Source organism: Labedella populi (assembly GCF_004078655.1).
Lineage (GTDB): Bacteria > Actinomycetota > Actinomycetes > Actinomycetales > Microbacteriaceae > Labedella > Labedella populi.
This window is the reverse complement of record NZ_RZNC01000007.1, coordinates 1-56,038: the sequence shown is the minus strand read 5'-3', so window position 1 is coordinate 56,038 and position 56,038 is coordinate 1. Positions and strand designations below refer to the sequence as shown.

General features: G+C 70.4%; 52 protein-coding genes and 1 pseudogene (1 of these 53 cut by a window edge). 28 read left to right on the top strand and 25 right to left on the bottom strand.

The annotated features are described in order from the left end of the window. Positions 1-1,817 carry the 3' portion of a vWA domain-containing protein gene (locus tag ELQ92_RS14845; RefSeq protein ID WP_128500116.1) on the top strand. Its footprint begins 196 nt before the window's first position, so the window shows 1,817 of its 2,013 coding nt (coding positions 197-2,013); its start codon lies off the left edge, out of view; its stop codon occupies positions 1,815-1,817. Positions 1,818-1,836: 19 nt separating this feature from the next. Here ELQ92_RS14845 and ELQ92_RS14840 read toward each other — a convergent pair whose 3' ends face one another. From ELQ92_RS14840 to ELQ92_RS14830, 3 genes are read right to left on the bottom strand one after another with little or no spacing between them, the layout of a single operon-like run. Continuing rightward, a complete protein-coding gene (locus ELQ92_RS14840) occupies positions 1,837-2,643 on the bottom strand; it encodes an SCO1664 family protein (protein WP_128500115.1) in 807 nt (268 codons plus the stop codon). Continuing rightward, positions 2,643-3,191 carry a DUF3090 domain-containing protein gene (locus ELQ92_RS14835; RefSeq protein WP_128500114.1) on the bottom strand — a complete coding sequence of 183 codons (549 nt, stop codon included), beginning with the start codon at positions 3,189-3,191 and terminating at the stop codon, positions 2,643-2,645. Before ELQ92_RS14835 ends, ELQ92_RS14840 begins: the two co-directional genes overlap by 1 nt. A 9-nt stretch (positions 3,192-3,200) precedes the next feature. Next, positions 3,201-3,902 (bottom strand): histidine phosphatase family protein, encoded by a 702-nt coding sequence (locus ELQ92_RS14830; RefSeq protein ID WP_128500113.1) that lies wholly within the window; start codon positions 3,900-3,902, stop codon positions 3,201-3,203. Between the two features lie 133 nt (positions 3,903-4,035). Here ELQ92_RS14830 and ELQ92_RS14825 point away from each other — a divergent pair, with 133 nt between their 5' ends. The 3 genes from ELQ92_RS14825 (at position 4,036) to ELQ92_RS14815 (ending at position 6,307) form a co-directional block, all read left to right on the top strand. Next, positions 4,036-4,314 carry a universal stress protein gene (locus ELQ92_RS14825; RefSeq protein WP_243695066.1) on the top strand — a complete coding sequence of 93 codons (279 nt, stop codon included), beginning with the start codon at positions 4,036-4,038 and terminating at the stop codon, positions 4,312-4,314. 119 nt (positions 4,315-4,433) lie between these two features. Beyond that, positions 4,434-5,372, top strand: a complete 939-nt coding sequence (locus ELQ92_RS14820; RefSeq protein WP_208004412.1) for a 5'-3' exonuclease — start codon at positions 4,434-4,436, stop codon at positions 5,370-5,372. 74 nt (positions 5,373-5,446) lie between these two features. Next, complete coding sequence (locus tag ELQ92_RS14815; RefSeq protein WP_128500110.1) at positions 5,447-6,307, top strand: siderophore-interacting protein; 861 nt, start codon at positions 5,447-5,449, stop codon at positions 6,305-6,307. A 114-nt stretch (positions 6,308-6,421) separates the two neighbouring features. On the opposite strand, the gene ELQ92_RS14810 is transcribed toward ELQ92_RS14815, so the two are convergent. Continuing rightward, positions 6,422-7,093 (bottom strand): class I SAM-dependent methyltransferase, encoded by a 672-nt coding sequence (locus ELQ92_RS14810; protein ID WP_128500109.1) that lies wholly within the window; start codon positions 7,091-7,093, stop codon positions 6,422-6,424. Between the two features lie 102 nt (positions 7,094-7,195). Continuing rightward, positions 7,196-8,695 (bottom strand): PucR family transcriptional regulator, encoded by a 1,500-nt coding sequence (locus ELQ92_RS14805; protein ID WP_128500108.1) that lies wholly within the window; start codon positions 8,693-8,695, stop codon positions 7,196-7,198. Positions 8,696-8,768: 73 nt separating this feature from the next. Between ELQ92_RS14805 and ELQ92_RS14800 the strand changes: the two genes are divergently transcribed. Genes ELQ92_RS14800 through ELQ92_RS14755 form a run of 10 tightly spaced genes read left to right on the top strand, consistent with a single transcriptional unit; the run spans position 8,769 to position 20,872 of the window. Further along, positions 8,769-9,866 carry a DUF917 domain-containing protein gene (locus ELQ92_RS14800; RefSeq protein ID WP_128500107.1) on the top strand — a complete coding sequence of 366 codons (1,098 nt, stop codon included), beginning with the start codon at positions 8,769-8,771 and terminating at the stop codon, positions 9,864-9,866. After that, positions 9,863-11,476: a hydantoinase/oxoprolinase N-terminal domain-containing protein gene (locus ELQ92_RS14795; RefSeq protein WP_128500106.1), complete on the top strand. Its 1,614-nt coding sequence runs from the start codon at positions 9,863-9,865 to the stop codon at positions 11,474-11,476. Before ELQ92_RS14800 ends, ELQ92_RS14795 begins: the two co-directional genes overlap by 4 nt. Further along, entirely contained in the window at positions 11,473-13,056 is a 1,584-nt protein-coding gene (locus ELQ92_RS14790) for an ABC transporter substrate-binding protein (protein ID WP_208004411.1), read from the top strand. Before ELQ92_RS14795 ends, ELQ92_RS14790 begins: the two co-directional genes overlap by 4 nt. A 4-nt stretch (positions 13,057-13,060) precedes the next feature. Further along, entirely contained in the window at positions 13,061-14,110 is a 1,050-nt protein-coding gene (locus tag ELQ92_RS14785; protein WP_128500105.1) for an ABC transporter permease, read from the top strand. Between the two features lie 3 nt (positions 14,111-14,113). Continuing rightward, the gene (locus ELQ92_RS14780) at positions 14,114-15,895 is read left to right on the top strand and encodes a dipeptide/oligopeptide/nickel ABC transporter permease/ATP-binding protein (RefSeq protein ID WP_128500104.1); all 1,782 of its coding nucleotides are present in this window, start codon (positions 14,114-14,116) and stop codon (positions 15,893-15,895) included. Further along, on the top strand, positions 15,892-16,680 hold the full coding sequence (locus tag ELQ92_RS14775) for an ABC transporter ATP-binding protein (protein WP_128500103.1): 789 nt from the start codon (positions 15,892-15,894) through the stop codon (positions 16,678-16,680). Before ELQ92_RS14780 ends, ELQ92_RS14775 begins: the two co-directional genes overlap by 4 nt. After that, positions 16,677-18,167, top strand: a complete 1,491-nt coding sequence (locus ELQ92_RS14770) for an amidohydrolase (protein ID WP_128500102.1) — start codon at positions 16,677-16,679, stop codon at positions 18,165-18,167. The genes ELQ92_RS14775 and ELQ92_RS14770 overlap by 4 nt, the downstream gene beginning before the upstream one ends. Next, positions 18,167-19,030 (top strand): alpha/beta fold hydrolase, encoded by an 864-nt coding sequence (locus tag ELQ92_RS14765; protein WP_166426811.1) that lies wholly within the window; start codon positions 18,167-18,169, stop codon positions 19,028-19,030. The genes ELQ92_RS14770 and ELQ92_RS14765 overlap by 1 nt, the downstream gene beginning before the upstream one ends. Further along, positions 19,023-19,664, top strand: coding sequence for an FMN-binding negative transcriptional regulator (locus tag ELQ92_RS14760; RefSeq protein WP_128500100.1), 642 nt, complete (start codon positions 19,023-19,025; stop codon positions 19,662-19,664). Before ELQ92_RS14765 ends, ELQ92_RS14760 begins: the two co-directional genes overlap by 8 nt. Continuing rightward, a complete protein-coding gene (locus ELQ92_RS14755) occupies positions 19,661-20,872 on the top strand; it encodes a M20 metallopeptidase family protein (RefSeq protein WP_128500099.1) in 1,212 nt (403 codons plus the stop codon). The genes ELQ92_RS14760 and ELQ92_RS14755 overlap by 4 nt, the downstream gene beginning before the upstream one ends. Before the next feature lie 118 nt (positions 20,873-20,990). On the opposite strand, the gene ELQ92_RS16660 is transcribed toward ELQ92_RS14755, so the two are convergent. Beyond that, on the bottom strand, positions 20,991-21,257 hold the full coding sequence (locus ELQ92_RS16660) for a DUF1653 domain-containing protein (protein WP_243695065.1): 267 nt from the start codon (positions 21,255-21,257) through the stop codon (positions 20,991-20,993). 172 nt (positions 21,258-21,429) lie between these two features. On the opposite strand from ELQ92_RS16660, the gene ELQ92_RS14745 reads away from it, so the two are divergent. Next, a complete protein-coding gene (locus tag ELQ92_RS14745; protein ID WP_128500097.1) occupies positions 21,430-22,236 on the top strand; it encodes a sulfite exporter TauE/SafE family protein in 807 nt (268 codons plus the stop codon). A 27-nt stretch (positions 22,237-22,263) separates the two neighbouring features. Here the strand turns inward: ELQ92_RS14745 and ELQ92_RS14740 are convergent, their stop codons facing one another. Continuing rightward, positions 22,264-22,545, bottom strand: coding sequence for a hypothetical protein (locus ELQ92_RS14740; protein WP_128500096.1), 282 nt, complete (start codon positions 22,543-22,545; stop codon positions 22,264-22,266). Between the two features lie 96 nt (positions 22,546-22,641). On the opposite strand from ELQ92_RS14740, the gene ELQ92_RS14735 reads away from it, so the two are divergent. After that, positions 22,642-23,274, top strand: coding sequence for a uracil-DNA glycosylase family protein (locus ELQ92_RS14735; protein ID WP_243695064.1), 633 nt, complete (start codon positions 22,642-22,644; stop codon positions 23,272-23,274). Between the two features lie 4 nt (positions 23,275-23,278). On the opposite strand, the gene ELQ92_RS14730 is transcribed toward ELQ92_RS14735, so the two are convergent. After that, positions 23,279-24,142, bottom strand: coding sequence for an Fpg/Nei family DNA glycosylase (locus tag ELQ92_RS14730; protein ID WP_128500094.1), 864 nt, complete (start codon positions 24,140-24,142; stop codon positions 23,279-23,281). A gap of 60 nt (positions 24,143-24,202) precedes the next feature. Then, complete coding sequence (locus tag ELQ92_RS14725) at positions 24,203-24,532, bottom strand: DUF7882 family protein (protein WP_128500093.1); 330 nt, start codon at positions 24,530-24,532, stop codon at positions 24,203-24,205. Between the two features lie 135 nt (positions 24,533-24,667). On the opposite strand from ELQ92_RS14725, the gene ELQ92_RS14720 reads away from it, so the two are divergent. Further along, a complete protein-coding gene (locus tag ELQ92_RS14720) occupies positions 24,668-25,618 on the top strand; it encodes a helix-turn-helix transcriptional regulator (protein ID WP_128500092.1) in 951 nt (316 codons plus the stop codon). Positions 25,619-25,623: 5 nt separating this feature from the next. Here ELQ92_RS14720 and ELQ92_RS14715 read toward each other — a convergent pair whose 3' ends face one another. Both ELQ92_RS14715 and ELQ92_RS14710 read right to left on the bottom strand, forming a co-directional pair. Further along, positions 25,624-27,828, bottom strand: a complete 2,205-nt coding sequence (locus tag ELQ92_RS14715) for a YhgE/Pip domain-containing protein (protein WP_128500091.1) — start codon at positions 27,826-27,828, stop codon at positions 25,624-25,626. Continuing rightward, positions 27,825-28,460, bottom strand: coding sequence for a TetR/AcrR family transcriptional regulator (locus tag ELQ92_RS14710; protein WP_128500090.1), 636 nt, complete (start codon positions 28,458-28,460; stop codon positions 27,825-27,827). Before ELQ92_RS14710 ends, ELQ92_RS14715 begins: the two co-directional genes overlap by 4 nt. Before the next feature lie 93 nt (positions 28,461-28,553). On the opposite strand from ELQ92_RS14710, the gene ELQ92_RS14705 reads away from it, so the two are divergent. Then, positions 28,554-29,483 carry an aldo/keto reductase gene (locus ELQ92_RS14705; RefSeq protein ID WP_208004410.1) on the top strand — a complete coding sequence of 310 codons (930 nt, stop codon included), beginning with the start codon at positions 28,554-28,556 and terminating at the stop codon, positions 29,481-29,483. A 167-nt stretch (positions 29,484-29,650) separates the two neighbouring features. Here the strand turns inward: ELQ92_RS14705 and ELQ92_RS14700 are convergent, their stop codons facing one another. The 3 genes from ELQ92_RS14700 to ELQ92_RS16360 are packed head-to-tail and all read right to left on the bottom strand — an operon-like array spanning position 29,651 to position 32,554. Beyond that, a complete protein-coding gene (locus tag ELQ92_RS14700) occupies positions 29,651-30,529 on the bottom strand; it encodes an ABC transporter permease (protein WP_128500088.1) in 879 nt (292 codons plus the stop codon). Then, positions 30,516-31,484: an ABC transporter ATP-binding protein gene (locus ELQ92_RS14695; RefSeq protein WP_128500087.1), complete on the bottom strand. Its 969-nt coding sequence runs from the start codon at positions 31,482-31,484 to the stop codon at positions 30,516-30,518. Before ELQ92_RS14695 ends, ELQ92_RS14700 begins: the two co-directional genes overlap by 14 nt. Further along, on the bottom strand, positions 31,481-32,554 hold the full coding sequence (locus tag ELQ92_RS16360) for a LolA family protein (RefSeq protein WP_166426810.1): 1,074 nt from the start codon (positions 32,552-32,554) through the stop codon (positions 31,481-31,483). Before ELQ92_RS16360 ends, ELQ92_RS14695 begins: the two co-directional genes overlap by 4 nt. 146 nt (positions 32,555-32,700) lie before the next feature. On the opposite strand from ELQ92_RS16360, the gene ELQ92_RS14685 reads away from it, so the two are divergent. Next, positions 32,701-33,252 carry an MOSC domain-containing protein gene (locus ELQ92_RS14685; RefSeq protein WP_128500086.1) on the top strand — a complete coding sequence of 184 codons (552 nt, stop codon included), beginning with the start codon at positions 32,701-32,703 and terminating at the stop codon, positions 33,250-33,252. 48 nt (positions 33,253-33,300) lie between these two features. Here the strand turns inward: ELQ92_RS14685 and ELQ92_RS14680 are convergent, their stop codons facing one another. Beyond that, the gene (locus tag ELQ92_RS14680) at positions 33,301-35,199 is read right to left on the bottom strand and encodes a DEAD/DEAH box helicase (RefSeq protein ID WP_128500085.1); all 1,899 of its coding nucleotides are present in this window, start codon (positions 35,197-35,199) and stop codon (positions 33,301-33,303) included. A 111-nt stretch (positions 35,200-35,310) separates the two neighbouring features. On the opposite strand from ELQ92_RS14680, the gene ELQ92_RS14675 reads away from it, so the two are divergent. Then, entirely contained in the window at positions 35,311-37,725 is a 2,415-nt protein-coding gene (locus ELQ92_RS14675; protein ID WP_128500084.1) for an ATP-binding cassette domain-containing protein, read from the top strand. Positions 37,726-37,794: 69 nt separating this feature from the next. Here ELQ92_RS14675 and ELQ92_RS14670 read toward each other — a convergent pair whose 3' ends face one another. The 4 genes from ELQ92_RS14670 to ELQ92_RS14655 form a co-directional block, all read right to left on the bottom strand. Beyond that, a complete protein-coding gene (locus ELQ92_RS14670; protein WP_128500083.1) occupies positions 37,795-38,076 on the bottom strand; it encodes a DUF6510 family protein in 282 nt (93 codons plus the stop codon). Positions 38,077-38,078: 2 nt separating this feature from the next. Next, positions 38,079-38,792 (bottom strand): ferredoxin reductase, encoded by a 714-nt coding sequence (locus ELQ92_RS14665; RefSeq protein WP_128500082.1) that lies wholly within the window; start codon positions 38,790-38,792, stop codon positions 38,079-38,081. Between the two features lie 73 nt (positions 38,793-38,865). Then, positions 38,866-39,459 carry a sulfite oxidase-like oxidoreductase gene (locus ELQ92_RS14660; RefSeq protein WP_128500081.1) on the bottom strand — a complete coding sequence of 198 codons (594 nt, stop codon included), beginning with the start codon at positions 39,457-39,459 and terminating at the stop codon, positions 38,866-38,868. Positions 39,460-39,550: 91 nt separating this feature from the next. Then, positions 39,551-41,182 (bottom strand): molybdopterin-dependent oxidoreductase, encoded by a 1,632-nt coding sequence (locus ELQ92_RS14655; protein WP_128500080.1) that lies wholly within the window; start codon positions 41,180-41,182, stop codon positions 39,551-39,553. A gap of 69 nt (positions 41,183-41,251) precedes the next feature. Here ELQ92_RS14655 and moaA point away from each other — a divergent pair, with 69 nt between their 5' ends. Continuing rightward, positions 41,252-42,319 carry a GTP 3',8-cyclase MoaA gene (gene moaA / locus ELQ92_RS14650; protein WP_128500079.1) on the top strand — a complete coding sequence of 356 codons (1,068 nt, stop codon included), beginning with the start codon at positions 41,252-41,254 and terminating at the stop codon, positions 42,317-42,319. Further along, the gene (locus tag ELQ92_RS14645; protein WP_128500078.1) at positions 42,312-42,560 is read left to right on the top strand and encodes a MoaD/ThiS family protein; all 249 of its coding nucleotides are present in this window, start codon (positions 42,312-42,314) and stop codon (positions 42,558-42,560) included. The genes moaA and ELQ92_RS14645 overlap by 8 nt, the downstream gene beginning before the upstream one ends. A gap of 19 nt (positions 42,561-42,579) precedes the next feature. Here ELQ92_RS14645 and ELQ92_RS14640 read toward each other — a convergent pair whose 3' ends face one another. Genes ELQ92_RS14640 through ELQ92_RS14625 form a run of 4 tightly spaced genes read right to left on the bottom strand, consistent with a single transcriptional unit; the run spans position 42,580 to position 46,306 of the window. Further along, complete coding sequence (locus ELQ92_RS14640) at positions 42,580-43,011, bottom strand: molybdenum cofactor biosynthesis protein MoaE (protein WP_128500077.1); 432 nt, start codon at positions 43,009-43,011, stop codon at positions 42,580-42,582. Further along, positions 43,004-43,969: a bifunctional molybdenum cofactor biosynthesis protein MoaC/MoaB gene (moaCB, locus tag ELQ92_RS14635; RefSeq protein WP_128500076.1), complete on the bottom strand. Its 966-nt coding sequence runs from the start codon at positions 43,967-43,969 to the stop codon at positions 43,004-43,006. The genes ELQ92_RS14640 and moaCB overlap by 8 nt, the downstream gene beginning before the upstream one ends. A 48-nt stretch (positions 43,970-44,017) precedes the next feature. After that, positions 44,018-45,214, bottom strand: a complete 1,197-nt coding sequence (locus ELQ92_RS14630; RefSeq protein ID WP_128500075.1) for a molybdopterin molybdotransferase MoeA — start codon at positions 45,212-45,214, stop codon at positions 44,018-44,020. Between the two features lie 6 nt (positions 45,215-45,220). Further along, the gene (locus tag ELQ92_RS14625; RefSeq protein ID WP_128500074.1) at positions 45,221-46,306 is read right to left on the bottom strand and encodes a ThiF family adenylyltransferase; all 1,086 of its coding nucleotides are present in this window, start codon (positions 46,304-46,306) and stop codon (positions 45,221-45,223) included. A gap of 129 nt (positions 46,307-46,435) precedes the next feature. Between ELQ92_RS14625 and modA the strand changes: the two genes are divergently transcribed. The 6 genes from modA to ELQ92_RS14595 all read left to right on the top strand — a co-directional run bounded on the left by modA (position 46,436) and on the right by ELQ92_RS14595 (position 55,416). Further along, a complete protein-coding gene (gene modA / locus ELQ92_RS14620; RefSeq protein ID WP_128500073.1) occupies positions 46,436-47,245 on the top strand; it encodes a molybdate ABC transporter substrate-binding protein in 810 nt (269 codons plus the stop codon). Beyond that, positions 47,235-48,065, top strand: a complete 831-nt coding sequence (locus ELQ92_RS14615; RefSeq protein WP_243695063.1) for an ABC transporter permease — start codon at positions 47,235-47,237, stop codon at positions 48,063-48,065. The genes modA and ELQ92_RS14615 overlap by 11 nt, the downstream gene beginning before the upstream one ends. Further along, a complete protein-coding gene (locus ELQ92_RS14610; RefSeq protein ID WP_128500071.1) occupies positions 48,062-48,796 on the top strand; it encodes a sulfate/molybdate ABC transporter ATP-binding protein in 735 nt (244 codons plus the stop codon). The genes ELQ92_RS14615 and ELQ92_RS14610 overlap by 4 nt, the downstream gene beginning before the upstream one ends. A gap of 46 nt (positions 48,797-48,842) precedes the next feature. After that, complete coding sequence (locus tag ELQ92_RS14605; RefSeq protein ID WP_128500070.1) at positions 48,843-52,016, top strand: DEAD/DEAH box helicase; 3,174 nt, start codon at positions 48,843-48,845, stop codon at positions 52,014-52,016. A gap of 75 nt (positions 52,017-52,091) precedes the next feature. After that, on the top strand, positions 52,092-53,495 hold the full coding sequence (lpdA, locus tag ELQ92_RS14600) for a dihydrolipoyl dehydrogenase (RefSeq protein ID WP_128500069.1): 1,404 nt from the start codon (positions 52,092-52,094) through the stop codon (positions 53,493-53,495). Between the two features lie 112 nt (positions 53,496-53,607). Beyond that, positions 53,608-55,416 carry a cation:proton antiporter gene (locus tag ELQ92_RS14595; RefSeq protein WP_128500068.1) on the top strand — a complete coding sequence of 603 codons (1,809 nt, stop codon included), beginning with the start codon at positions 53,608-53,610 and terminating at the stop codon, positions 55,414-55,416. A 27-nt stretch (positions 55,417-55,443) separates the two neighbouring features. Here ELQ92_RS14595 and ELQ92_RS14590 read toward each other — a convergent pair whose 3' ends face one another. Next, positions 55,444-55,755 carry a hypothetical protein gene (locus ELQ92_RS14590; protein WP_128500067.1) on the bottom strand — a complete coding sequence of 104 codons (312 nt, stop codon included), beginning with the start codon at positions 55,753-55,755 and terminating at the stop codon, positions 55,444-55,446. 100 nt (positions 55,756-55,855) lie between these two features. Beyond that, positions 55,856-56,038, bottom strand: a pseudogene (locus tag ELQ92_RS16480) (hypothetical protein); the annotation flags it as partial.

Genomic DNA, 56,038 nt, shown 5'->3' with positions numbered 1-56,038 from the left:
ACGACCTCGCGCGACAGGTCGCGGAACGCCGACAGCAGTTGACGCGCGAGCACAACCTCGACGGCACACTTCAGGAGGTGCGTGACCTGCTCGACAAGGCCGTCCTCGCGGAGCGCAAGCAGCTCGCGCGAGATGCGCTCATGGACGAGGGCGAGCGCGCCCTCGCGGAGATGCAGCTCGACAACCTGCCGTCCTCCGCCGCCGCTGCCGTGAGCGAGCTCGGCGACTACACGTGGCACAGCGCCGAGGCCCGTGGGGACTTCGAGAGGATCAAGGACCTCCTCGGGCGGGAGATGCTCGATCAGCGTTTCGCCGGTATGAAGAGCGCCCTCGAGAACGCCACGGACGCCGATCGTGAGGCGATCGCGGAGATGCTCGGGGACCTCAACGACCTGCTCGACGCCCACACGCGGGACGCCGCCGACCAAGCGGACTTCGACGCGTTCATGGAGAAGCACGGCGAGCACTTCCCCGAGAATCCCCAGACGATCGAGGAACTCATCGACGCCCTCGCGGCCCGCTCCGCCGCGGCCCAGCGGATGCGCAACTCGATGACGCAGGAGCAGCGGGACGAACTCGATGCGCTCGCGCAGCAGGCGTTCGGCTCGCCAGACCTCCTCTCGGAACTCGGCCGCCTCGACGACTCGCTGCGCTCCTTGCGGCCCGGCGAGGACTGGAGCGGCGGAGAGCGGATGGAGGGCGAGCAGGGACTCGGACTCGGTGACGGCACCGGCGTCTTCCAGGACATCGCCGACCTCGACGAACTGTGGGACCAGCTGTCACAGTCCTACAACGGGTCGCAGCTCGACGACCTCGATCTCGACAAGCTGTCCCGTCAGCTCGGGCCCGACTCCGTCGTCGACGCGCGCGCACTCCAACAGTTGGAGAAGGCGCTCCAGAATTCCGGCACCGTGAGGCGCGGCTCCGACGGTCACCTGAAGCTCACGCCGAAGGCGATGCGGCATCTCGGGAAGCAGCTCCTCCGTGACATCGCCGACCGGATGTCGGGGCGCCGCGGCGCGCGCGACCTCCGCGGAGCGGGAGCGGCGGGGGAACTCTCCGGAGCGACGCGCGAGTGGGCCTTCGGTGACACCGAGCCGTGGGATGTCACCCGCACGATCACGAACGCCGTCACGCGAACCGCGGGCGACAGCGGATCCACGGCCGGCGGCGTCCGGATCGAGATCGGCGACGTCGAGGTCCAGGAGACCGAGGAGCGCACGCAGGCGTGCGTCGCACTGCTCGTCGACACCTCGTTCTCCATGGCGATGGACGGACGCTGGGTTCCGATGAAGCGGACCGCGCTCGCTCTGCACACGCTCATCTCGAGTCGGTTCCGCGGTGACGAGCTGCAGCTCATCGCATTCAGTCGCGCGGCCGCGGTCATGGACATCGAGACCCTCGTCGGCCTCGACGCCATGTGGGACAAGGGCACGAACCTGCACCACGGGCTCCTGCTCGCGAACCGGCACTTCCGGAAGCACCCCAACGCGCAGCCCGTCCTCCTCATCGTGACGGACGGCGAACCGACCTCGCATCTGGAATCGGACGGTGAGGTGTACTTCAACTACCCGCCGGACCCCGTGACGGTCGCCTACGCCGTGCGGGAGTTGGAGAACTCGCAGCGCTTGGGCGCCCACACGACGTTCTTCCGCCTCGGCGACGACCCGGGGCTCGCGCGTTTCATCGATGCGATGGCTCACCGCGTCGGTGGAAGCGTCGTCGCCCCCGAGGCCGACGACTTGGGTGCCGCCGTGGTCGACTCCTACCTCGGCTCGCGCCGCGGCGACGGCGGTCTCTTCTCCCGCTGGGGCTGAGCGCCGGCGGTCGCCGTGCTCAGAACAGCGGGTACGGGACCGCCGGCATGTGTGCGGAGGGGGAGGGGAACACCGCCCCGGAGCGGAGCCCCTCGAGGCGCGCCGCGAGGGCGTCGGTCTCGGCGATCGTGAGCAGACCGGACAACTCGTCGCCGAGCGTGCCGTAGAGGTCCTCGAGGACGCGGTCGAGCCCGGCGAGCTCCTCGGGGGAGAGAGGCTCCCCGAGCCAGCCCCAGAGCACCGTGCGCAGCTTGTACTCCTCGTGGAAGGTCAGACCGTGATCGACGCCGTGGCGGTGACCGTCGGGCATCGCGAGGATGTGGGCGCCCTTGCGGTCGGCGTTGTTGACGACGATGTCGAAGACGGCCATGCGGCGGAGCGCCGCCGTGTCCTCGTGCACGAGCGCGACGACACGGTCGTCCTCGTCGACCCCGTCGAAGACGAAGCGCCAGCCCTCGTCGGGCACCTCGTCGGCCGGAACCAGATCGACGGCGTCCTGCTCGGGGTCGGCGTCCTTCCACAACTGGACCATGCCCATCCCGAGCGGACCGCCACGAAGCCAGGTGCGGGGGACGACGTTCCACCCGAACGACTCGGAGACGAGGTACGCGGCGACCTCGCGCATCGCGAGCGACTCGTCGGGGAAGTCCCAGAGGGGACGTTCGCCGGCGATGGGCTTGTAGACGACGGAGGTGTCTCCGATCGTGCCGAGGAACGTCGCGTTGGACGCCGTGGTGATACGGCCCGTGAGCTCGAGCCCGCCGTCGAGATCGTGCTCGCGCCCTTCCTCGCGCCCTTCCTCGCGCCCTTCCTCGACGGGAGCCATCAGAGGAGGCCGGGCAGCTCGCAGGTGTGACCCTTCGGGTCCATGGGCTGGGCGCAGAAGGGGCAGATGGGGCGCCCGGAGCCGACGATCTCGCGGGTGCGCTTCGCGAACGCGCGGGCCGTGCCGACGGGCATCTTGAGCAGGAGGACCTCTTCCGGCTCTGACGCGAGGGGGTCGTCCGGGTCCTCGTCCTCGTCGACGAGCGAGTAGGCCTGCAGGGTGATCTGCGACGTCGCGGGGTCCCAGCCGAGGGCCATGGTCCCGGCGCGGAACTGCTCGTCGACGGGCTGCTCGAGGGGCTCGTTGTCGACGAGCTCGACGGGAGTGTCGGCGGGGATGGTGAGGGAGTCACCCTGCGCGGCCATGAGGCTGTCGAGGATCTCGTCGATCTTCTCCGCGAGCACGGCCGACTGCTCCTTCTCGAGAGCGACGCTCACGAGGCGACGACCCGAACGCGCCTGCAAGTAGAACGTGCGCTCGCCGGGGCGGCCGACCGTGCCGACGATGACGCGGTCCGGCCAGTCGTGTTCGTGGACGATCGAAGGCATATCTCTATGTTAGGAGCGCGTGGGACTCTCGGGTCCCGCTCCGCCGCCGATGGGGACATCTCCCGCCTCGGGTTGTGCGCGGAGCCAGGAGAGGTCGCCGGAATCGGTGTTCGTCGCGATCACGTCCGGCCGGTCCGGTCCGTACCGCACGATCGAGACGGACGCCGGGCCGACCGAGATGCGCTGGAAGAGGTCGAGGTGCATGCCGTACGCGTCCGCCAGAACCGACTTGATGATGTCGCCGTGGCTCACCGCGACCCAGACGGCACCCCCTCCGTGTTCGGCCTCGAACTCCGCATCGAGGCGCCGAACCGCGGAGACGGAGCGGGATTGCATCGTGAGCATCGACTCCCCGGCGGGGAACGTCACGGCCGATGGCTGCTTCTGCACCGTCGACCAGAGCGGCTCGCCACCGAGATCTGTGAGGGTCCGGCCCTGCCACTCGCCGTAGTCGCACTCCGTGATGCCCTCCTCGAGCGGTGCCGTGGGAGAGCCCTCCTGCCGGTCGAGGATGAACCCGGCCGTCTGACGGCACCGTTCGAGCGGGCTCGAGACGACGCCGACGAGTGGGACCGCTGCGAGGCGCTCGGCGGTGCGAGCAGCTTGCGCACGACCGACGTCGTCGAGGAGTACGCCGTCCATCCGGCCCGCGAGGACGCCACTCGCGTTCGCCGTCGTTCGGCCGTGCCGGACGAGGATCACTGTGGCCATGCTCCTCAGCCTAAGCGCGCCAACGGGCCTCTCGTCCGGGCGGAGCACGACAACCGCGACCGATCGGGGTGGGGGGATTCGCTCTTCCGTCGCGAACGAGCTGGGTCCGCGCCGGAAGGCGGGTTCCGCCCCCGTGGAGTTGAGCTTCCGCGCCGAGGCGACGGCCGCCCTGGACATCGTGGCCTCCGACTTCGAGGGGTGGGGGCCGAGAATCGTCACGAAGATCCGCAGCGGATCGCCCGCGACGGAGATCGTCCGGGCGGCCGAGAACCTGTCAGCGGATCTCGTGGTCGTGGCGAGCGGTGGGAAGGGACTGAGCGAGACGATCCTCGTCGGCAGCACCGCTCAGCGCATCCAGCACTCCGCCCGGCGTCCCGTTCTCGTGTGCCGCCCGCTCCGGACGCCGCGGTAGCGCCGCGACTCGCGGGAATCGGCCGGACTCCTGTTCCGTCGGCGCCGAGCCTCCCCGCGTCCGCCCCGATCAGGCTCCGGGCGCGCGCGGCCGCGAGGGTCGACGTGTCACGATCGCGTATGACCGATCGCCTGATGCTCCTCGACACCGCGTCGTTGTATTTCCGCGCCTTCCACGGCGTACCCGACTCCATCCGCCGCGCGGACGGCACTCCGGTGAACGCTGTTCGCGGGCTACTCGACATGATCGCTCGACTCACGGCGGAGTTCGGCCCGTCGGACCTCGTGGCCTGCTGGGACGATACCTGGCGTCCGACGTGGCGGGTGGCGCTCGTTCCCAGCTACAAGGCGCAGAGACTGGCGCGCACGACGTCCGACGGGCTCGACGTCGAGACGGTCCCAGAGGGACTGACGGTCCAGATCCGGTTGATCCGGGTGGTGCTGCAGCTCGCGGGGATCGCGGTCGTCGGTGCCCCGGATCACGAGGCCGACGACGTCATCGGGACCTACGCGCGCCATGCGCCCTCGCCCGTCGACGTCGTCACGGGTGATCGCGATCTCTTCCAGGTGATCGACGACGACCGCGACGTCCGCGTCGTGTACACCGCCAAGGGGATGAAGAACCTCGAGGTCCTCACGGCGAAGCAGGTCGTCGAGAAGTACCGCGTGCTGCCCGAGCAGTACGCCGACTATGCGACCCTGCGCGGTGACGCATCCGACGGCCTGCCCGAGGTCGCGGGGATCGGTGAGAAGACGGCGGCGTCGCTGCTCGGCGAGTACGGGACGCTCGACGCGCTCCTCGATGCGGTCGAATCGGACGATGCCGGACTGTCGGCGTCGGTGCGGGCGAAGCTCGAGGCCGCGGCCGACTACCTGGCGGTCGCGCCGGCCGTCGTCCGCGTGGTCCCTGATCTCGACCTGCCGCCGCTCGACGAGGTCGGTGCGACGCTGCGGCCCGTGACCGGGGAGTCGCGCGCCGAGCTCGAGCGGCTGCGCGACGAGTGGAACCTCGGCGGCTCGGTCACGCGGCTCCTCGCTGCCCTCGACACGCACGCCTGACCCCAGGAGGGGGAGGGTGCACCGCGGGACCTCGGACCGTGATGGAATGTAAGGGTCACCTAAGGAGCCCGCCCATGTCCTCCATCGATGCGACGATCCCCGACCATCCCGAGCGTTCCGCCCGACCTCAGCGGCCGGCCCGTCCGCAGATCACCCTCGAGGTCGTGCGTCGCGAGCAGCTGACCCCGCACCTCGTGCGCATCGTCCTCGGTGGCGACCAGTTCGAGGCCTTCGCGCCGAACGACAGCACCGACGCGTACGTGAAGATCTTCTTCGCAAAGCCCGAGCTCGATCTCGAGCCGCCGTACGACGTCGCCGCACTGCGCGAGACCCTCGCCCCGGAGGATCTGCCCGTCACGCGCACGTACACCGTCCGAGCCATCGACACGATCGCCCGCATCCTCACGATCGATTTCGTCGTGCACGGATCGGACGGTCTCGCCGGCCCCTGGGCGGACGGCGCGCGCCCGGGCGACCGTCTCACCTTCGCGGGACCCGGAGGCGGTTATCGGCCGGATCCGGAGTCCGACTGGCACCTCTTCGCCGTCGATCAGTCTGCCCTTCCCGCTGCGGCGGCCGCGCTCGACGAGCTCCCGCGGGAGGCGCGCGGACTCGTGTTCGTGCAGGTGCCGGACGTGTCCGAGGAGATCGAGCTGCCCGCCCCGAGCGGTGTCGTCGTCCGTTGGGTGCACGGGGTCGAGCCGGCGCTCCTCGTCGACGCCGTCACCGCGGTGCCCTGGCTCGACGGGCGGCCGCAGATCTTCGCGCACGGCGAGCGTGAGGCGATGAAGGGCCTCCGGAACCTCTTCCGCGAGCGTGGCGTGCAGCGCTCTGAACTCTCGTTGTCCGGGTACTGGGCGCAGGGCCGAACCGAGGACCGGTTCCAGGCCGAGAAACGCGAACCGATCGGCGTCATCGAGCCCGTCTCCGACTGACGGGGAAGCGTTTCGGTCCCTGAGCTTGTCGACGGGTGGTGACCGTCGTCCGTGTGCACGTGTGGGGCGCTTCGACCAGCTCAGCGACCGTGGGGTCACGGACCGGTACGGGGCTCAGTTCTCCGTCGGTCGCCGTCGGGCGACGAGCGTCGCGTCGTGGACGTCCATCGTGACGCCGTCACGGGTCATGGTACGGGGCCGTTCCTCGGCGGCGATCACCTCGAATCCCGCCGGCAGCGCGGGCAGGAGCTCCTCGGCGTGGAACATCGCGCGTCGGTGGCTCTCCGAGAGCTGCGTGATGACGGCCGACGGCGCATGCCCGACCACGAGGAGGTGGCCGCCGGGCGCGACGGCCGCGGCGAGCCGACGCGTGACATCCACCATTCCACCGTCCGGCGGATGCAGGAAGTGCGTGGTCACGAGGTCGTACTCGCGGCCTCCGGAACCGAAGCTGTGCGCATCGACCTGCCACCAGTCGGTCCGCGCCGCGACGCCGGCGCTCACGGCGTGACGAGCGGCGCGCGCGAGGCCGTTGGCGCTGAAGTCGGCGCCCGTCACAGTCCAGCCCTGCCGCGCGAGCCAGACGACGTCACCGCCCTCACCACACCCGACGTCGAGCGCCGTGCCCGGCGGGAGCCGGGAGGCCTCGGCCACGATTTGAGCGTTCGGGTGCCCGCTCCAGACGCTCTCGTCGCCGGAGTACCGGTCCTCCCAGGCCGCGGGCTCGAACATGTCGCTCGCCGGCCGGTGGGCTGCTGCGTCCCAAGGGGCGTGGTCGTGGCTCATACGCCGACGCTACGGCCGCACTGCGTCGGTGGCCCAGCTGCGTTGCTGTCTCGGCAACACGCGATCGCTCGCAACCGCCCGCACATCGGTGGGAGAGCGCGATCAGCGACTCGAGACGAGGCGGAGGCGGCACGCGAGTTCGAGGGCGAAGCGGACGTCCGGGTCGTCGAGCTCGAGCTCGAGCGTCTGCTCGATGCGGCGGATCCGGTAGTTCACGGCGTTCGGATGCAGCGTGAGGATCTCGGCGGCCCGCGCGAGAGAGTTGCGCGTGCTCAAATACGCGAGCAGGGTCCGCACGGACGTCTCGGCGCGTTCGGGCCCGAGGGCGTCGAGCGGGGCGAGCACGTCATCGAGCAGTGTGCGACTGAGGGGAGACGCGTAGAAGTCGAGCAGGACGCGACGCAGCCCGGTGACGTCCGTGACCTCGACCGCTCCGAGACGCCCACCTGCGACGGCCGATTCCGCGGCGATGCGCGCTTCCGTAGCCGACTGACGGAGTCCGCCTGCCCCGCTCTGGGGGGTCCCGAGGCCCATCGTGAAGGTCCACTCCGTACCGACGAGCACGGCTGCCTGCTCGACGAAGCGCTCGACGACGTCGCGGAGGCGTCGTTGATGGTCGGCGGCACCGAGCTCCTCCGATGCGACGATGAGCAGATCGTCGTGGAACGCCGCGACGTGCCACGTCTCGTCACGGTCGTCGACGAGCTGGAGCGCCCGCACCTCGAGGGCGGCGACGAGCGACGGCGGGACGCGGCGCTCGCGGTCGTCGGGAACGCGAGGGATGAGCCACGCGACGGAGTGGGAGAGCTGCACGGGCAGGCCGGCGCGCGCCGCATCGACGGCGAGACCGTCGATGCGGGACGACTCGGCGAAGAGCAGCTCGACGATCAGGTCGGCGCGGGACCGAACCGGTCCGAACCGGTCCTGCGTCTCGCGGGAGAGGGCGCGCGAGAGCACCGAGGCGATCACCGGGCGGGCGATCGACACGGCGGGGTCGTCGCGCGCCGCGACGAGGCGACCGATCGGGACCTCACCGATGCACACCGCGTCGGCGTCGGACCAGCGCACGCCCGGCACCTCGTCGATGTGCACGTCGACGCTCAAGGCGGCGCTCGCCACTTCGAGAACCACGGTCCGGATGTCGTCGGTCCCGGCGTCGGCGGCTCGGCTCACCGCCTCGATCGCATGCTCGGCGCGGGAGAGCGCACCGGCCGCGCCTCGCCGGACGAGGCGGTCGACGAAGACCGCGAGCTCGCTCGGTGCCGCGTCCGCTCCGAGGATCACGAGCGCGCCTCGGCGGGCGAGGGTCCGGGAGGTCTCCGAGAGGGTCACGTCGCCGGTGAGGACGAGCACGGCCGCTCCCGAGGAGATCGTCCGCCGCACGGCGATGTCGATCTGGTACGCCCGAGGCGCTTCGGCCGTGGGAAGAGTGGCGATCACGAGGCTGCCGCGCGTCGCGCGCGCGAGATCGTCGAGAGCGAGCATCTCGACGCCGAGCACTTCGACGCCGTCGGGGTCGCCCGTGAGCACCCGCGTGCGGAAGCGCTCCGCTTGCTCGATGATCTCCCCGAGCTCGACGCGGTCCGACGTCGTTTGTTCCATGAGCACAGTCTCTCCTGATTCCCGGTTCCGTCGCCACATTGTCGCGAGGGAGAAGTATTCCTACGCTCGAATCATGAGCACCACGAGCGAGCCCTTGCGGCTCATCACACGCGACGACGTCGCGCCCCTCGCGGCGGGCGCGGCCGTCTTCGGGACCGGAGGCGGGGGTGCCGTGCACACGGTGCAGCTCTCCGTCGAGACGTCGATCGAGCGCTTCGGGCCGGTCCGCCTGATGCAGGTCTCCGAACTCGGCCCCGACGATGCGGTCATCCTGCTGTCGGGGATCGGTGCTCCTTCCGTCGGCATCGAGATGCTCGGCGCGAGCGCCCAGGTGCACACGCTCATCGCCGAGGTCGAACGCATCATCGAGCGCCCCGTCACGGCGGTCATGGCCGCAGAGATCGGCGGCAGCAACGGTGTCTCACCCGTGGGGTGGGCCGCCTCGCTCGGCGTCGCCGTGCTCGACGCCGACGGGATGGGACGGGCGTTCCCGAAGTCGACCATGATCTCGATGAACGTCGCGGGACTCGCGAGCGAGTTCGCCGTCATGGGCGACGTCGTCGGCAACGTGAGCGTTCTCCGCACCCTCGACATGGCCTGGCTCGAGCGCCACGCCCGCGCCTTCACCGTCGCGGCGGGCGGCATCGCGATCGGAGCGCACTACCTGCTGACCGCGGAGACGGCGCCGGGAGCGGTCATCGAGGGCACCGTCACCCGTGCGATCGAGGTGGGCAGGCGTCTCCTCGCATCCACGGACCCCGTCGCCGACATGGCCGACGAGCTTGCCGCCGACGTTCTCGTCGGCGGCAAGGTCATCGACATCGAACGGCTCACCGAGGGCGGCTTCACGCGCGGCTCGGTCACGATCCAAGGCATCGGCACCGACCGGGGACGCCTCCTGCGCGTCGAGATCCAGAACGAGAACCTCGTCGTCATCGAGGACGGCGAGATCATCGTGAGCGTGCCCGACCTCATCACCATCGTCGACACCGAGACGGGCGAGGCGATCTCCACGGAGCTCCTCCGCTTCGGTCAGCGCGTGAGCGTGCTCGCGTGGGCCTGCGATCCCTTGTGGCGGACGGAGCGCGGCCTCGAGCTCGCCGGTCCGGACGCCTTCGGGTACGACCTCGAGTACGTGCCGTTCACTCCGCGGACGGAGGCCGTGCGATGAGCGCCCGGGACCTCTCGGTCGGCATCGACGTCGGTGGCACCAACACCGACGCCGTCGTGCTCGATGACGACGGCCGTGTCATCGCGTGGACGAAGCAGGCCACGACCGTCGACGTGACGGGTGGGATCCGAGCGGCTCTCGCGGCCGTGCTCGCCGACATCGGAACTCGTCGTCACGATGTCTCACGCGTCATGCTCGGCACTACACACGCGACGAACGCGATCGTCCGGCGCCGTGACCTCGGCCGCGTCGCCGTGATCCGGCTCGGCGCCCCCGCCTCGACCGACTTCCCGCCCCTCGCCGGGTGGCCCGTCGAGTTGCGCGACACGATCCTCGCCGGCTCGTTGCTCGCGGGAGGCGGGCATCTCGTCGACGGCTACCCCATCTCGAGCCTCGACGTCGACGGCATCCGTCGTTTCCTCGACGAGCACACGGGAACGGCGGACGCCGTGGCCGTGTGCGGCATCTTCAGCCCGTCGTTCCCGGACCAGGAGCTCGAGGTCGCATCGCTCGTCCGGGAGCATCTCGGACCCGACATCCCTGTCTCGCTCAGCCACGAGGTCGGAGCGCTCGGCCTGCTCGAGCGGGAGAACGCGACCGTCCTGAACGCCGCGCTCTACCGCGTCGCACGGGAGGTGACGGAGGCGTTGCTCGTGGCCGTCGCCGACGAGCGGCTCGACGCCGACACCTTCTTCGCCCAGAACGACGGAACCCTCATGGCCGTCGAGTACGCGGCGCGCTACCCCGTGCTCACGATCGGCTCGGGGCCGGCGAACTCGATCCGTGGGGCCGCCCGCCTCTCCGGTGCCGAGAACGCGATCGTCGTCGACGTCGGCGGCACGACGAGCGACCTCGGGGTGCTGGTCGACCGCTTCCCACGGGAGTCCACCCTCCCGCGGGAGATCGGCGGAGTGCGCACGAATTTCCGGATGCCCGACATCCTCAGCCTCGGTGTCGGCGGTGGCACGATCGTGGACCTCGCGAACGGCGTGCCCCTCTCCGACTCGGTGGGACACCGCATCTCCGAGGAGGCGCTCGTCTTCGGCGGCGGGACCGCGACGTTGACGGACGCCGCGGCGGCCGCGGAGCCCGGCGTCATCGCCGGTCGCTCGCTGCCCTCCCTGGACAAGGCGACGCGCGGTGCCCTCATCGAGGCCCTCGCGATCGCCCGCGACCGGATCGAATCGGCCGTCGAGCGTATGTCGCTCGGACGCACGAACCTCCCGCTCGTCGTGGTGGGCGGCGGCGGCTTCCTCGTCCCCGACCGCATCTCCGGGGCGAGCGACGTGCTCCGACCGGAGCGCGGCAACGTCGCGAACGCGGTCGGGGCGGCGATCGCCCTCGCGGGCGGTCGAGCCGACCACATGGGCGACTACGCCGACCGGCTCGACGCGATCGAGGCCGCGAGCCGGCAGGCGATCGAACGCGCCATCCAAGCGGGGGCCGACCCCCGCACCGTCGAGGTCGTCGACGTACTCGAGACGCCCGTCTCGTACGCGACGCGCCCGACCCTCAAAGTGTCCGTGAAGGCAGCGGGACCCCTCGCCCGGATCGAACGCACCGACACCCCTGCACCACCCGTTTCGTACTCGACGAAGGGCAACTCATGATCAGGAACGTCCGGCGGGCCGTCATCACGACGACCGCCATCAGCACAGCACTCGTGCTCACCGCGTGCGGCGCGAGCACCGGCGGAGGCGAGAGCGCCGACCCGGAGGACTTCGTCTCAGGCGGCACCTTCGCGATGAGCCTCAACGAGGATCCGGGCGACTTGTCGCCGCTCACGGGCGTCAACCTCGCGCAGCGCGCCCTCGTGCCGTTCGGTTACGAGTCGCTCGTTTACATCACGCCGGAGGGCGAGACGGTGCCGTGGATGGCGGAGAGCTGGGAGGAGTCCGGCACCTCGATCACGTACACCCTCAAGGAGGGCCTCACGTGCGCCGACGGCACGGAGTTCACCGCCGAGACGGCGGCTGCGAACTTCGCGTACCAGGCGGACCCCGACAATGGCACGTTCTGGTACGGCTCGAATGTGACGGAGGACATGACGGCGTCCGCCGACGGCAATGTCCTCACGATCGAGAGCGCGACCAACAATCCGTTCCTCCTCCAGAGCACGGGCGCCGTCGAGATGGTCTGCCAGGCCGGCCTCGACGACCCGGCGTCCCTCGCCGACACGACGAACGGTACGGCGCTCTTCGAGCTCACCGACGTCGCCGCCGGCTCCGAATACACGTACACGAAGCGCGACGGCTACACGTGGGGTCCAGAGGACGTCACGAGCGAGACCGAGGGACTGCCCGACGAGATCGTCGCGCGCGTCGTGACGGACGAGGCCACTTCCGCCAACCTCTTGCTCTCGGGCGAGCTCAACGCCGCCCCCATCATCGGTCCCGACCGTGAGCGCGTCGAGGCCGCCGGCCTCGACTCCGTCGGCATCCTGAACCCCATCGGGCAGATGCTCTTCAACGAGCGCGAGGACCGGCCGACGTCCGACGTCCGCGTGCGCCAGGCGCTCACGCTCGCCCTCGACCGTGAGGCGATCGGCGAACTCGTCACGGACGGCAACTACCAGGAGTCGGTCTCGCTCGTGAACAAGATCCCGCTCACGTGCGTCTCGGACGGACCCCTGTGGGAGCTCCCCGACCCCGACGTCGACGCGGCCGCCGAACTGCTCGACGAAGCCGGGTACACCGCGGACGCGGACGGCGATCGCGGACTGACGATCCGCTTCCTCTACGACGGCGCCACCCCGACCCACGGTGCGGCCGCGGAGGAGGTCCAGGCTGAGTGGTCGGAGCTCGGGATCACAACGGACCTCGTCGCCGAGGACCCGACGGGCTGGTCGACCGACCTCTACCAGACGTACGACTGGGACACCGGCTTCATCCAGCTCGCCCCGTCGAGCCCGGTCGTGTTGAGCCTGTTCTTCCTCGGCGCGACGAGTGAGAACGGCGGCTACAACTTCATGTCGGTCACGAACCCCGAGTACAACACGCTCGCGGAGCAGGCCTTCACGGCTCCCGACGCCGAGACCGCGTGCGACCTCTGGCTGCAGGCAGAGAAGGAGCTCATCGACCGCGTCGACACGTTCCCGCTCGCCGACACGGAGTCGCCGACGTGGCTGAACGGTGCCACGCTGGAGATGCCGGGCAGCATCGCCCCGACCACCATCAGAATGCTGGGCTGACCTCATGACCATCCCCCCGGCGCCGAGCCCGGCCTCGGTCCTCGCCTCTCCGACCCCGGTGACGCCGGCGTCCGGTGACCGGGGGGATCGGCTCCGTCAGCTCGTCGGCTCACCGCGACTCGCGTTCGTCCTGCGGCGTCTTCTCCGCGCCGTCGTCTCGCTCGTGATCGTGCTGATCGCCTCGTTCTTCCTCGTCCACCTCGTCCCGGGCGACCCGGTGCGGGCCGCGCTCGGTCCCACCGTGTCTCCCGAGGCTGTCGAGGCCCTCCGACGGGAGCTCGGTCTCGACCTCCCGCTCGGCCAGCAGTTCCTCGACTACCTGCGGGGACTCGTCACGGGCGACCTCGGCGTCTCGGTCACGTCGCAGCGGCCGGTCGGGGCGACGCTCGCCGAGCGACTCCCGACGACGCTGCTCCTGTCCGTGATCTCCTTCGTCGTCGCGGCGCTCGGAGCGTTCCCGATCGGCGTCGCGACGGCCGTGTCGTCGCGGAGCGGCCGCCACCGCGCCGCGGACCTCGGCGCCTCGGGACTGCTCGGTGTCCTCATCGCGGTGCCGAACTTCCTGCTCGCGGTCCTCCTCATCTCGGTCTTCAGCGTCGGCCTCCAGGCGTTCCCGCCAGCCGGCTGGGGGCAGCCGTCGCAGGTCGTGCTCCCGGTCATCGCCCTCGCGGTCGGCCCACTCGCGTACCTCTCGCGCATCGTGCACGTCGAGATGCTGCGCGTCCTCGACGAGCCCTACCTCACCACGGCGCGCAGCAAGCGGCTGCCGAACCAGATCCTCTACGTCCGTCACGCCCTGCCGAACATCGTGGCCGCGACGCTCACGGCCGGAGGGGTCGTGCTCGTCGGGCTCGTCGCCGGCACCGTGCTCATCGAGACGGTCTTCGTCATCCCGGGCATCGGGTCGACGATCGTCTCCTCCATCACGGCGAAGGACTACCCGCTCATTCAGGGCGTCGTGCTCGTCTACGCGATCCTCGTCCTCGCCGCCAACCTGCTCATCGATCTCGCCTTGGCCGCGCTCGACCCGCGCTCGGCGATCGCGGAGGCCTGACCCATGTCCACTCGATTCACCCGGACGCTTCGGACTCCCGCGGGGATCACCGTCATGATCGGCGGCGTCGTCGTACTCCTCGCGACGGTCTTCGGCCCCGTCCTCTTCGGCGAGGCGGCGACGGCGCGCGACATCGCCGGTCGGCAGCAAGGGGTGAGCCTCGAGCACCCCTTCGGAACGGATGAGCTCGGCCGAGACCTCCTCGCCCGCGTGATCGTCGCGACGCGGGTCTCCGTCCTGCTCACGCTCGGCGCGACCGGCATCTCCGTGATCGGCGGCGTGCTCGTCGGCATCATCGCCGCCGTGCTGCCCCCGGTCGCGCGCCGGCTCGTCAACGCGCTCATCGACATCCTGCTGTCGTTCCCGTGGCTGCTCCTCGCCCTGTTCTTCTCCGTCATCTGGGGCACCACGGCGACGGGAGCCATGCTCGCCGTCGGCTTCGCGGGTATCCCCGTGTTCGGCCGTCTCGTGTCGACGCTCGCCTCCTCGGTCGCGGGGAGCGACTTCGTGCACGCCGCGCGCATCCTCGGGAGCAGTCCGCTCCGGACGTCGGTGCGTCACGTCGTGCCCAACATCCTCCCGCCGCTGCTCGTCAACACGGCGTCGCACGCGTCCGTCACCCTCCTGTCGTTCGCGGCCCTGTCCTTCCTCGGCCTCGGCGTCCAGGCGCCCGAGTACGACTGGGGCCGGTTGCTCAATGAGGGCGCCCGGCGCATCTACGTCGACCCGATGGCCGCGATGGGCCCGGGTATCGCGATCGTCCTCACCGGTGTGGTCTTCTCCCTCCTCGGCGCGCTGTTCAGCGAGAAGCGCTCGAATCGCACCTTGCGCGCGCTGCCGCGTCGATCACGCGCCGAGACCCGCGCGATCCCGACGGTCCCCGAGGCCGCTCCCGTGGTCGAGGCCGTCGACCTCCGCGTCTCCTTCCGTTCGGAGGACGGCGGTCTCGTCGAACGCGTCCACGGCGTGACGCTCAGCGTGGCACCGGGGGAGATCGTCGGCATCGTGGGGGAGTCGGGCTCCGGCAAGTCCGTCACGGCCATGGCGGCCGCCGGCCTCCTCGGTCCCGATTCGCTCGTGGAGAGCGACTCCCTCGTGTTCCGTGGCATCGACATGACCCGCGAGCCCACCTCGGTCGAGAAGCGCCGGCTCGCCCTCGAGCAGGCGATGATCTTCCAGGATCCGCTGAGTTCGCTCAACCCGTCGCTCACCGTCGGTCGCCAGTTGCGCGAGGTCAGCGAGATCCACGGCCGGATGAGTCGATCGGCCGCCGCGGCGCGGGCCATCGAGGCCCTCACCCTCGTCCGGATCCCCGATGCCGCCCGGAGACTGCGACAGCTCCCTCACGAGTTCTCGGGCGGTATGCGCCAGCGCGCCATGATCGCCATGGGACTCATGGGGACCCCTCGGCTCATCATCGCCGACGAACCCACGACGGCCCTCGATGTCACGGTGCAGCGCCAGGTACTCCGCGCCCTCCGGGACGCGCAGCGCTCGACGGGAGCCGCGATCCTGCTCATCTCCCACGACATCGCCCTCGTCAGCGGCTTCTGCGACCGGGTCGTCGTGATGCGGGGAGGACGGATCGTCGAGGAGCTCGCCGCCGATCGGCTCGACGACGCCCGCCACCCCTACACGCGCGGCCTCATCGCGTGCGTCCCCGACATGGGGACGGACCGCGACAAGCCGCTGCCCGTCATCGATGCGGAACCTCCCTCGGGACGAGAACCGGGTACGAGCGCTTCCACCGATCCCACGGCCGAGCACACGGAGGTCGTCGCATGAGCGAGCTCGAATTCCGGAGGGTCAGCGTCACATACGGCCACGGTCGCACAGCCCACGTCGCCGTCGAATCCGCCGACCTCGTCGTACGTCCCGGCACGACCCACGGGCTCGTCGGGGAGTCGGGCAGCGGCAAATCGACGATGGCACGGATCGCCGTCGGGCTCACGCCCGTCTCGGGCGGATCGATCCTGCTCGACGGCGTCGACATCACGAATCGCGCGAGAGAAGCACGGCTCGCGCGCCGCCGTGTGCAGATGGTGTTCCAGGATCCCTTCAGCGCTCTCGACCCACGCATGCCGATCGGCGCCTCGATCGCCGAAGGTCTCCTCGCGACCGGGAGGTACTACAACCGCATCGATCGCGAGAGCCGCGTGCACGCGCTCCTCGATCGGGTGCACATCGACCCGGCGCGGGCGGGGGAATCGCCGTCGGCGTTCTCGGGAGGGCAGCGGCAGCGCATCACCATCGCGCGCGCCCTCGCCGCTGAGCCCGCCGTGCTCATCGCGGACGAGATCACGTCGGCCCTCGACGTGTCCGTGCAGGGGGTCGTGCTGAACCTCCTGCGCGAGTTGCAGCAGGAACTCGACCTCACGATGCTCTTCATCTCCCACAATCTCGCCGTCGTCCGCTACGTGAGCGATGAGGTGAGCGTCATGCGCGCCGGCCGCATCGTCGAACACGGCGAGACGTCGGCGGTCCTCGCCCACCCGGCCGATCCGTACACGCGCGAGTTGCTGCGCTCGGTACCCGTCATGGGCGAACCGCTCGAACTGGAGGACGCATGACCGACGCCGACCGACCGATCCTGCTGCGCGACGCGCGACTGCTCGGGGTCGACGAACCCCGCGACGTGCTCGTCGCCGGCGGACGGATCGCCCGCATCAGTGCCCGCCGCATGCTCGTCGTGCCCGGCGTGCCGGAACTCGCCCTCGACGGGCGCACGCTCGCCCCCGGGCTCTGGGACGGACACGTGCACTTCACGCAGTGGGTCGTCAAGCGGGAGCGTGTCGACCTGGCCCCCGCGGACAGCGCCACGGCAGCCGTCGCGATCATGCGGGCAGCGTTGCCGACGTCCGACGCGCGCATTCTCGTCGGCTACGGCTTCCGCGACGCCCTCTGGCCGGACGCCCCGAGCCTCGCGGCGCTCGACGAGATCGCGCCGGACCGGCCGCTCATGCTCATCAGCGGAGACCTGCACTGCGGCTGGCTCAACTCCGCCGCCGCGCGCCTCTACGGGCTGACCCTCCCGGAGGACGGCATGCTCCGCGAGACGGAGTGGATCGGAGCCCTCGGCGTGCACGACCGTGGTGCGCAGCCGGGCCTCGCGTCCTATCGTGCGGCCGCCGCCGACGCGGCGCGACGCGGCGTCGTCGGGATCGTCGAGTTCGAGAACCAGGACAACGCGACCATCTGGCCGGAGCGCGTCGCCGCGGGGGTCGATTCGCTTCGCGTCGAGGGGTCGGTGTGGCCCGAGCGGCTCGAGGAGGCGATCGGGCGGGGACTGCGCACCGGGGACCGTCTCGACGACGCCGGTCTCATCTCGTTCGGCCGGTTGAAGATCGTCGTCGACGGCTCCCTCAACACGCGGACGGCGTTCTGCTGGGCACCGTATCCGGGCCTCGACCCGGCCGACCCGCACTCGTACGGCGTCCAGGCCGTGAGCCCGGAGCAACTCGTCGGGCTGCTCCGACGGGCGCACCAGAACGGCATCGCCCCCGCCGTGCACGCGATCGGCGATCAGGCGAACACCGCGGTGATCGACGCATTCGAGGGCCTCGGCATTCCCGGGATCGTCGAGCATGCGCAACTCGTCGCAGCCGAGGACTTCGAGCGTTTCGGGCGCCTCGGCCTCGTCGCGAGCGTCCAGCCGGAGCATGCGATGGACGACCGCGACGTCGCCGACCGGCACTGGCACGGCCGCACCGATCGGGCATTCGCGTTCCGCTCCCTCCACGAGGCCGGCGCGACCGTGCACCTCGGTTCCGACGCGCCCGTGGCGCCGCTCGACCCGTGGCTCGCGATCTCCGCGGCCGTCTCGCGATCGCGTGACGGCCGCGACCCGTGGCACCCCGAGCAGACGCTGCCCGTCGACCTGGCCGTCTCCGCGAGCGCACGTGGCCGCTACACGATCGCCGAGGGGGAGGTCGCGGACCTCGTCGTCCTCGACGCCGACCCGCTGACGGCCACGGCCACGGAACTCCGCGAGATGCCCGTCGCCGCGACCATGCTGGGCGGACGATGGACGTGGAACGACCTCGAGGGCGGCCTCTGATGCCCGTCACGATGGTCGACGACGTCCGCATCCACTTCGAGGTGACCGGCGACGAGCGCGGCGAACCCCTCGTGCTCATCGGCGGGGGTGCGACGCAACTCATCGACTGGCGCGACGAGTTCGTCGATCTCCTCGTCGCCGAGGGCTTCCAGGTGATCCGCTTCGACCACCGCGACACCGGCCTCTCACAGCGTTTCGGAGGGGTCGGCGACGTCGACGGCGGCTACTCGGTCGCGGAGGCGGCCGAGGACGTCCTGCGCATCCTCGACACCATCGGGCTGCCCTCCGCGCACCTCGCGGGGCACTCGATGGGCGCGATCATGGCGCAGTACCTCGCGCTCGATCACGCCCACCGTGTGCGGAGCATCGTGCTGCTGTCCTCGATCCCGGGACTCGATCCCGTCTACCTCTCGGCGGCGGAGGCCGCGACGGCCGAGAGCACCCCGGTCGCGGCCGAGGCACTCGCGCGCGAGGACGCCATCGAGCAGTTCGTCGGCTACCAGCGCTCGATGCACGCTCCGGCGTTCGAGTTCGACGAGGAGGACGAGCGACGCCACGCCGCCCGCCAGATCGATCGCGGTTACGAGCCGAACGGGTTCCTGCGTCACGGCGCCGCCCTGGTCCGCGCGACGGATCGCCTCGAGCGGCTCCGCTCCCTGTCCATCCCTGTGGCCGTGGTCCACGGCAGCGAGGACACCCTCCTGCTGCCGCTCGCTGCCGAGCTCACGGCCGAGGCCGTCCCCGGCGCCGAGCTCCGGATCTTCGAGGGCATGGGACATCGACTCGAACGGACGTTGTGGCCGGACTACGTCGACATCATTGTGCGCACAGCGCGCCGAGCGACGGGAGGAACCGATGCGTGAGAACGCCGACTACGCGATGACCGATCCCGACGAGGTGCGGGCGCTCATCCGCTCCGCGCCGTGGGCGACGATGGTGAGCGCCACGACGGACGGACCCGTCGCGTCGCACTATCCGTTCCTCCTCGAGGAAGGGCAGGAGAGCGGCGAGATCACGGTCGTCTCGCACGTCGGGCGTCCGGACGAGCGCCTCCACGAGCTCGGCTCCCACGAGCTGCTCGTGATCTTCTCCGGCCCCTCCGGTTACGTCTCGCCGGGCTGGTACGACGTCCCGGCCGCCGTGCCGACGTGGAACTTCGCGACGGTGCACGCGTACGGCGTCCCGGAGATCCTGAGCGACGAGGAGAACCTCGCCGTCCTCGAACGGCTCGTCGACCACTTCGAGGATCCGCTGCCGAATCCCTACCGGATGCGGCGGACGCTCGAGAACGCGGCGTACGCCGAACGGATCGTGCACGGCACGGTCGGCTTCCGGCTGCGGGTCGCGCGCTTCGTGGCGAAGGACAAGATGAGCCAGGACAAGCCCCCGGAGGTGGTCGAACGGGTCGTGTCGGCGCTCGAGGAGCCGGGTCCGTACCGGAACGACGCCCTGGCGCGCCGGATGCGGCGCGCGCTGCTGCCGGGGTCGGGATCGTGAGCGGGGCCGGGGGCGCGGGAGGACGGCCGTTCGACGGATCCGCTCTACTCGACGACCTGATCGACGTCCGCCGCCGACTGCACGCGTGCGCGGAGGTCGGCCTCGATCTCCCCGACACGCAAGCCGTGATCCTCGAGGAACTCGCGGGTCTCGACCTCGAGGTGTCGCTGGGGCGGGGACTCTCGTCCGTCACGGCGGTTCTCCGGGGCGGTCGGCCGGGACCCGTCGTACTGCTGCGCGCCGACATGGATGCGCTCCCGATCGTGGAGGCGACGGTGCTCCCGTTCGCCTCCACGACGGGGGCGATGCATGCGTGCGGCCACGACCTCCACATGGCGGGCCTGCTCGGCGCGATCCGGCTTCTGCACGAGCGCCGTGCGGAGCTTCCCGGGACCGTCGTCGCGATGTTCCAGCCCGGCGAGGAGGGCTTCGCGGGTGGGCGCCTCATGATCGAGGAGGGCGTGCTCGACGCGGCGGGCGAGCGGCCCGTCGCCGCCTATACCGTGCACGTCGATTGCGTCACGGACGGTGGGTCGTTCGTGACGCGAAGCGGACCCATCATGGCGAGCGCGAGTGGTCTCCGGGTCCGGGTCGGTGGGACGGGCGGCCACGCCGCCTTCCCCGAGCACGCGATCGATCCGGTCCCCGTCGCGGCGGAGATCGTTCTGGCCCTCCAGAGTTTCGTGGCGCGCCGGGTCCCCGCGACGGATCCCGCGGTCCTCTCGGTGACGCGGATCACGAGCGAATCGGCGGCGGCCAACGTACTCGCGACGGGTGTCGTGATCGAGGCGAACATCCGCACGCTCTCGCGGGAGACCTTCACCCTCCTCCGCGAGCGCCTCGCACCGCTCGTCGTGGGGATCGGGGAGGCCCACGGTTGCGCGGTCACGACCGAGTACGTCGATTCCTATCCCGTGACCGTCAACGACCCGGCCGAGACGTCGGTGGTCCTCGGCGTCCTCGACGGCCTGGACGGAGCCGACCACGTGAGCCGCATGCCCAGTCCGTCGATGGCCTCCGAGGACTTCGCCTACGTGCTCGAGGAGGTGCCCGGCACCCTGGTGTTCCTCGGTGCCCGCCCGACCGACGTCGACCCCGATCATGCGCCCGGCATGCACTCTCCGACCGCGGTCTTCGACGACGGAGTCCTGGCCATGCAGGCCGAGACCCTGGCCACCCTCGCATGGCACCGCCTCACTCACCCCTGACCCCCCACCCTGATCCCTCCCCGCCCCCGCCCCCCAGAGAGCTACACCCGCACGAGGGCTACACGTGCACCTTGCGCCCTCGTGTCCAAACTGCCGCGCTCGCACCCGTCACGAGGGATCAGGCGACGCGGCGGAAGCGCGGCCCGCTGTAGCCGCTGCGGTCGACGTGCTCGACGAACATCGCGACCGGGCGCACCCAGAACGAGTAGTCGTCGTAGAGGGTGCGGTAGAACACGAGCGCCTCGCCGGTCTCCGTGTGCGTGCCGACACCGTACACCTCGTATCGCTGGCCCCTGAAGTGCTCATAGATACCGGGGGAGACGCTGACGGGCCCCGCGCTCACGGCCCCGGTGATGGGCTCGTCGTCGAGATCGTTCGCAGTCACATCGGCCACCCTAGCGAACCCGGCGCTGAGCGGAACGGACGTCAGTGCTGCCCGACCGCCGCGCCGTGCGGCCCGTCCGCCGTCGCACCTGACGCCCACTCCGAGCGTCCCCCTTTTGACGAGGTCGCGTCTGAATGCCACAGTTGCACGGGACCTCAGGGGGAGCGAAGCGATGGCATCAGACGGTCGGACAGTGGAGCGTGCGCGAGCGGGCGCGGGGGCGCTCATCGCCCTCGGGGTCGCCGCGGGTTTCCTCTCGGGGCTGTTCGGGGTGGGCGGCGGAATCGTCGTCGTCCCGGCCCTCCTGCTCCTCGGGGTCGATCAGCGACTCGCCGCCGGGAGCTCCGTCGCCGCGATCCTGCCGACCGCGGTCGTCGGAGCCGTCGGCTACGCGATCTCGGGCCAGGTCGACTGGTTCTCCGGAGCGCTCCTCGCCGTCGGAATCATCGCAGGAGCGCAACTCGGCACCTTCCTGCTCGCGCGGATCTCGAAGACGGCGCTGTTCTGGGGCTTCGTGGCGTTCCTCCTCGTCGTCGTCGTGAGTCTGTGGTTCACCGTCCCGGAGCGTTCCGATGCGATCGATCTGACCGTCTGGACGGGGATCGCTCTCGTGCTGACCGGTGGGATCACCGGAGTGCTCTCGGGTCTCATGGGGGTCGGCGGCGGCATCATCGTCGTGCCGGTCCTCATCGCGTTCTTCGGGGCGGGGGACCTCGTCGCGAAGGGCACCTCGCTCCTCATGATGGTCCCGGGCTCGATCTCGGCGACCGCTGGCAACGCACGGCGGAAGAACGTGGATTGGCGCATCGCCGCACTCGTGGGAGGCGCCGCGTGCATCGCCTCACCGGTCGGCATCGTCGCCGCGACGGCCATCTCCCCGTTCTGGTCGAACATCGCCTTCTCGGTGCTCATGGTCGCGGTGGTCCTCCAGCTCGTCGTGCGCCACGTGCGCTCGCGGCGGTCGAAGCCCGCGTCCTGAGTCGCCCACCGAGAGCCTTTGACGGGGTTACGGTGACACCACGGCGCTCGTCGTGGTGCCTTGTCTCGAACGGGCGGCTAGCCGCACCACATCTGTCGCATCGGTTGCATCTGACGCGTCGTCCGCCTCGACCGCGTGCGCTGCGAAGGCTCCGGCGGCGAAGCGGGCGGTCGCCCGCGCGGCTTCCGAAGCACCGTCGGCGAGCCAGGTCGTCGTGATGCCGTCCAGGATCGCGACGAGATGATGGGCGAGCTTTTCCAACGGGGCGGTCCATCGCGCCCCCATCTGCTCCGCGGCGCGTTCGAGCATCGATGCGGCCGCGGTCAGATAGCCCCGTACTGCGCACTCATGCGTCCGCCGTCTCCGCGGCGGCGCGCCGTGATGGCGGGGTGTGACACTGGACGGGTGACAACGCTCCTCGACCTCCGCGCGGAGATCGCCGCGCACCCGTCGAACGCGTGGGCCACTCGGCAGGGCTGGCAACCTCTCGTCGTGGGTTCGGCACGGTCGCGTGTGCTCCTCATCGGTCAGGCGCCGGGTCGACGCGCGCAGGCGAGTGGCATCCCGTGGGACGACCCGAGCGGCGTGCGCCTGCGGTCGTGGCTCGGGGTCACCGATGCGGAGTTCTACGACACGGAGCGCTTCGCGATCGTCCCCATGGACTTCTACTACCCGGGCAAGGCCCCAGCGAGCGGAGATCTGCCGCCCCGCCGTGACGTCGCGCCGCTCTGGCACCCGCGGATCCTCGATGTCCTGACCGGCGTGCGTCTCACGGTCCTCGTCGGATCGTACGCCCAGCGGCACTACCTCGGTCGACGTCGGGCCCGGACGCTCACCGAGACCGTTCGGCGTGCTCCCGAGTATCTGCCGCTCTTCCCGGTCGTGCATCCATCGCCGCTCACGCTCGGCTGGCAGATGCGCAACGACTGGTTCGACGCCGAGACGATCCCGATGCTCCGTGCCCTCGTGGCAGAGGCGATCGGCGGGGGCGGAGCGACGGCGGCGAGCGTGACGGCGCCCGAGAGCGGCGACGGGTGAGCCGCTACTTGAGGAGCCGGGAGAGGACGCGGTCGGCGAGCGGCTTGCCGTGGGTCTGGCACGTCGGACAGTACTGGAGTGTCGAGTCGGAGAAGATCACCTGACGGACGGTGTCGCCGCATACGGGGCAGGCTTCTCCCGTCCGTCCGTGCACGCGCAGTCCCGACCGCTTCTCCCGCTTGAGTTCCGTGGCGTCGAGTCCGTCGGAGCGCTCGACGGCGTCGCGCAGCGTGTCGCGCAAGGCGCCGTAGAGTCGCGAGACGTCGTCCGGCTTCATCGACGCCGGGGCGAACGGAGACATCTTCGCCACGTGCAGGATCTCGTCGGAGTAGGCGTTGCCGATCCCTGCGATGACCGCCTGGTCGCGCAGCAGGCCCTTGATCTGGGATCTGCCGGAGTGGGCCAGGATGTCCGCGAAGACCTCCTCGGTGAAGGCGTCGTCGAGCGGGTCGGGGCCGAGACGGGCGATGCCGGGGACATCGAGCGGGTCACGGACGACCGACAGTGCGAGGCGCTTCGTCGTGCCGGCCTCGGTGATGTCGACGGCGCCGCCCCCCGCGAGCACGAGTCGAGCGGCGAGTGGACCCTTCCCCGGCCGGGTCGTGGAGCGCTGCGGCGTCTCGTCGCGCCAGCGCATCCAGCCGCCCCGGGCGAGGTGGATCACGAGGTGCACGTCTCCGACGGAGAGGTCGAGGAACTTCCCGTGCCGAGAGACACCGAGCACGGTCGCACCGCTCAGAGCAGTGACCGGCGGGTCGACGGTCTTGAGTGCTGCGATCGCGAACACGTCGAACCGATCGATTGTCCGTCCGCGCAACCGCGCGTCGAGACCCTGGGCGAGCGCGTGGACTTCGGGAAGCTCGGGCATGCTCCCATCATGCGCCGTAGCACCGACGGCGGCGAGGCCCCTGGTGTCGCTCGGCGACGATCAGGCAGCGCGTTCGACGAGGTCGACGGGGATGGGACGCCCGTACCGGTCGATGATCCGGAGCCCGCCGGTCGCGTCGGCGGTGTCGTTGAGGGCCTCGACCCAGGCCAGTTCCAAGGGCACGTCTCCCGGCTCGTCGAATTCGAAACTGAGCGGGGCGTTCGGACTGAGCCAGAGCGAGCGTTCGCGCCCATCGATCGAGCCGTCGATCGTCCAGGTGAGGAGGAACGACTCGCCACGCCGGTACCGCTGAATGATCGCATACTGCAGGTGTGCGAGGGTCGCGTCGTCGAGGCGCAGCACCGAGTCGTTGTAGATGACCGAACCCATGTCTTCCCTTCCGCGGTCTCCGGCCGAGCATATCCATAATGCGCAAGAGCGGGTGGGAGATCGCCGCGAAGACTGGGGATGACTTCGGCGCGTCCAACGGGGCGGGCCGGGGTCGCGAGCGCCTAAAGTAAGAGCATGTCGGCGGTTCAACGGAGAGATGTCGCCACGAGCGATCGTGAGCTCGCGAGCGAGGTGATGCGCGCGGCTTTCCCGGGCATCTCGTTCACAGCCGCGGACGACAGGCCTTTCCTCTTCCGGCACGCCGTCACGGGTGACGCCCGACTGACCGCCTACTCGCTCACGATCGAGGGGACGGCGAGCGGGACGGGGACCATGCCGGAGGGCATCGCGGTCGGGGGAGTGCGGTCCGGCCGATTCGACGTCTCCTACGACCGCGAGACCGTCGACACGGCGCAGCCGTACCTGCGGCCCCCGGGCGAATCGAGGATCCTGTTCCAGGACGCCCACGTGCAACTCGTCGCGCTGGATCTCGAGGCGTTCTTCGCTGCCGCCCGCCGTTACGTCGAGCGCGAGAAGCTGCCGTCCCTCCTCCCGCGACCGGGGCGCACGGCGCCCCTGACACCCGCGGCGGCGCGGAGCTGGCGCATCGTGTCGGATCGGGTACTTGCGGCCGCCGCCGATGAGGCCGCGTTCGACTCGCCGCTCGTGCGGGATCGATTGTTCGACACCATGGTGCGGGTCATGCTCTCGAGTTTCGAGATCGCGCCGGGCGCAGCCTGGGCGGACGAGCGGGCCGTGCCGGCCGGAGCAGGGGTGCGGCGAGCCGTCGCCTACCTCGACGAGCACGTCGCCGAGCACGTGACCCTCCCCGACGTCGCCGAGGCGGCGCGGCTCTCGGTGCGTTCGGTTCAACACGTCTTCCGGCGACACGTCGGGACGACGCCGCTCGGGTATCTCCGGGATCGCCGTCTCGACGCCGTCCGGCTCGAGCTCATCGCATCCGACCCGGCCGAGTCGACCGTCGCGGACATCGCGAGGCGGTGGGGGTTCGCGCATCTGTCGCGCTTCTCCCAGGCGTACCAGGCACGTTTCGGTGAGTACCCCCGCGTGACGATCCGAAGCTGACGGCGTCAGGCGAGCGCGGCGGTCGACGCCCTCGGAGCGCCCAGGGTCGTCCGGCGTGCACGAGCCGCCGCGACCCCCGTGACGAGGAGCGACCCGACGAGCCACAGCGACAGGACACCGAGTCCCGGCGTGATGCCGATGTCGCCGCCCGCGATGAGCGACCGGAAGGACTCGACGGCGTAGGTCAACGGGAACCAGCCGTGCAGGGCCTGGAAGAAGGTCGCCGCGGTCTGGACGGGATACGTGCCTCCCGCTGACGAGAGCTGGAGCACGACGAGCATGAGTCCGATGAATCGTCCGGGGGCTCCGAGGAGCGAGACGAGCGCCTGATTCATGGCCACGAAGGTCACGCTCGCGAGCGCGGCCACGGCGTAGAGGCCGCCGAGGGAGGCCGCCTCGACCCCGAGGACGAGGTGCACGATCGTCACCATGAGTGCGCTCTGGACGACCCCCATGGCCGCTCCGGGGAGGAAGCTCCCGAACGCGACGAGCCACGCGGGACGCTGCGACACGACGAGGGCTTCGGAGAGCGGCTTCATCATGAGGTAGAAGGCGAGCGCCCCCACCCAGAGTGCGAGCGACATGAAGTACGGTGCAAGGCCCCAGCCGTAGGCCGGCACCTCGTTCGCCCGGTCGGCGTCGAGCTCGACGGGGGCCGAGGCGACGTCGCTCAGGCGTGCGGCGTCTTCGGTCGAGTAATCGGGGATGTCGTCCACGCCGTCCGTGAGACCCCGGGACAATTCGGCCGATCCGGAGCTGAGCGACGAGAGGCCGTCGTCGAGGCGCTGCGCGCCGCGCGACGCCCTCGAGGCTCCGTCGGCGAGGGCCGACCCGCCACCGGCGAGACCATCGGCGCCCGCAGCGACCCCGGCGGTGCCGTCCGCGAGAGCGTCGGCCCCGGTGGCCGCTTCGGCGATCGCCGTCGTGAGCGAGTCGAGCGTGCCGACGAGTGTGTCGATCCCCGAGGAGAGGTCCGTCGCGCCGTCGTCGACCTCGGCTGCGCCGGCGGCGAGAGTCGACGCGCCCTCGGCGAGTGCCGCGAGTCCCGGGTGGTCGTCCGTGCCGACGAGCGCTGCCGAACCGGCGGCGAGTCCGCCAGACGACGCGGCGAGGCCCTCCGCGACCGTGTCGGCCTCCGAGGCCCGTGCGGCCAATCCCTCGAGGGCGGCGAGGCGCTGCGCATCCGTCATCGTCGCGTAGTCCGCCACGAGGGCCGTGAGCCCGGACGACAGCGACGCCGTACCTCCCGCGAGCCGGGTCATGCCGTTCGAGAGCTGCGCCGCGCCGTCGGCGATCGACTGAGCACTCGATGCCGCGACCGCGGCCGTGGCGTCGAGGTCCGCGGCACCGTCGGCCACACGGTGCGCGCCGCTCGACACGGCGTCCGAGCCGGTGTCGAGTGCGGCAGCACTCTCGGGTAGCTCCGCCGTCGCACCGTCCAGTTCCTGCAGCCCGGCGCTCAACCGCTCGGCGCCCTCGTCGGCGCTGCGGGCTCCGGCGGCGAGGGTCGAGGCGCCGCTCGACAGGTCGAGGGCGCCGCTCGCGACATCGGCGAGGCCGACGACGAGGTCGTCGGCGCCGTTCTCGGTTTCGTGGGCGCCGGACGCGAGGTCCGTCGCCCCCTCCGCGGCCTCAGCGACCTCGTCGTGAATGTCGGAGAAGCCGAGGTAGACGTTCTCGAGGTACTCGGCGGAAACCTGCGCCGACAGGCTCTCCGTCACGGCCGTGCCGACGCTCTTCGCGACCGAGCCGACGATGACGTTCGCGCCGTCGTTCGTCTCGATCGAGAGGGTCGCGGCTCGAGCCGCGTCCGCATCGTCGTCCGCAGGGGAGACCGCCGCGGCGGAGAAGTCCTCGGGGACCGTGAGTACGACGAGGACCTCCCCGGAGGCGAGGTCGGAGGCGGCTGCGTCAGGGGCCTCCTCGATCCAGTCGAAGTTCGTCGATTCCCGACTCGCGAGCAACTCGTCGGTGAGTTCGCGCCCGAGATCGACGGGCTCGGCGGCATCGGTGTTCGGTGTCGCCCCGCGGTCGAGGTCGACGATCGCCGCCGGCACCGCGTCGAGGTGGTGGGTCGGGTCCTCGTTCGACCAGATGAGCGATCCCGCGTAGATGAGCGGGATGATCGCGACGCCGAAGAGAACGACGAGTGTACGTCGTGAGGGGAGGAGACGCTCGCGGAGAGTGGGGGAGGTGGTGGGTGCGGTCATCGGCTCGTCGCCCCTGGCATCGTGGAGGTGCGGAGGGCGGCGTCGACGTCCTCGGGCGACGAGCCCGTCGACGACAGGAGCAGCACGCCGACGCGACGGGTCATCTCGTCGACGCTCGCCCGGTCTGACGGGTCGGTCCCGAGCCAGGACGTGATGGTCCAGAAGACGCCGGCCGCGAGGAAGTCGGCGAGCTCGTGGGGGAGGAGGGAGTCCGAGATGACGGGAGCGAGAGGCGAAACGGTCTCGAGGCGCTCCGAGAGGAAGCGGATGACGCTTGCTGCGAAGATCTGGCCGGCCGGGCCCTGGACGGCGCGGAGGTAGAAGTCCGAGTGCTCCGCGAAGTGCGCGATGAGTTCGCGCACCGTGCGCTGTGTGAAGGATGTCCAGGACTCGCCGATGTTGTCGGGTGTCGCGATGCTCTCGAAGGCCTCGCGGACACGCGCGAGGGCGGCGGCGTGCACGAGCGTCGGGAGATCGCCGAAGTGCTGGTAGAACGACGGCCGGCTCACTCCCGCGGTCGCGACGAGGTCGGTGATGTTGATGAACTCGGTGCCGCGGTCGTCGAGCGCGGCCGTCGCGGCGGCGATCAGCGCGTGCCGCGTGCGAGCGAGGCGCGGGTCGGGGAGGGTCATGGCGCTTCTTTCTTACGGATGTAAGAAATCTTACGACTGTCAGATTGAGCGGTCAAGATGCGGTACTGCGGTGTCCACGACGAGAATGGGGGAGTGAAGAACATTGCACTGCCGCAAACCGATCTGACCGCTTCCGATGTGATCCTCGGGCTGATGAGGATCAGCCCCCTCAGCGACGAGGAGATCCGCACCCTCGTCGCGACCGCCCGCGAGGCGGGCGTCACCATGTTCGACCACGCCGACATCTACGGCGACGAGCGTCACGGCGCCGAGAAGCGCTTCGGCGACGCCGTCACCTTCAGCCCGTCCGAACGCGAGTCGGTGATCGTCCAGAGCAAGGTGGGTATCCGCGACGGCTCCTTCGACTTCTCGAAGGAGCACATCCTGCGGACCGTCGACGAGTCGCTCGCCGCGCTGCGGCTCGACTACCTCGACATCCTGCTCCTGCACCGTCCCGACACGCTCGTCGAGCCCGAAGAGGTCGCTGCGGCGTTCGACGAACTCGCTGATGCCGGCAAGGTGCGCAACTTCGGCGTCTCGAACCACACCCCCGGTCAGCTCGATCTGTTGCGTCGATTCGTGACGAAGCCGCTCGTCGTGAACCAGGTGCAGTTGAGCATCACGCACGCGCCGATCATCGCGTCGGGCGTCGCCGCGAACATGGTCGGCCTCGACCAGTCGGTGGATCGCGACAACGGCATGCTCGACTACGCGCGCCTCCACGACATCACGCTCCAGGCGTGGTCACCGTTCCAGAAGGGATTCTTCGACGGCGTGTTCCTCGGCGACCGCGAGAACTTCGCCGAGCTGAACGACGTGCTCGACGAGCTCGCGGGGCAGTACGGTGTCACTCCCATGGGCATTGCGACCGCATGGATCACGCGTCACCCGGCGAAGATGCAGGTCGTTCTCGGCACGACGAAGCCCGGCCGTGTCCAGGAGGCCGCGGCCGGCTCTGACGTGACTCTCACGCGTGAGGAGTGGTACCGCCTCTTCACCGCGGCGGGCCACATCCTCCCGTGACCCCGCGCCGTCACCTTCCCTGACCCACCACGTAGCGCGTTTGTGCGCAGATCGCCCGGTACATCGGTAGATCTGCGCACAAACGCGCTATTTCGTGTGGGGATCGTGGCACTCGAGGCCGTCGCCGATGCCGAGGGCGGGCCGAGCCGAGCCGAGCCGCGCGAGCGTCAGGACAGGATGTCGCGTGTGACGAAGCGTCCCATCGCGAGGGAACCGAAGACGACGACGTAGACCAGTTGGAGGAGTGCGTTCTCGCCGAAGCTCGTCAACGAGATCGGGTCGCGCAGCAGGTCGCCGAAGCCGAACCAGTGGGTTGTGAAGAGGTACGGGTGGAGCGCGGAGAGCTGCGACAACGACCCGAGGATCTGCGATGTGATCGAGAGGACGACGGTCGCCGCCATTGCGCCGACAGGCACGTCCGTGAGCGTCGAGATGAACAGTCCGATGGCGGAGAGCCCGAGGAGCGAGACGGCGACGTAGACGGCGATGAGCAGTGCTCGACCGATCGCCTCGACCACCGGGACCTCCGTGCCCGACAGCACGGTCACCGGCCCGATGGGAAACAGCGCGAGCCCGATGAGGATGCCGACGATCATGACCGTGAGCGCCGCAGTGAGGCAGAAGACCGCTGCGGCGGCGAACTTCACGAGGAGCAGCCGGATGCGCCCGACGGGTGTGATGAGGAGGTATCGCAGCGTGCCGAGTGAGGCCTCGCCGGCGGCGGAATCACCCGCCACGACACCGATCGTGAGCGGAAGGAAGAGCGGGACCGCAACGGTGATGGCGGCGAAGCCGGTGAACAGGCCGTTGCCCGCGATGTCGCCGACGAAGGAGGGGCCGCCGCCCTCTCCCGAGAGTCTCACGGCGATGGCGAGGAGGACGGGGATCGCGGCGAGGGCGCCAAGGAGAGCCCACGTGCGGCGTCGCCGGAAGAGCAAGGCGAGTTCCGAGAGGAGGAACGCGCCGGCGCCTCGGCCACGACGACTCGGTGGGGTGCCGACCCCGGGGCCATCGGTGGTCGCCGCGATCGCGTCAGCGTTCGACATCGAAGCCCTCCCCGGTGAGCTCGACGAAGCGCTCCTCGAGCGATGGGCGCCGCACGGCGACGCCACGGACGCGGACGTCGGCCGCGACGAGCGCAGCGACGAGGTCCTCCGACCGGACGCTCGACGGGAGATCGGCATCGACACGAGCGGCATCGGCGGACGGGCCGCCGGAGTGGGCGTCGCGCGCGACGTGGGGTTCGAGGCCGTGGCGAGCGAGCACGCCGATCGCCTCACCCGCGTCGGGCGTCAGGAGTTCGAACGCCGCGGTCGTGCCGCGGAGTTCGTCGAGCCCGCCCTGGGCCACGAGGCGTCCCGTTCGCATGACGGCGGCGTGAGTGCAGAGCTGCTCGATCTCCGCCAGTAGATGGCTCGACACCAGCACGGTCGTGCCGTCGGCGTTCAACCCGCGGATGAGGGCACGCACCTCGCGCGTACCCTGCGGGTCGAGTCCGTTCGTCGGCTCGTCGAGGACGATGAGGTCCCGCGGCGAGAGGAGTGCGACGGCGATGCCGAGCCGTTGCTTCATCCCGAGGGAGTACGACCCGACTTTCTTGCGTGCTGCGGCGGACAGTCCCACGCGGGCGAGAGCGTCGGCGACCCGCGAGGACCTCGTGCGGGTCGACGTCGCGGGTTCGGCAGCATCGAATCGTGTCAGATTGGCGGCTCCAGAGAGGAACGGATAGAAGCCGGGACCCTCGACGAGGGCGCCGACACGGGGGAGTACGTCCGACGATCGCGACGGCATCTCGGAACCGAGCACCGAGATGGTGCCGGTGCTCGGCGCAGCGAGGGCCAGCAGCATGCGGATCGTCGTCGTCTTCCCGGAACCGTTCGGTCCGAGGAACCCGAAAACCGAACCCGTCGGGACGTCGAGATCGAGCGCCGAGACCGCCTCGTGGTGTCCGAATCGCTTCGTGAGGCCGCGCGTCTCGATCGCGAGCCCACCCCCGGTCATCGGGCGGCCGCCTCCAGTGCGCCGAGCGACACGGCTCCCGCGAGCACTCGGCCGTCGTCGGTGAAGAGCACGTTCACGAGGGCCGACGACAGGACGCGACCGCCGTCGACGGGCGTCGTCACGGCGTCGAGTCCCTCGAAGACGGACGCGTCGCCCGCGGGCAGTTCGACGATCGTGGTCCAGCCGGTGCCGGAGGTCGTCGCGCCCGGGAGCGTCGAGTCGTCGGCGTCGCCAGGCGACACCGAGTCAGAGTGACCGTCGACCGGCACGGTCTTCTCGGTCACCTCGACGCCGCTCGGCGGCGTGAAGGTGAAGAGGTCGGCGTCCGGAGTGGAGAAGTCGATGCTCGTGTAGGCGACGCTCAACGCCGGAGAGGAGTCGCCGTCGGCCGTGACGGCGATCCCGAGTGGGAGGCCCGTCTCGCCGTCGATCGACACCACGACCGACCCGACGAGGGAGGAGTCGTCGCGCGGCGTGAGAAGGAGTTCGTACGCGCTGCGACCCGCGACGGTGGCGGTCGAGCCGACGGCGACGGTCGTCGACTCGTCGAGCGAGGCGAGCAGGTCCTCGGCGACGGAGGAGGGCGTCGGGACGTCGGTGTCCGGAGCCTCCGGCGCGTCGGGCAGGTCACCCGAGGCGGTCACGTGCGCAGCGGTCTTCTCGCCGGAGTCGTACACCCAGAGGCCGTCGTCGGCCGTCGCGATGACGTCGCGCTCGTCGAGCCGGTCGAGGACCTGCAGGCGTACGCCTTGCTCGGCGTCGACGTAGACGCGGGCGTCGTGCGAGGTGGTGGCGAGCTCCATGATCGCTGTGGCGATCGACGACTCGCCGCCGCTCGCGCTCGTTCCGCCGAAGCCGGAGAGGTCGGGAAGGCCGAGGTCGGAGGTCTGGGTGAACTCGCCGGAGAAGGCTCGGACGTCGCTCTCGGCGACGAGGGTCAGCAGCTCCTGCGGGGTCTTCTCGGGGAGGTCCTGCGCAGCGTTCGTCGACAGGGGGATGGCGATGGCCGCGGCGACGGCGATGACGGGTACGGCGGCGAACGGAACCCAGCGCTTCACTGACGTGTTCATGTCTCGAGAATCGCACGCGAAACTGTGACCCGCATCCGACCAGGGGTGTATCTGTGGAGCATGCCGGTGGTACTCGGATGTGGTCGCTCGGTGCTCGGGAGGTGTGTCCGAGCGCGACGAAGCAGCGCAGCGGGCAGAATCGATTCATGAGTCCCGCAGCGCCGGCCGTCGTCTCCGTGAGTCTCGATCGCGGCCACCACTTCAGCAAGCCGACGGCCGCCGAGATCGTCCTCCTCGAAGGGCTCGGTGTCGAGGGCGACGCCCATGCCGGGACCACCGTCCAGCATCGCTCGCGGAAGCGCTGGCACAAGGACGAGCCGAACCTCCGGCAGGTGCACCTCATCCACAGCGAGCTCTTCGCCGAGCTGTTCGACGAGGGCTTCTCCGTGGCGCCCGGTCAGCTGGGCGAGAATGTGACGACGACCGGCGTCGAACTCCTCGACCTCCCGCGCGGCACGGTCCTGCATCTCGGAGACGAGGCGAGCGTCGAGATCACGGGGCTCCGGAACCCCTGCGTGCAGATCGACCGCTTCCAGGACGGACTCATGAAGGCGTGCATCCGCGTCGACGACGGCGGCGCCGTCGAGCGCCGCACGGGCGTCATGGCCGTCGTTCGCTCCGGCGGCACCATCCGCCCGGGCGACGGGATCACCGTCGTCCTCCCGCCCGAACCGCACGAGCCCCTCTCGACCGTCTGATCCGGAGATGCTGACGGGTCGTGAGGGGCTCGAGTCGGTCGCCTGCGCTCAGTAGCGCGGCTTGCGCTCCGGGCGGTCGTCGCGGAAGCCACCACGCCGGTCGCCGCCGCGGTCGTCGTTCCGGTCGCGGAAACCGCCACGGTCGCCGCCGCGCGGGGCGTCGGTGCGCGGACGCTTGCCCGGCGCACCGCGGTCGGGACGCAACTCGATGAGCTTGCCGCTGATGCGCGTCTCGGCGAGCTTCGCGAGCTTGTCCTCCGAGAGGTTCGCCGGGAGCTCCACGAGGGAGAAGTCCGGCCGGATGTCGATCATCCCGAAGTCCTCCCGGCTGAGGCCGCCCTCGTTCGCGAGGGCTCCCACGATCTGGCGGGGCTCGACGCGCTGACGGCGCCCGACCGCGATGCGGTACGTCGCCATCGGTCCGCTCGACGGGCGCTGCCGCCGCTCCGGCCGGTCATCCCCGCCGAAACGGCTGCCGCCGCCGAAGCGGTGCTCGCGGTCGCCGCGCTCGGGACGGTCGCGACGTTCGGTGAAGCTCTCGGAGCGGTCCTGGTTCGGGTCGAGCAGGAGGGGCTCGTCGCCTTGCGCGACGACCGCGAGGGCTGCGGCGACGTCGGCTTCGGGCACGTCGTGGTGCGAGACGTAATGGCCGATGATGTCGCGGAACCGGTCGATGCCCTCCGTCTGTCCGAGCGCCGCAGTGATCTGGTCGTCGAAGCGCGAGAGGCGCGTCGCGTTGACGTCGTCGGCCGTGGGGAGGCGCATCTGCGTGAGCGGCTGGCGCGTCGCCTTCTCGATCGAGGTGAGCATGCGGCGCTCGCGCGGCGTGACGAAGCTGATCGCGTCGCCCGTGCGACCCGCGCGGCCCGTGCGGCCGATGCGGTGCACGTACGACTCGGTGTCGATCGGGAGGTCGTAATTGACGACGTGGCTGATGCGGTCGACGTCGAGTCCGCGAGCGGCCACGTCCGTCGCCACGAGGATGTCGAGCCTGCCCGACTTCAACTGGTTGACGGTGCGCTCGCGTTGGGCCTGCGCGACGTCTCCGCTGATGGCTGCGGCCGTGTAGCCGCGGGCGCGCAGCTTCTCGGCGAGCGTCTCGGTCTCGCTCTTCGTCCGCACGAAGACGATCATCGCCTCGAAGTTCTCGACCTCGAGGATGCGCGTGAGTGCGTCGACCTTCTGCGGGTAGGAGACGACGAGGTAGCGCTGCGTCGTGTTCGAGGAGGTCGTCGTCTTGCTCTTGACGGTGATCTCTTCGGGGTCGTTGAGGTACTTCTGCGAGATGCGGCGGATCTGCGCCGGCATCGTCGCGGAGAACAGTGCGACCTGCTTGTTTGACGGGGTGTCGGCGAGGATCGTCTCGACATCTTCCGCGAAGCCCATTCGCAGCATCTCGTCCGCCTCGTCGAGCACGAGGTACTTGAGCTCCGAGAGGTCGAGGGTGCCCTTCTCGAGGTGGTCCATGATGCGGCCGGGGGTGCCGACGACGACATGCACCCCGCGACGGAGCGCGGAGAGTTGCACGCCGTACGCCTGCCCGCCGTAGACGGGGAGGACGTGCACGCCCCGGAGGTGGGCCGCGTAGCTCTCGAAGGCCTCGCACACCTGCAGGGCGAGTTCACGGGTCGGCGCGAGCACGAGGGCCTGCGGCTTCTTCTGCGACGTGTCGAGGCGCGAGAGGATCGGGAGCGCGAACGCGGCCGTCTTGCCGGTACCGGTCTGCGCGAGGCCGACGACGTCGCGCCCCTCGAGCAGCGTCGGGATGGTGGCGGCCTGGATGGCCGACGGGGTCTCGTACCCGAGGTCCTTGACGGCCTTCAGGACGGTGTCGGCGAGTCCGAGGTCGGCGAACGTCTGGGTCTCGGGGGCCTGCTCGGCGGCGGCGTTCGCGGTGTCCGTCGACGCCGCGTCGCCCGGCTCCGTCGTGTCCTGAAGGGAAGTCATCCTTTAAGGGTACTCGGTGCCCGCCGATCGGCCGACCGTTCGTCGAGAGGGCGGAACGTGAATGGGGAGAATCGAGCGCGCGATGACGGTGCTCGTCGCTAGCATCTGATCATGTCGACGATGCCTGGTACCTCTTCCGCAACGCACGCCGAGCCTGCCGCCCCTTTCGACGGCCGGCACCCCGCCGATCGTCACGACCTGATCCGGGTCGTCGGCGCGCGCGAGAACAACCTCAAGAACGTCTCCGTCGACCTGCCGAAGCGCCGGCTCACGGTGTTCACGGGCGTCTCGGGCTCGGGGAAGAGCTCCCTCGTGTTCGCGACGATCGCGGCCGAGTCGCAGCGCATGATCAACGAGACGTACAGCTCGTTCGTGCAGGGCTTCATGCCGAGCCAGTCGCGCCCCGACGTCGACGTGCTCGAAGGGCTGACGACGGCGATCCTCGTGGACCAAGAGCGCATGGGAGCGAACGTCCGCTCGACCGTCGGCACCGCGACCGACACGGGTGCCCTCCTCCGCATCCTCTTCAGTCGGCTCGGGGAGCCGCACATCGGCGCTCCGCAGGCGTTCTCGTTCAACGTCGCCTCGATCTCGGGCGCCGGCGCCGTGACCTTCGAGAAGGCCGGCGTCACGACGAAGGAGCGCCGCGACTTCTCCATCACGGGCGGCATGTGCCCGCGCTGCGAAGGCATGGGCAAGGTCAACGACATCGACCTCACCCAGATCTACGACGAGTCGAAGTCGCTCAACGAGGGCGCTATCACGATTCCCGGCTACACCGCCGACGGCTGGGGCGTGAAGATCTACACGGGTTCCGGTTTCTTCGACCCGGACAAGCCCATCCGCGACTTCACCGAGAAGGAGCGCCACGACCTCCTCTACAAGGAGCCCGTGAAGGTGCGCGTCTCGGACATCAATATGACCTACGAGGGCCTCGTCCCGAAGCTGCAGAAGTCGATGCTCTCGAAGGACAGGGAGGCGATGCAGCCGCACATCCGGGCCTTCGTCGACCGTGCGGTGACGTTCGCGACGTGCCCGGAGTGCGGCGGGACCCGGCTCAATGAGGGCGCACGGTCGTCGCGCATCCGCGGCATCAACATCGCCGAGGCGAGCGCGATGCAGATCAGCGACCTCGCCGACTGGGTGCGTGCGCTCGACGGGCCCTCCGTCGCCCCCCTCCTCGCGGCGCTGTCCGACACGCTCGACTCGTTCGTCTCGATCGGGCTCGGCTATCTCTCGCTCGACCGGCCGGCCGGGACGCTCTCCGGCGGCGAGGCGCAGCGCACGAAGATGATCCGTCACCTCGGGTCCTCGCTCACGGACGTCACGTACGTCTTCGACGAGCCCACGATCGGTCTGCACCCGCACGACATCCAACGCATGAACGAACTGCTCCTGCGTCTGCGTGACAAGGGGAACACCGTGCTCGTCGTGGAGCACAAGCCCGAGGCGATCGCGATCGCCGACCACGTCGTCGATCTCGGCCCGGGTGCGGGCGTCCACGGCGGCGAGATCTGCTTCGAGGGAACCGTCGAGGGGCTGCGCGCGAGCGACACGCTGACGGGCCGGCACCTCGACGACCGCGCCTCCCTCAAGGAGACGGTACGGACCCCGACGGGTGTGCTCGAGGTGCGGGGAGCGTCGGCGAACAACCTGCGAAACGTCGACCTCGACGTTCCTCTCGGCGTCCTCACGGTCGTGACGGGTGTCGCGGGCTCCGGCAAGAGTTCGCTCGTGCACGGCTCGATCGCGGGGCGCGAGGGCGTTGTCTCGATCGACCAGGGCGCCATCAAGGGGTCCCGGCGCAGCAACCCCGCGACGTATACGGGTCTGCTCGAGCCCATCCGGAAGGCATTCGCGAAGGCCAACGGCGTCAAGCTTGCTCTCTTCAGCGCCAACTCGGAGGGTGCGTGCCCCAACTGCAACGGCAACGGCGTCATCTACACCGACCTCGGCGTCCTGGCGAGCGTCGCGTCGACGTGCGAGGTGTGCGAGGGCAAGCGCTTCCAGGCGTCCGTGCTCGAGTACACGCTCGGCGGGAAGGACATCAGCGAGGTGCTCGCGATGTCGGTCGCCGAGGCGGAGTCGTTTTTCGGCAGCGGCGAGGCCCGCACGCCGGCGGCGCACGCGATCCTCGATCGGCTTGCCGATGTGGGGCTCGGCTACGTGAGCCTCGGGCAGCCCCTCACGACGCTCTCGGGCGGCGAGCGTCAGCGTCTCAAGCTCGCGACGCACATGGGCGAGAAGGGACGCGTCTACATCCTCGACGAGCCCACGACGGGCCTCCACCTCGCCGACGTCGAGAACCTCCTCGGCCTGCTCGATCGCCTCGTTGAGTCGGGCACCTCCGTCATCGTCATCGAGCACCACCAGGCCGTCATGGCGCATGCCGACTGGATTATCGACGTGGGGCCGGGGGCCGGCCATGACGGCGGGTCGATCGTCTTCGAGGGCACTCCCGCCGACCTCGTCGCCGCGCGCTCCACCCTCACGGGCGAGCATCTCGCCGCCTACGTCGGAGCCTGAGCGAGCACGCGCCACGAGGGCGGTTCGACCGCGGATATATGACAGCCCAAAGGCGAGGGGAGTGAGCGCTCAGGCGGGCGGGGTCTCGCGGTCGACGGTGAGTGTCGTGATGCCGGGGAAGCGCACGACCGTGCGTTCCGGTGTGTCGACGAGGGTGATGAGGACGTCGTCGCACGAGCGGCAGCGCACGATCGAGCCGTGCGCGAGCGCGTCCGTCCCGTAGACCATCTCCGTCGCGATGGTCGTCGTGTCGCCGCAGCCGCCGCAACAGCACACGGCGGTTGTCATGTCGGTGCGGAAGATCTCCGACAGCGATCCGGCGAGGGCGTTGCCGTCCACGTGACTCGTCATGGTCAGCCTCCGAACCGTTCGGTCTTGACGGACTGCGGATCGTGGCCGAGTTCGACGAGGGCGCGGGCGACGGCCTCGACGAACCCCGTGGGGCCGCACACGAACACGCCGGGTGCATCGGCGGCCGAGATCGTCAGGGCCTCGATGACGTCGCGCGTGACGCGCCGGGGCGGAGTCGGCCAGTCGGCCGGGGTCGATCGCGTGTAGACGTAATCGACGTGGAAGGTCTCCGATTCGAGGGACGCGAGTTCGTCGGCGAAGAAGCGATCCTCGGGCGTGCGCACCGAGTACAGCAGCCGGAACGCCGTGGTGCTCCCGGACATCGCGTGGGCGCGGGCCATGGCGATGAGCGGGACGATGCCCGAACCGCCCGCCACGAGCTGGATCGGCCGCGTGTCCTCCGGCGTCCACACGAACCACCGGCCGAGCGGGCCCTTCACCTCGAGCTGGTCGCCGGGGAGCACGTCGTCCACGAGGTACGGAGAGACCTCGCCCGTGGGGAACCGATCGACGGCGAGCTCCACGGTGCTCCCGTCTCCAACACTCGCGATGGAATACGAGCGGACCGCCTGGTAGCCGTCGGGGGCTGTGAGGCGCAGGTCGAGGTGCTGGCCGGCGAGGTTGCCGGGCCAGCCGTCGACGGAGATGGTGATGCTGCGTCCCGTCGGAGTCTCCGTTCGCGTGTCCGTGACCGTCCCGACCTTCCAGTCCGTCACCGCTCGGTCACCGCGTCGTGAAGCGCGGTGTCGTGGGGCCCGGTGTCGCGGAGCTCGGTGTCGTGAAGCGTGCTCACCAGTACCGCTGCTCCTGCCAGGGGTCGCCGTACGTGTGGTAGCCGTTCTGCTCCCAGAATCCCGGTTCGTCGTCCTTCATCATGACGAGACCGCGCACCCACTTCGCGCTCTTCCAGAAGTACAGGTGCGGGACGAGGAGACGGGCGGGCCCGCCGTGCTCCGGGTCGAGGTCTTCGCCGTCGAACTCGTACGCGATCCACGCCTTCCCGTCGAGCAGGTCCTCGAGGGGGAGGTTCGTCGTGTAGCCGCCGTAGGAGTGGGCCATGACGTAGTCGTAGCTCGACTCGACCTCCTCGAAGAGGGTGTCGAGGGAGACGCCGCGCCACGACGTGCCGAGCTTCGACCAGCGCGTCACGCAGTGGATGTCGGTCGAGACGAGCTCGGACGGCAGCGCTCGGAACTGCTCCCAGTCCCACGTGTGCTGCGCGCCCGTCTCAGTGCGGATCGAGAACGACCACTCGGCGGTGTATATCTCCGGCGTCGGACCGGCCGAGAGGACGGGGAAGTCCTCGGTCAGGAACTGACCGGGCGGCAGGTCGGGTGCGCTCTCGCGAGCCCGCCCTCCGAATCCACGACTGAACACGGCCATGTCGATCCTCCACTCGTCGGCGACGCTCGTGCGCTCATCGTACTGAGCGGGAGGCGTCCGCGACCAGCATCGGGGCGAGCGGCTTCGGGGGTCAGGCGACCGTGACCTCGATCGTGTGCCAGCCCTCCGCGCCATCGGGGACGACCGGGACGGACCGCTCACCTTGCGTCGTGCTGTCCGAGTCCGTCGCCCGCACCTGGAGGCGGTGGTCGCCGGCGGGCGCGTCCCACTCGAAGACCCACTGGACCCAGGTGTCCGCGGAGATCGGCGTCGCGAGTCGAGCGGGAGCCCACGCCTGGTCGTCGATGCGGACCTCCACGCGGTCGATACCCGTGTGCTGCGCCCAGGCGACCCCGGCGACGGCGACCCGGCCGGCGGGGACGCGGGCGCGGTTCGTCGGCACATCGATGCGCGACTGCGTCTTCACGGGTCCCTGGGCCGACCAGCCGCGGTCGGTCCAGTAGGCGCTGGCGTCGGAGAAGCGAGTGATCTCGAGCGATGTGACCCACTTCGTCGCCGACACGTAGCCGTAGAGCCCGGGGACGACGAGCCGAGCGGGGAAGCCGTGCTCGAGGGGCAGCGGCTCGCCGTTCATCCCCACGGCGATGAGGCTGTCGCGGTCCTCCTCCTGCAACACCGAGAGGGGAGTGCCCGCCGTGAAGCCGTCGATGCTGCGGGAGAGCACCATGTCGGCGCCTTCCCGCGGGCGGGCACGGGCGAGCAACTCGCGGAGCGGGTAGCCGAGCCAGACGGCGTTGCCGATCAGATCGCCGCCCACCTCGTTCGAGACGCACGCGAGCGTGACGACGCTCTCCTGCATGGGCAGTTCGAGGAGTTCGTCGAAGGTGAGCTCGAACTCCTCCTCGACCTCGCCGAAGACGCGGAGGCTCCATTCGGACGGGTCGATGCTCGGGACCTGCAGCGCGGTGTCGATGCGGTAGAAGTCGGTGTTCGGAGTCACCACAGGGGAGAGCCCGGGGATCCCGAGATCCGCTGCCGCGGGGATCGGCGCGGCAGGCGAGACCGCCGACGGGAGGCGCAAAGTGCGGCGGGCGGCGCCGGCGGCCGCCGAGGCGGCGTTCGCGACGCGTGCCCCGACGCCGACGAGCACCGCGCCCACGGCGGTCGCGCCGGTGAAGACGAGGAATCGGCGGCGGCTCACCGCTGTGTCGGCGAGGGACGGGTCCGGGTGCGCCCCGAGCACATCGGCGTCCCCGTCGCCGATCCACGCGCGCAGTCGCTCCGAACCGACGCGGAGGACGAGGACGCCGGCGCCGACGCCGACGATCGTCGGGCTCGCCCACATCCCGGTCGCCCCCGACCGGGTCGTCGCGGCCACGACGGCCACGGCCCCGACGACCGCGAGCAGGACGGTACCCCAAGGGGACCGGCGCCACTCGAGGAGGCCGGCCACGACGGCGAGAGCCGCAACGAGGACGGCGAGAACGAGGAGGAGGACGATCTTGTCATTGGTTCCGAAGAGCGCGATCACGAGGTCTTTGACCCATGAGGGCACGAGATCGATCACGAGCGAGCCCACCACGAGCAGGGGGCTCGAGGCCGGATCCACCATGAGGGCGACGAGCTCCGCGATTGCGAGGGTCACGAGGGCTGACAGCAGCCCGACGGCGCCGGCGAGGACAACCGGGCGGGGGGTCGGGTTCCTCGACGAGGCGCGCGTCGCCGCGGGTGGGCTGGGGCGCTCCGGACTGCGAGTCGACATGGCGGTCATGGTAGTCCTCGAGGCTGGGTCGCTGCCCCGGGCCGACCGCATCGGAACTAGGGTGAAGTCATGACGAGTATCGCGCTCGGACTCCCCGGCATCCGGCGTGCACCCGACGTGCGTCCCGACACCACCGGACGCCCCGAGACCGACGGTCTCGTCGACCGCTTCGGTCGTGTCGCGCGCGACCTCCGGGTCTCGATCACCGAGAAGTGCTCGCTCCGCTGCACCTATTGCATGCCCGAGGAGGGCCTTCCGCCGATCGCCCGGAACGACCTCCTCACGCCCGACGAGATCGCGCGCCTCGTCGGGATCGCCGCGCGCGACCTCGGCGTACACGATGTGAGGTTCACGGGGGGTGAGCCGCTCATGCGCGCCGACCTCGCCGAGATCCTCGCCAAGAGTTCGGCCGTCGCGCTCGGCGCCTCGATCTCCCTCACGACGAACGGGATCGGTCTCGACAAGCGCATCGGCGAGTTGATGGCAGCGGGTCTCACGCGGGTCAACATCTCCCTCGACACCGTCGACCGCGACCACTTCGCCCGGCTCACGCGCCGGGACCGGCTCCCGGCCGTGTTCGCGGGCATCGAGGCGGCCAAGCGCGCGGGACTCACGCCGCTCAAGATCAATGCGGTCCTCATGCGCGACACGCTCGCCGGCGCGACCGATCTGCTCGCGTGGGCGCTCGAGAACCGAGTGAGGCTGCGCTTCATCGAGCAGATGCCGCTCGACGCCGACGAGGCGTGGGCGCGCGACAACATGGTCGACGCCGCCGAGCTGCTCGCGGTGCTCGGCTCGCGGTTCACCCTCACCGACCCGCACCGCGAGGACCCATCGGCGCCCGCCGAGGAGTGGCTCGTCGACGGGGGCCCCGCGACCGTCGGCATCATCGCCTCGGTGACGCGTGCGTTCTGCGAGACGTGCGACCGCACGCGGTTGACGGCGGAGGGCACCGTCCGCTCGTGCCTCTTCGGCGACGACGAGACCGACCTCCGCGGGCTGCTGCGCGGAGGAGCGGACGACGCCGAGATCGCGGACCGCTGGCGCGCCGCCATGTGGGGCAAGCAAGCGGGACACGGGATGGCGTCGGCCGACTTCGTCCGGCCCGTCCGGAGCATGGGGGCGATCGGTGGCTGAGGGTGCGGTGCTCGTACGTTACTTCGCGGCGGCGGCCGAAGCCGCGGGGCGCGAGGAGGAGAGCATCGTCGCGGCCGGGACCGTCGGCGAGCTCCGGAGGCTCCTCGTCGACCGCTACGGCGATGCGATGGCCCGCGTGCTCGCGTCCGGCTCGTTCCTCGTCGACGGAGTCGTGAGCCGCGATGACGCCCGCTCACTCGGCGCACGCGTCGACGTCCTTCCGCCCTTCGCCGGCGGCTGAGAACTCCGACCGGGCGAGGCTAGAGCCCGACCCACTCCGTCGCGCCGTCGGCGAGGTGCTGTCGCTTCCAGATCGGGACGGTCTTCTTGATGAGATCGACGAGCCGCTCGCACGCGTCGAACGCCTCGTGGCGGTGGGCGGCGGCGGCGGCCGCGACGAGGGCCGTATCGCCGACGACGAGGGAACCGACCCGGTGCACCGCGACGACGCGCACGCCGGTCTCGCGCGTGATCGTCTCGCAGCACTCGGCGAGGAAGCGGGCGGCCTCAGGATGAGCCTGGTAATCGAGCGCGGACACCGACTCGCCGTGGTCGTGATTCCGGACGATGCCGCGGAACGTCACGAGGGCGCCGTCGTGGTCGGTCAGCACGGCGTTCTCGACGGCGGCGACATCGATGTCGACGTCGCTGATGAGGTCGAGCGAGCGGATGAGTTGAAGCGCGTCACTCATGCGCGCCCCCTCCGGCGATCTGGGCGACGAGGTGGTCGAGCAGCCCGTCGAGGACGCCGAGTCCGTCGGCCACGCCGCCGCGGGAACCGGGCAGGTTCACGATGACCGTCCCGCCCGACGTCCCCGCGAGGCCGCGACTGAGCGCGGCCGTCGGGGTCTTCGCCGCACCCGCGGCGCGGATCGCCTCCGCGACGCCCGGGAGTTCACGGTCGAGGAGTCGACGGGTCGCCTCGGGCGTGCGGTCGGTGGGCGACATGCCCGTGCCCCCCGTCGTGACGATCACGGCGGGGGCGCTCGCCACGAGGTCGTCCAGCGCCGAAGCGACGTCGGCGTCCGCAACGATCCGGACGCTGTCCACCGCGTAGCCCTGGTCGGAGAGCCACGCCGCGATCAGGGGCCCCGTCGTGTCCTCGCGCTCGCCCGCCGCTCCCGCGGTCGACGCGACGAGGACGGCAGCGGTCCCGGCGCGGACGGCGTTCCGTGTCCAGTGACCGCGCTTGCCGCCGGTCTTCTCGACGAGCTTGAGGTCGTCGAGGATCGCCTCGGGGTCGACGGCCTTGACCATGTCGTGGAGCGTGAGCCCCGCGATCGCGACGGCCGTGAGCGCCTCCATCTCGACGCCCGTCCGCCCCCGGGTCTTCGCGGTGGCCGAGACGACGATCGACGACTCGTCGAAATCGAAGTCCACGGACACCGAGGAGAGATCGAGGGGGTGGCACAGGGGGATGAGATCGCTCGTCCGTTTGGCGCCCTGGATGCCGGCGATGCGGGCCGTCGCGAGCACGTCGGCCTTCGGCAGGTCGTCGGCCCGCACGAGCGCGACGACGTCGGGGCGCGTGAGGAAGCGCGCAGAGGCGGTCGCCGTCCGGTCGGTGACGTCCTTGCCGCCGACGTCGACCATGCGGGCGCGTCCGTCGGAGTCGAGGTGGGTGAGCGCGGAGGGAGGGGCGTCGGTCATGTCGTTCATGCTGTCACGTCGTTTATCGTCATTGTGCGTCAGCCCGCCTCACAGCGCCCAGGTCGCGACGAGGTCGCCCGCGCGGAGCGCCGTGACGTCCTCCGGAACGATGACGAGGACGTCCGCGGCCGCGAGAGCCGCCACGAGGTGGGAGCCGGGGCCGGAGACGAGCGACACGTGGTCGCCGTCGATCCGTCCCCTGAGGAACTGCCGCTTGCCCGGGACCGAGGTCAGATCCGCCGCGAGCGGCCGCCGGGCGACCACCCGCTCCGGTCGTCCCGCCGCCCGACGGAGCAGCGGGGCGACGAACACCTCGAACGACACTTGCGTGCTCACGGGGTTCCCGGGGAAGCAGACGACCGGGGTGCCGTCGACCGTCGCGACAGCCTGTGGACCGCCGGGCTGCATCGCGACGGAACCGACGTCGGCGCCGAGGGGCTCGAGCGTCTCGCGGACGACCTCGTAATCGCCCATCGAGATGCCACCGGACGTCACGACGAGATCGGCGGCGACCGTCGCGGCGTCGAGGGCTCGGCGGAATTCGTCGTGATCGTCGGCGACACGGTGCCGCGCGACGACCTCGGCTCCCGCGGCGCGCACCGCGGCCACGAGCGCCGTCCCGTTGGAGTCGAACACCTGCCCGGGGCGAGGGTCGGCACCGGGGGCGACGAGTTCCGCCCCCGTCGTGATGACGGCGACGCGGGTGCCGGCGCGCACGGAGACCGTCTCGATACCGGCCGCGGCGAGGACCGCGAGGTGGCGGGACGCCAGGCTGACGCCCTCCGGCAGCAGTTCATCGCCGACACGGACGTCGCTGCCGCGCTCACGCACGTAGTCCCCGCGGGCCCGGGCACGGTCGATCGAGATGGAGTCGGTGCCGACGACCCGGGCGTCCTCGACGGGCACGACGGCGTCGGCACCGTCGGGCACGACGGCGCCCGTCATGATCCGCACGACCGTCCCGGGATGCAGCGCGTCCGGCTCGGCGGCCCGGGCCGAGACCTCGCCGACGACGGGCAGTGTCACGGGGACGTCGGCTACGTCGGCCGCGACGACGGCGAACCCGTCCATCTGGGAGTTGCGGAAGAGCGGCAGGTCCACGGGGGACGCGACGCTACTCGCCGTGACGCGACCGAGGGCGTCGTCGAGCTTCACGAGCTCCTCGCGGGGCTCGAGTGCGGGGGCGAGCAGCTCCGCGATGCGGGCGACGTGCTCCTCGACGGAGCGGCGGTGGAAGGACGCCATGGCGGTTCAGTACCTCACGATCGACGGGTCGACGAGCCGGGACCAGGCGTCGATTCCGCCGTCGAGGTGCACCGCGGAGATCCCGTTCCCCTCCAACTGTTCGCGCGCCGCCGCCGATCGGATTCCCTTGTGGCAATAGACGACGACGGGGCGCGACGTGTCGATCTCACCGAGACGCCCCTGCAGCTCTCCGAGTGGGAGCAGGACGGCGCCCGGGAGCCGCGCGATGCTGGCCTCCCACGGCTCGCGCACATCGACGAGCGTCACGGCGTCGAGGCGCGTCGCGAGGTCCTCCGCCGAAACGCTCGTCGCGGCGTCGACCGGGGCGAGGCCGCAGAAGGCGTCGTAGTCGACCAGGCCCGTGATCGGCGCGGCGTCCGGGTCGGCCGCGTAGGAGAGCTCACGGAACCCGCCGCTCAGGCCGTCGAAGACCGTCACCCGTCCGATGAGCGGCGTGCCGACGCCCGTGATGATCTTGATCACCTCGGTCGCCATGAGGGAGCCGACGACGCCGACCGTCGTCGGAAGCACGCCGCCGACCGCGCACGAGAGCACCGAGCCCGGAGGGGGCGGCGTCGGGAACAGGTCCCGGTACTGCGGCCCGCGAGACGCCCAGCTCACGCCGACCTGGCCCCCGTACTGGGAGACGGCTCCCCACACGAGCGGGAGGTTGAGGATCGTCGCCGCGTCGTTGACGAGGTAGCGGGTGGGGAAGTTGTCGCTGCCGTCGACCACGAGGTCGTAATCGGCGAGGACGGATAGCGCGTTCGCCGCCGTGAGGCGCTCGCTCTGTCGGACGACCGTCGCGTCGGGCGCGAGTGCGTGGACGCGATCCGCCGCCGAGTCGACCTTCCGCCGGCCGACGTCGGCCACGCCGTGCACGAGCTGGCGGTGGAGATTGCTCGTCTCGACGACGTCGTCGTCGACGATCCCGATCGTCCCCACTCCAGCGCCCGCGAGGGTCGGAATGACGGTGCTGCCGAGTCCGCCGGCCCCGACGACGAGGACTCGACTCGCGCCCAGGCGGTCTTGCGCGGCCTCGCCGAATCCCGGAAGCACGATCTGGCGGGCGAACCGGGCGGAATCGGGCATGCGGCGATTATCGCACCCGGGTGCCGGCAGCCTGAGCCGGTCGCGCCAGCCTCTCCGATCCGCTCGACTTCGCCGCGCCGAACGCTCGGTAGGATCGGCGCGACGGACGTAGCTCCGCGGAAGGGCACCATGACGGCACTCGGCAGTACTCGGGCGACGCGCATCCGGGCAGCAACCGCTGTGGCCGTCGTCCTGGGACTCGCGGGCTGCGCCGGCGCCGACACCGGTGGGACATCCGTGCCGGCCGGACCGGAGGCGACCGAGCTCACGGGACAGGTCACGGTCTTCGCCGCCGCGTCCCTCACCGACGTGTTCGGCGAGTTCGAGACCCGCTTCGAGGAGCTCAACCCGCAGGTCGACGTCGTCTTGAGCTTCTCGGGGAGCTCCTCGCTCTCCGAGCAGATCCTGCAGGGGGCGCCCGCCGACGTCTTCGCTTCCGCCGATCTCGCGACCATGGCCGCGGTCGAGGACGAGGGTGCCGCCTCGGGCCCGATCGCCTTCGCCTCGAACACCTTGCAGATCGTCGTGCCCGCCGGGAATCCCGGGGACGTCTCGGGACTCGACGACTTCGCGCGCGCGGATCTCTCGATCGCGGTGTGCGAGGAGGCGGTGCCGTGCGGCGCCGCGACGGCGGCTGTTTTCGAGGCAGAGGGGGTCGAGTCGGCCCCCGACACCCTCGAGCAGGACGTGAAGTCGGTGCTGACGAAAGTGCGTCTCGGAGAGGCCGATGCCGGTCTCGTGTACCGCACCGACGTGATCGCCGCCGGCGACTCGGTCGAGGGCATCACGTTCGAGGGAGCGGGCGAAGCCATCAACGTGTACCCGGTCGCGGTGCTCACGGAAGCCCCCAACCCCGCGGCCGCCGCAGCGTTCGCCGACTTCGTCCTGTCCGACGACGCGCGGGCTGTTCTCGACCGGGCCGGCTTCGGTGGCGCGTAGCGACGGGCGACGCCGCGGTCGGTCGGTCCGTGGTCTCGCCCCGCTCGTGTGGATCCCGGCCGGGATCGCGCTCGCCCTGCTCGTCCTCCCACTCGTCGCGCTCGCGGTACGCGCACCGTGGGCGCGACTGCCCGCGCTGCTCGCACGTTCCGAGATCGCGAGTGCGCTCGCCCTCTCGCTCGGGACGGCCCTCCTGTCGACCCTGATCGCCCTCGTGCTCGGGATCCCTCTCGCCCTCGTCCTCGTGCGTTCGGCCGCCTGGCCAGCGGTTCCACGACGGGTCCTCCGCGCCCTCGTGACGGTGCCCCTCGTGTTGCCGCCGGTCGTCGGTGGCGTCGCGCTTCTCCTGCTGCTCGGGCGTCGGGGTCTCATCGGTGGTGCGCTCGACGCGTGGTGGGGCTTGACCATCCCGTTCACCACGACGGCCGTGGTGATCGCGCAGGTCTTCGTCGCGATGCCGTTCCTCGTGCTCGCCGTCGAAGGGGCTGTGCGCGCGTCGGACCGGCGCTTCGAGCAGGTCGCCGCGACCCTCGGTGGGTCGCGCGCGACGGTCTTCCTTCGTGTCACCCTGCCCCTCGTCGCCCCCGGCGTGAGCGCCGGGGCCGTGCTGTGCTTCACGCGCGCCCTCGGCGAGTTCGGCGCGACGATCACCTTCGCCGGCAGCTTCCCCGGCGTCACGCAGACGCTCCCCATCGCCACGTATCTCGAACTGCAGCGCGACCCGGACGCGGCGATCGCACTGTCGTTGGTCCTCATGATCGTGTCCGTCGTGGTCCTCGTGGCCCTTCGCGACCGGTGGATGCCGGGAGTGAGCGCATGAGCGGGGGAGACCTCGACGTACGGCTCACGCTGGGCCGCGGCGACCTCGTCCTCGACGTGGCGCTGACCGCCTCGGCCGGCCGCGTGCTCGCCGTCGCGGGGCCGAACGGCGCCGGCAAGACGACGCTGCTCGAGTGCGTCGCGGGAGTGACCGTCCCGGACGCGGGACGCGTCGTGATCGGCGACCGCGTGCTGGAGGACTCCGTCGCCGCGATCCGGGTGCCGACCGAAGCGCGCCGCGTCGGCATGGTCTTCCAGGACTACCTGCTCTTCCCCCACCTCACGGTCCTCGACAACGTCGCCTTCGGCCCGCGGTCGACGGGCGCGGGGCGGCGGGAGGCGCGGGAGCGCGCCGGGGAGTGGCTCGACCGATTCTGCCTCGCGGGCCTCGCGGAGCGACGCCCCGACCAGTTGTCCGGAGGCCAGCGACAACGAGTCGCGCTCGCCCGCGCCCTCGTCACGGATCCCGACGTCCTCCTGCTCGACGAGCCGCTCGCGGCCCTCGACGTCGAGGTGCGCGACGAGGTGCGTGTCGAGCTCGGGAGGCACCTCGCCGACTTCCGAGGAGCGACGGTCGTCGTGACGCACGATGCCGCGGACATCCGGGCCCTCGCCGCCGACGTCGTGATCCTCGAACGCGGTCGCGTCTCGCACTCCGGGACGGTCGACGCCATCTTCGGCGCTCCGACGACCCCCTACGCGCGCCGGCTCCTGGCCCGTGCGATCGACTGAGCCGTCGCGAGGCCCCGGCGTCGGCGCCGGGTGGCAGGATCGACACATGACCAGTGCGCCGGCGACGATGGACGACGCCCGCGCGACGGAGACGGGGTGGCGATCGACGCTCGCGCCGTTCCGGACGGCGGAGGGGGACCCCACCTCGGACGGCGGCGGGACAGGGGACGGACAGCCGCCCTCCTCCCGTTCCGGTTCGACCGCCGGTGGTCGCCGCCCGTACACCCGGCTCGCACTGCAGTTCGAGCTCCGTGAGCTCATACCGCGCGGCACCCACCGGTGGAACGGCCCGACATCGCGGTCCGCCGGCGCGCCCGTCAAGCGCGGCGACCCGCCCGGTACCGGGGAGTTCCGTCTCGCCGTGCGCCCGACGGCGGAGACCTCGCGCGGGTGGGCCCGCGGCCAGATGACGTGGACGAATCTCCCGCACCTCCTCAACCGCCTGAACCTCGACCCGGAGCAGCACCGCTGGTTCGCGGAGCTCGGGGCCCTCCACCGCGCGGTCGGGGCGCTGACGCTCGACCCCGACGCGAGCATGGTGTTCCTCGACGAGTTCGCCAACCCGGTGCTGTGGGCGATGCTCGCGCAGACCACCGAGCTCGGTATCCCGCTCATCGGGACGGGGTCCCGGTCGAGCGTCACCGTCGGGGCGTCCGCCCGACTCGTGCTCGATGCCGCACGGACTGAGGGCGGTGTGCGGCTCGCCCCGCTGCTCACGATCGACGGCGACGAGGTCGACCTGGCACACGCGCGGCCGATCGGCACCCACGGCGTGTCGATCGTCGATCCCGCGAACCCGCGAGCGGTCCTGATCGCGCCGACCGAGCGCTCACTCACCGGCGATGAGCTCGCGATCGTGCGCGGTGCCGGTCCGCTCGCTGCCGAGGTGCTGGTGCCCGGTGACGACGTCGACGACCTCCTCACGACGTACCTGCCGGGACTGCGCGAGCGGATCGACGTCTCGAGCCACGACGCCTCCGTCCCGCTGCCCGCCCTGTCTCCGGCGACCCTCGTTCTCAGCGTCCGTTTCGGGACGCGGCACGAGACGGAGCTGTCGTGGCGATGGCGGCGTTCTCGCGGCGGCGGGTCGATCCCTCCGCTCGACGAGGTCCTCCCGACGGGTACCGTGCCGACGGCGTGGCTGCCGGGGGAGGACGCGTCCTCCAACGATGCGCCCAACGACGGTCGCGACAAGGCGACCGTCGACGCGCCCGTCCCGCTCGACGTCGTGCTCGACGGGGTCGAGTCCGCCGAGTTCGCGACCGAGCTGCTCCCGCGTCTGCGCCTCCTACCGCGGGTGCGCGTCGAGACGACGGGCACCCAACCCGCGTACACGCGGCTCACCGGCGAGCCGGAGCTCGTCGTCTCCACGATGCCGAGCGATCGCCGCGACTGGTTCGACCTCGGCGTCACCGTGACGGTCGACGGCCGGACGATTCCGTTCCTCCCGCTCTTCACGGCGCTCGCGAAGGGGCGGAAGCGCCTCCTCCTCGTGGACGGCACGTACCTGTCCCTCGCGCACCCCGCTTTCGCCCGTCTCGCAGAGCTCATCGAGGAGGCGAAGGACCTCGCCGAGTGGGAGACCGCGCCCATCATCAGCCGCCATCACGTGAGCCTGTGGGCGGACTTCGAGGACCTCGCGGACGAGTCGGTCCCCGCCGCCGAGTGGCGGGCGCTCGTCGACGAGGCGCGCGGCGATCGTCCTCGGGCGGTCCCCGTGTCGAGCGGGATCGCGGCCGACCTCCGCGCGTATCAGCACGAGGGGTTCTCGTGGCTCGCCTTCCTCTGGCGGCATCGGCTCGGCGGAATCCTCGCCGACGACATGGGGCTCGGGAAGACGCTGCAGTGCCTCGCGCTCGTGCAGCACGTCGTGGACGGATCCGATGCGCCGGCGGGGGCGGATGCCGAGGCGCCGTTCCGGCCGTTCCTCGTCGTGGCCCCGACGTCGGTGGCACCCGGCTGGTTGGCCGAGGCCGCTCGCTTCGCGCCGGGTCTCGTCGTGCGGCGCGCGACGGCGACGGAGGCCGCGGGCGGGACACCGATCGCCGACCTCGCCAGCGGAGCCCACATCGTCGTGACGAGTTACGCGCTCCTGCGCCTCGACGCCGAGGCCTACCGCACGGCGGTCTCCGGCGGCTGGTCGGGCGTCATTCTCGATGAGGCCCAGTTCGTCAAGAACCAGGCGTCGCTCGTGCACGAGGCCGTGCGCGACCTCGAGGCCGAGTTCGTCCTCGCCGTGACCGGCACGCCGATCGAGAACTCGCTCACCGAACTGCACGCCATCCTCTCGCTCACCTCTCCCGGCCTGTTCCCCTCGGCTCGTCGATTCGGTCAGGAGTACGTGCGCGTGATCGAGGACCCCGTGGGCGGCATCACCTCGGGTGTCGGCGCGGGGAGCGCTCCCGCCGTCACCGAGGCGCTCCGCGCGGAGCGCCTCGACCGGCTCCGCCGCCGGATCGCGCCGTTCCTCCTGCGCCGGACGAAGGAGATCGTCGCGCCCGAGCTGCCCGAGAAGATCGAGCAGACGATCTCGATCGATCTCGCACCCGAGCATCGGGAGCTCTACGACCTCTACCTCCAACGGGAGCGACAGAAGCTCTTCGGGCTCATCGAACACCTCGACCGGAACCGGTTCATCGTGTTCCGCTCGATCACGCTCTTGCGCATGCTCGCGCTCGACGCCTCCCTCGTGAGCGCCGACTACGCGGACGTCCCGTCGAGCAAGCTCGACGGACTCGTCGATCACCTCCGGGAGGTCGTCGCCGAGGGACACCGGGCACTCGTCTTCAGCCAGTTCACGAGCTACCTCGATCGGGTGAGGTCCCGCCTCGAGGCCGAGGGTATGGCGACGACCACCCTCGAGGGTGCGACGCGAGACCGTCAAGCGGTCGTCGACGGCTTCCGCTCCGGAAATGCCCCCGTCTTCCTGATCAGCCTCAAGGCCGGGGGTTTCGGACTGACCCTCACCGAGGCCGACTACGTCTTCCTGCTCGACCCGTGGTGGAATCCCGCGAGTGAGGAACAGGCGATCGACCGCACTCACCGCATCGGTCAGGACAAGAACGTGATGGTGTACCGCCTCATCGCGACCGACACGATCGAGGACAAGGTCATGGCCCTCAAGGAGCGCAAGGCCCTGCTCGTCGACAGTGTGCTCGACGACGGCGACGTGTTCGCCTCGGCGCTCGACGCCGACGACATCCGTGAGCTGTTGTCCTGAGCCGCCGAGTGGGCCGGAAGCGCCTGCGGCGCGAATAGAGTTGGCTTCAGACAGTTTTCTCGGGAGGCACTCACTATGACCGATCAGCATTTCGACGTCGTCGTCCTCGGAGCGGGACCCGGCGGCTACGTCGCCGCGATTCGCGCGGCCCAGCTCGGGAAGTCCGTGGCGATCGTCGAGGAGAAGTACTGGGGCGGTGTCTGCCTCAACGTCGGGTGCATCCCGTCGAAGGCTCTCCTGCGCAACGCGGAGCTCGCCCACATCTTCACCCACCAGGCCAAGACCTTCGGCATGAGCGGTGATGTCTCGTTCGACTACGGCGTCGCGTTCGACCGCAGCCGCACCGTCGCCGACGGTCGGGTCAAGGGCGTCCACTTCCTCATGCGGAAGAACAAGATCACCGAGTTCGACGGGCGCGGAACGTTCACCGACGACCACTCGCTCTCGGTCGCCCTCTCGAACGGCGACACGGCGTCGATCTCGTTCGACAACGTCATCATCGCGACGGGATCCGTCGTGCGACTGCTGCCGGGTGTCGAGCTGAGCGACAACGTCGTGACCTACGAGTCGCAGATCCTCGAGCGTGAGCTGCCGTCCTCGATCGTCATCGTCGGCGCCGGCGCGATCGGCATGGAGTTTGCCTACGTCATGCGCAACTACGGTGTCGAGGTCACGATCGTCGAGTTCCTCGACCGCGCCCTGCCGAACGAGGACGTCGACGTCTCCAAGGAGATCACGAAGCAGTACAAGGGCTACGGCATCCCGATCATGACCTCGACCAAGGTCGAGAAGGTCACGGACGAGGGCTCGCAGGTCACGGTCACCTACACGGCCAAGGACGGCTCCACGGGCACGCTCACCGCAGACAAGGTCCTCATGTCGGTCGGCTTCGCTCCCCGCGTGGAGGGCTACGGGCTCGACAAGACGGGCGTGAAGCTCACCGAGCGCGGCGCCATCGCCATCGACGGTCGGATGCGGACGAACGTGCCGCACATCTACGCGATCGGCGACGTCACGGCGAAGCTGCAGCTCGCGCACGTCGCGGAGGCGCAGGGCGTCGTCGCGGCGGAGACCATTGCCGACGCGGAGACCCAGGAGCTCGGCGACTACCGGATGATGCCGCGTGCGACGTTCTGCCAGCCGCAGGTCGCGAGCTTCGGCCTCACCGAGCAGCAGGCGCGCGACGAGGGGCACGACGTCAAGGTCACGTCGTTCCCGTTCATGGCGAACGGCAAGGCGCACGGCCTCGGCGAGCCCACAGGCTTCGTCAAGCTCGTCGCCGACGCCGAGTACGGCGAACTCCTGGGTGCTCACATGATCGGCCCGGACGTGTCCGAGCTCCTGCCCGAGCTGACCCTCGCGCAGAAGTGGGACCTCACGGCGACCGAGCTCGCGCGTAACGTGCACACGCACCCGACGCTCAGCGAGGCGCTCCAGGAGGGCTTCCACGGGCTCACCGGTCATATGATCAACTTCTGATCGAGCGCTGCGCGACGGGTCCGTCCCGGAGCGGCGCGGCAACGAACGAATGGACGGCCGGTCACCGATCGGTCGTCCGTTCGCTTTCACGACGGCGGCATGGGAAGGACGCATGGACATCCTCATCGTCGGAGTCGCGGCGCTGCTCGTGATCGCGGCTGCGACGGCGCTCGGGCCGAAGCTGCGCATCGCGTCCCCGCTCATCCTCGTGGTGCTGGGGATCGTCGTGAGCTTCACGCCGATCCTTCCCGAGTTCGAAGTCGACCCCGAGTGGATCCTCGCGGGAATCCTGCCGCCGCTGCTGTACTCGGCGGCCGTTTCGATGCCCGCGATGAACTTCCGGCGGGAATTGAACGCCATCGGCGGGTTGTCCGTCGTCCTCGTCGTGATCTCCTCGGTCGTCCTCGGTCTGTTCTTCTCCTGGGCGATCCCCGGACTCGGGTTGTGGTGGGGCATCGCGCTCGGGGCGATCGTGAGTCCGACGGACGCCGTCGCGACCTCGATCGTCAAACGTCTCGGCGTCGGCGGGCGCGTCGTGTCCGTGCTCGAGGGCGAGAGCCTTCTGAACGATGCGACGGCTCTCGTCCTGCTCCGCTCCGCGGTCGCCGCGACCGCGGCAGCATTGTCGTTCTGGGAGGTCGTCGGGCAGTTCGCCTACGCGGTCGCCGTCGCCGTCGTCCTCGGCTTCGTGGTGGGACACGCCAACCTGTGGGTGCGGCAGCGCGTCACCGATCCCACCGTGAACACGGCGATCTCCTTCGCCGTTCCGTTCCTCGCCTCGATCCCCGCCGAGGAGTTCGGCGCCTCCGGCCTCGTGGCCGCGGTCGTCGCAGGGCTCATCACGGGTCACGGCGGCGCCCGCCGACTCCCGCCGCAGCACCGCGCCTCCGACGCGCAGAACTGGCGCACGGTGGAGCTCGTCCTCGAGGGTGCGATCTTCCTCATCATGGGGCTCGAGCTCTCGGCCCTCATGGAGGACGTCGAACGTGCCCACGAGGGAGTACACAATGCGGTGATCGTGGCGCTCGGGGCGCTCCTGCTCACGATGCTCGTCCGGGCGGCCGTCATCGCGCCGCTGCTCGGATACTTGCGACGTCGACGTCTGCGGAGGGAGCGCATCAAGCCGCGGATCGAAGCGTTCAACGAGAGGCTCGGCGAATCGGGCGAACCGGTCGACTGGCCTTTCCGTCAGGATGCGGGACCAGACCGCGTGCATCGGACGCGCATCCGGATGCGGCGACTGCTCGCCGATTTCGACTACTACCTCACGGCGCCGCTCGGCTGGCGTGAGGGCGGGGTGCTCGTGTGGGCCGGCATGCGCGGCGCGATCACTCTCGCGGCGGCCCAGACCCTGCCGGCGGACACTCCGAACCGCTCACTCCTCGTGCTGGTGGCCTTCATCGTCGCGGCGTCGTCGCTCCTCGTGCAGGGCGGCACGCTCGGGTTCGTGGTGAAGCGCCTGCGGCCGGCAGGCCCTGACCCGGACGCGCAGCGTGCTGAGCGAGCTCAGCTGCTGGCGATGCTCGCCGACGTGGCGCACCGGGTGCGAGAGGAGCACGGCGTCCCCGCCGTCCGTCGTCCCGAAGCCGACATCGGAGCGGGGGAGCGATCCGTGTCGGAATACGGCGCCGTGGATGATCGTTCCGTGGATGATCATGCCGTGGATGACGGCGTGGCGGACAGCAGCGTGGTGGACAGCGTGATCGACCGCCCCGACGAGTCGGCTCGGGGGCGCGAGCGCGTCGCGCGGCACGCCCGGGTTCGAGCTCTCGCTCTCGCCGTCGTCACCGCACAGCGTGACGCTCTTCTCGATGCCCGTGATGACGGCACGTTCGACGCGGAAACGCTCGATTCCGCTCTTGCGACCCTCGACGCCGCGCAGATCAGCATCGAACTGCAGGGGGCACCGCCCGAAGTGTGACGGGCAGGCCGGGCACGATCGGCGAGATCACTCTTCGTCGACGAAGCCGTCGTCGATCGAGTCTTCGTCCGTGAGGAGCTCGTCGTCATCGGCGAGCTCGTCCTCGTCGCTCAGCACGACGGGGCGGTCCTCGTCCGGCACGACGATCGTGTCGCCCCGATCCGTCTGCACGGTTGCCGGCGCCTCCTCATCGATGATCGCCTCCTCGTCCACGTCGGACGGCGGTACGGCGTCGCTGCGCCACTCCTCGAGATGCGCGGGATGCGCGTCCGGGTCGACAGTGCCTCCTGGTCGGGGGAGACCGGCGGACGTGATGTCGGGATCGGATCGGTCGCTCATACGCTCGTCCTCCTTCGTCGGGTCGACTCCACCTCTCCAGCCTGACCCCGCGACGACGAGAGCGCAACCGGAACGAAGAAGAGCGCATCTCCTCCGCTCATCAGCCTGTGGCGGGGAGTGGTGGTCGTGCTCGCGCTTTCGTAACGTGCGTCCATTCGACGTGTGCCGGTCCTCTCACGTGGGGGACGCCGTTGGGCGTGTTGATGCGCCAGGGGCCGGTGTCGATGTTTTGGTGGTGGGCCCAGCAGAGGAGGACGCCGTTGTCGACGTGGGTTCGGCCGCC

Coding starts and splice junctions, on each gene's coding strand:
- ELQ92_RS14710 (WP_128500090.1), bottom strand. CDS start 28,460: ATGACCCTCCCCGACCCGCGCCTCGCTCGCACGCGGCACGCGCTGATC.
- ELQ92_RS14630 (WP_128500075.1), bottom strand. CDS start 45,214: ATGGCGTCCTTCCACCGCCGCTCCGTCGAGGAGCACGTCGCCCGCATC.
- ELQ92_RS14640 (WP_128500077.1), bottom strand. CDS start 43,011: ATGAGTGACGCGCTTCAACTCATCCGCTCGCTCGACCTCATCAGCGAC.
- ELQ92_RS14810 (WP_128500109.1), bottom strand. CDS start 7,093: ATGAGCCACGACCACGCCCCTTGGGACGCAGCAGCCCACCGGCCGGCG.
- ELQ92_RS14695 (WP_128500087.1), bottom strand. CDS start 31,484: ATGACCGGGGGTGGGCTCGCGATCGAGACGCGCGGCCTCACGAAGCGA.
- ELQ92_RS14605 (WP_128500070.1), top strand. CDS start 48,843: ATGACCAGTGCGCCGGCGACGATGGACGACGCCCGCGCGACGGAGACG.
- ELQ92_RS14830 (WP_128500113.1), bottom strand. CDS start 3,902: ATGGCCACAGTGATCCTCGTCCGGCACGGCCGAACGACGGCGAACGCG.
- ELQ92_RS14740 (WP_128500096.1), bottom strand. CDS start 22,545: ATGCTCGAACGCGCCGCGGAGCAGATGGGGGCGCGATGGACCGCCCCG.
- moaA (WP_128500079.1), top strand. CDS start 41,252: ATGACGAGTATCGCGCTCGGACTCCCCGGCATCCGGCGTGCACCCGAC.
- modA (WP_128500073.1), top strand. CDS start 46,436: ATGACGGCACTCGGCAGTACTCGGGCGACGCGCATCCGGGCAGCAACC.
- moaCB (WP_128500076.1), bottom strand. CDS start 43,969: ATGACCGACGCCCCTCCCTCCGCGCTCACCCACCTCGACTCCGACGGA.
- lpdA (WP_128500069.1), top strand. CDS start 52,092: ATGACCGATCAGCATTTCGACGTCGTCGTCCTCGGAGCGGGACCCGGC.
- ELQ92_RS14795 (WP_128500106.1), top strand. CDS start 9,863: ATGAGCGCCCGGGACCTCTCGGTCGGCATCGACGTCGGTGGCACCAAC.
- ELQ92_RS14840 (WP_128500115.1), bottom strand. CDS start 2,643: ATGGCTCCCGTCGAGGAAGGGCGCGAGGAAGGGCGCGAGGAAGGGCGC.
- ELQ92_RS14790 (WP_208004411.1), top strand. CDS start 11,473: ATGATCAGGAACGTCCGGCGGGCCGTCATCACGACGACCGCCATCAGC.
- ELQ92_RS14835 (WP_128500114.1), bottom strand. CDS start 3,191: ATGCCTTCGATCGTCCACGAACACGACTGGCCGGACCGCGTCATCGTC.
- ELQ92_RS16360 (WP_166426810.1), bottom strand. CDS start 32,554: ATGAACACGTCAGTGAAGCGCTGGGTTCCGTTCGCCGCCGTACCCGTC.
- ELQ92_RS14610 (WP_128500071.1), top strand. CDS start 48,062: ATGAGCGGGGGAGACCTCGACGTACGGCTCACGCTGGGCCGCGGCGAC.
- ELQ92_RS14680 (WP_128500085.1), bottom strand. CDS start 35,199: ATGACTTCCCTTCAGGACACGACGGAGCCGGGCGACGCGGCGTCGACG.
- ELQ92_RS14805 (WP_128500108.1), bottom strand. CDS start 8,695: ATGGAACAAACGACGTCGGACCGCGTCGAGCTCGGGGAGATCATCGAG.
- ELQ92_RS14670 (WP_128500083.1), bottom strand. CDS start 38,076: ATGACGAGTCACGTGGACGGCAACGCCCTCGCCGGATCGCTGTCGGAG.
- ELQ92_RS14660 (WP_128500081.1), bottom strand. CDS start 39,459: ATGGCCGTGTTCAGTCGTGGATTCGGAGGGCGGGCTCGCGAGAGCGCA.
- ELQ92_RS14595 (WP_128500068.1), top strand. CDS start 53,608: ATGGACATCCTCATCGTCGGAGTCGCGGCGCTGCTCGTGATCGCGGCT.
- ELQ92_RS14820 (WP_208004412.1), top strand. CDS start 4,434: ATGACCGATCGCCTGATGCTCCTCGACACCGCGTCGTTGTATTTCCGC.
- ELQ92_RS14715 (WP_128500091.1), bottom strand. CDS start 27,828: ATGACCGCACCCACCACCTCCCCCACTCTCCGCGAGCGTCTCCTCCCC.
- ELQ92_RS14785 (WP_128500105.1), top strand. CDS start 13,061: ATGACCATCCCCCCGGCGCCGAGCCCGGCCTCGGTCCTCGCCTCTCCG.
- ELQ92_RS14760 (WP_128500100.1), top strand. CDS start 19,023: ATGCGTGAGAACGCCGACTACGCGATGACCGATCCCGACGAGGTGCGG.
- ELQ92_RS14775 (WP_128500103.1), top strand. CDS start 15,892: ATGAGCGAGCTCGAATTCCGGAGGGTCAGCGTCACATACGGCCACGGT.
- ELQ92_RS14815 (WP_128500110.1), top strand. CDS start 5,447: ATGTCCTCCATCGATGCGACGATCCCCGACCATCCCGAGCGTTCCGCC.
- ELQ92_RS14770 (WP_128500102.1), top strand. CDS start 16,677: ATGACCGACGCCGACCGACCGATCCTGCTGCGCGACGCGCGACTGCTC.
- ELQ92_RS14725 (WP_128500093.1), bottom strand. CDS start 24,532: ATGGGTTCGGTCATCTACAACGACTCGGTGCTGCGCCTCGACGACGCG.
- ELQ92_RS14800 (WP_128500107.1), top strand. CDS start 8,769: ATGAGCACCACGAGCGAGCCCTTGCGGCTCATCACACGCGACGACGTC.
- ELQ92_RS14625 (WP_128500074.1), bottom strand. CDS start 46,306: ATGCCCGATTCCGCCCGGTTCGCCCGCCAGATCGTGCTTCCGGGATTC.
- ELQ92_RS14700 (WP_128500088.1), bottom strand. CDS start 30,529: ATGTCGAACGCTGACGCGATCGCGGCGACCACCGATGGCCCCGGGGTC.
- ELQ92_RS14720 (WP_128500092.1), top strand. CDS start 24,668: ATGTCGGCGGTTCAACGGAGAGATGTCGCCACGAGCGATCGTGAGCTC.
- ELQ92_RS14745 (WP_128500097.1), top strand. CDS start 21,430: ATGGCATCAGACGGTCGGACAGTGGAGCGTGCGCGAGCGGGCGCGGGG.
- ELQ92_RS14685 (WP_128500086.1), top strand. CDS start 32,701: ATGAGTCCCGCAGCGCCGGCCGTCGTCTCCGTGAGTCTCGATCGCGGC.
- ELQ92_RS14765 (WP_166426811.1), top strand. CDS start 18,167: ATGCCCGTCACGATGGTCGACGACGTCCGCATCCACTTCGAGGTGACC.
- ELQ92_RS14655 (WP_128500080.1), bottom strand. CDS start 41,182: ATGTCGACTCGCAGTCCGGAGCGCCCCAGCCCACCCGCGGCGACGCGC.
- ELQ92_RS14675 (WP_128500084.1), top strand. CDS start 35,311: ATGTCGACGATGCCTGGTACCTCTTCCGCAACGCACGCCGAGCCTGCC.
- ELQ92_RS14730 (WP_128500094.1), bottom strand. CDS start 24,142: ATGCCCGAGCTTCCCGAAGTCCACGCGCTCGCCCAGGGTCTCGACGCG.
- ELQ92_RS14590 (WP_128500067.1), bottom strand. CDS start 55,755: ATGAGCGACCGATCCGATCCCGACATCACGTCCGCCGGTCTCCCCCGA.
- ELQ92_RS14780 (WP_128500104.1), top strand. CDS start 14,114: ATGTCCACTCGATTCACCCGGACGCTTCGGACTCCCGCGGGGATCACC.